Below are 56,046 nucleotides of genomic sequence, written 5' to 3'. Positions count from 1 at the left end.
CCGCGCAGGACGTGCAATTCAGCGCCTCGCAATTCGGCCAGCAAAAGCTGAGCGATCGCGACAAGGTCTTGATCGAGGCGTTGCTGTTCGACAGCGGCGTCTTCGACATGGTGGCGGCGCCGACCCCCACGCCGGGCCCGGCGCCGGCGCCTTCGCCGACCCCCGCGCCGGCACCTGCGCCCACGCCGGCTGCGAGCCAGGCATCGAGTCCGGCGCTCAATCTGTTCGTACAGCTCGCGCTCAACAAGATCCGCCCCGGCGATCTGATCACCGCGCAGTTCGCCAACGATCTCGTCGACGCGGCGCTGTCGCTCGATGCCCGGCTGCGCGTGCTCGAAGGGGCCAACCGGATCACGTCGACGCCGACTCCCACGCCGGGGACGTCGCCGACGCCGTCCTCGTCCGCCGAGCTGTCTGCGACCGGCCCCGGCCGGGCCGAGGCGAGCGACGCGCCCAAACCGACGATCGACAAGATCACCGCGACGACGGTGCGCGGCAAGGGCGTCACAGTCGCCGTCGCGGGCGACAATATCGGCGAGGGGCAGATCGAACGCGTGCTGCTCGGCGCGACGCAGATCGCACCGTCCTCGATCAAGTTCGTGCGCGGCGGGGGTGGCTTCACGTTCACCACCACGACGGCGATCGTCGAGAAGTCGAAAAATCGCCTGACCGTGGTTACCGACGGGGGGCAGGATAGCGCCGCGTTGAGCGCCGGTGGCGGCAAGGCGCCGGTGCTGTGAGTCGAGCGCGGCCGGCCCTTCGTGTCGATCGGGTCCGGCTCGAGAATGCGCGCGCGGGCGACCGCGCGCGGCTGGCGAGCGCGCTCGCGATGGCGTCGCCCGCGGCCACCGGCGTCGCCGACCGTGCGTTGTTGCTGGTGCGGCGGGTGCGCGTCGATCGGCCGCTCGCTGCCGGCACCGAAGGGTTCGCAGGCGAGCTGATCGACCGGATCCGCGCCGCGAAGACGCGCGCGCGCCGCGGTGCGATCGGCGCGGGCGAAAGCCTTTATTTCGAGGACGAGGCGGCGCTGGAGCGGGCGATAGTGTGCGCGGTGCTCGATGGCGCCAAGCTACCCGAACTGGTGCGTCGCGCGATCCCCGACTGCGAGGCGCCGCAATTGCGCTGGCGCCGCCGGATATTGTCCGACGCGCGCACGTTGCCGGGGCTGATGATGGCGCTGGTCGAGGCCGGCATCGCCGGCGCATGGCTTGCCCGGTTCGACGAAGCCGAGCTGCGCACCGCCGCTGAATTGTTGCTGCGGAGCTATGGCAGCACCGCCCGGCTGCCGGAGCGAGTCCCGGGGGAACGGCCCGACTCGGTTTCTGCCGCACGCGTTCCGGGCCCGAAAAGCGTGCCCGCCGCGGCGATCGTGGAGGCAATCGCACTTGCCCGTTCCGCTACCCCGGCACATGCGGCAGGCCTGCTGATCGCCATCGCGACGCTCGCGGTTCGGCGCCCCGAGCTCGTCGCGACACAGGCGCTGGCCGATGCGCTCACGGCGGCCTTCGATCCGTCGGCCTCGCCGGTGGTTTCGGGAAACGCGATCCGCGGGACACCGATGGTGCCTGCCGCTGCGAGGGTGGCGCCGGCTTCAACCCCGCCGGCGCCGGGGAAACCACGCGCGGTGGCGCAGCGTGCCGCGATGCGCGAGCAGCAATCGTCCTCGCGGCCAACCACCATGGCCGATGCGCAGCAATCGGCTGCCCGCCGTGCCGTGACTATTGGATCGCGCACGCGGGAAAGCGCGGCGCAGCTGCCGCCCGCCGCCATGCCGATTGCCGGCGCCTCGACCTCGGTGCGCAGCGACTGTGCGGGGTTGTTCTTCCTGCTCAACGCCTTTCTCGCGCTCGGGCTTTACGGCGATTTCACCGATCCGGCCCGCCGGGTGCGCGGTCTTTCGCCGTTCGAATTGCTGTTGTTGCTGGGGCGGCGCTGGATCGGCGCGGAATTCGCCCGCGATCCGCTCGAGCCGGTGTTGCGCGGGCTTGCCGGGCTGGGGCCGCGCGAACGGGTGGGGCGCAATTTCGAGGCACCGGCATGGCAGGTGCCCGCGGATTGGCTCGCACCGTGGCCCGGTGCCGCGCAACGCCGGGTGCGGAGCCGCGCCGGAGTCAGCCGCTGGCACGCCGCGGGCTTTCCGATCGCGGACCAATGGCATGCGGCGCGACCGGCGGTTTGGCTGCGCCGACGCTGGGTCGACTCGCTCGCGCGCTATGTCGAGGCGCGGCTGGCGCGGGCGCTGGGCAGCACAGACTCCGCCGAGGCGGTGGAGACCCTGCTTCGGCGCCCCGGGACGGTGCGGCTCGACGATGGGCAAATCGAAGTTGCCTTCGCGCTCGACACACATCCGCTCGCGATCCGGCTGGCGGGTCTCGATCGCGACCCGGGCTGGATCCCGGCTGCGGGGCGAGCCATCGGGTTCCGCTTCGCATGAGCATCGCGGCGCTTCCTCGCACGCCGGCGCTGCACCTCCGGTTCGCCTTGCTCGGCGCCGGCGCCGCGCTGGCCGAGCGGCTCGGCGATTCGGCGCCCGATTGGCTCGGCGACTATGCCGCCGAGATCGCGACGCTGGCCGGGGCGCCGCTGTCGGCGGGCGCATGGGCTGCCGCGCTGCGCGAATGGGCCGGGCCCCGCCTGCCGCTCGAACGGCTCCGCCGCGCGATCGACGATCGGCGCGCCGTCGAGGCGCTGCTCCTGATCGGGCTGGTCGGCGAGGATGCGCGGATCGCGGCGCTGCTCGGCGAGCATGATCGGCTGACCCAGGCGACGCTCACTGCGCTGCTGCGCGGCGACGCGGAGGGTGACGATCCGCAGGCGGTGCGCCGCGCGATCAACCGGCTGCTCCAGCTCGGGCTGATCCTCGTCGACAATCCCGAGGCGCCACCCTTTGCGTGGCAGGTCACCGCGTCGGCCCCGGTCTGGGATGCGCTCGCCGGAGAAGCGATCGCACCGTCCGATTGCCGGCTGGTGCCGCGGCAGGATCTCCAGCCGCTCGACGTTTTCATCGCACCCGAGCCGATCCGCGCGCGTGCCGGGCTGCTCGCTGACGCAATGGCCGAGGACGCGATGCTCGTGCCCGTGCTGCGCGGGCCCGAACGCAATGGCAGGACGACGCTCGCCGGGGCGCTGGCACATGCGCTCGAGGGGCCGTTGCTCGTCGCCAATGTCGATCCGGATCGAGCCACGGCCTGGACGCAGATCGGCCTGTTCGCGTTCCTCCACGAGGCGGTGGTGGCGTTGCCGCTGCGCGTCGGCGTGGGCGAGGTGCGCGAGGTGCCGGGCTTCGCGCTGGAGCCGGTTCGACTGGTGATCGTGACGGGTACGAGCGGTGGCGTACGGCTGGTCGATCGGCCGCAGGTGTCGCTGACGCTCGCTGCGCCGGACAGCGAAGCGCGGCAGGCGCATTGGCGCGCGGCGCTGCCCTCGCTCGACGCAGCCGGGATCGCGCGGCTGGCCGATGCCTTTCGGCTGACCGGGGGGACGATCCGCCGCGCGGCGGCGGGGGCGGCGCTGGCGGCGCGGCAGGCAAACCGCGCGGCGATCACGCGCGACGATGTCCGCCACGCGCTGCGTGACTTGCAGGATTCGCGGCTGGAGACCGTCGCCGCCCGGATCGACGCGGGCGATCGTCCCGAATTCCTCGCGCTCGAGCGGATCGCGCAGGACGAGCTCGACGCGCTCGCCACGCGCTGCCGCAATCGCGAGGCGCTCGCCGCGCACGCTGGTCCCGGCGCGGGCGCCACCGGAGTCCGCGCGCTGTTCGCCGGTCCGTCGGGCTCGGGCAAGACACTCGCCGCGCGCCGGCTGGCGCACGATCTCGCGCGCGACATCTGGCGGATCGATCTCGCCGCGACGGTGAGCAAATATATCGGCGAAACCGAGAAGGCGCTCGACCGCGCCTTCGCCGCCGCCGAGGCGCTCGACGCGATCCTGCTGCTCGATGAAGGCGATGCGCTGATGGCGCGGCGCACCGATGTCGGCAACGCCAATGATCGCTACGCCAATCTCGAGACCAATTTCCTGCTTCAGCGGATCGAGAGCTTCTCGGGCATCCTGCTGGTAACCACCAACGCGCCCGACCGGATCGACAAGGCGTTTCAGCGGCGGATGGACGTGGTCGTCCCGTTCCGCGCGCCGGACGAATTGCGGCGCTACGAGATTCTCGTACATCATCTCGGCGAGCATCGCGCGGCGGACGAGCTGGTGCAGGAAATCGCGGTGCGCTGCGCGCTGTCGGGCGGGCAGCTGCGCAACGTCGCGCTGCACGCGCGGCTGCTCGCGCTCGATGCCGACGCGCCGATCGGCGACGAGATGCTGCGCCACGCAGTGTTCCGCGAATATCGCAAGCTCGACGCGCATTGCCCACTCAAGCCGCTGCTTTCGGCGGTAGGCTGAGATGGCGGGGACCGCGGCCCGGCAGAGCGCGGAGGCGAACCCGGCGCCGCGCGCGCCCGAGCCCGGACGCTCGCACGACCGGCGGCGGGTGCAGACCGCGCTCAAGCTCTCCGATCCCGGCGACGCCGCCGAGCGCGAGGCGGTCGCCACCGCGCGCGCGGTGATGCAGATGCGCGATCCGGTGGTGGCGCCGCAGGCGCGGGTGCCGATGCTCGCGGCGCGTGCGCCGGCCGCGGTTCCGGCGCCGTCGAAGGCGAAGAAGGACGAGGTCTCGCCCGAGCTCACCGCCGAGATCAAGTCCCTCGCCGGCAGCGGCAAACCGCTCTCGCCCGATACCCGCAGCTTCCTCGAGCCGCGCTTCAAGGCGAACTTCGCCGGCGTGCGCGTCCACACCGGCGGCAAGGCGGAGAATCTCGCGACGCGGCTGGGCGCGCGGGCCTTCACCTTCGGCAAGGACATCTTCTTCAACGCCGGCGCCTACAAGCCCGACAGCCCCGAGGGCATGGAGCTGATCGCGCATGAGCTGACCCACACGATCCAGCAGCGCGAGGTCGTTCAGCGCGAGGTGATCCAGCGCGAGGAGGCGGTGACCGTCCAGCAGCGCAGCGAGCCGCAGGTCCAGCGCGGCATAGTCAGCGAGGCGCTCGACTGGATCGCCGACAAGGCGAACGTGATCCCCGGCTTCCGGCTGTTCACGATCATCATCGGGCGCAACCCGATCAACATGTCGAAGGTCGATCGCAGCGGCGCCAACATATTGCGCGCGCTGATCGAGTTCATCCCGGGCGGCGGGCTGATCGTCCAGGCGCTCGAGAATCACGGCATCTTCGAAAAGGGCGGCAAGTTCATCGAGGAGCAGTTCGCCGCGCTCGCCGATCTCGGCGGCGCGGTGCGCGATGCGCTGATGGAGTTCATCGACTCGCTCGGCTGGCGTGACATCTTCCGTCTCGGCAGCCTGTGGGATCGCGCCAAGCGCATCTTCACCACGCCGATCGACAAGGCGATCACGTTCGGCAAGGGGCTCGTCACCGGCATCGCCACCCTCGTCAAGGACGCGATCATCAAGCCGCTGGGGCGCTGGGCAGCGGCCAATATCCCCAAATGGGATCTGCTCGTCGGCGTGTTCGGCAAGAACCCGATCTCCGACGAGGGCGAGAGCCCGGCTTCGGCGTTGATCGGCGGCTTCATGGAGCTGATCGGCCAGAAGGAGATCTGGGAGAACATCAAGAAGGGCAACGCCGTCGCCAAGGCCTGGGCGTGGTTCCAGGGGGCGATGAAGGGTGCGCTGTCGCTGGTCACCTCGATCCCCGGCAGGGTGATGAGCACGATCCGCTCGCTGACGATCTTCGACATCGTCACCCTGGTTGGCGCCTTTCAGAAGATCATCGGCGCCTTTGCGAGCTTCGTCGGCGATTTCATGCGCTGGGCCGGCGGAACGGTGCTGCAGCTGCTCGAGATCATCCTCTCGGTCGTCGCGCCGACGGTCATCCCGTATCTCAAAAAGGCGGGCGGCGCCTTCTCGACGATCATCAAGAACCCGATCGGCTTCGTGCGCACGCTGGTGCGTGCCGGCATCCAGGGCTTCCGCCAGTTCGCCAGAAACTTCCTCGCGCACCTCAAGGCGGCGCTGATCGGCTGGCTCACCGGCTCGCTCGGCGGGCTGGGCATCTACATCCCGTCGGGCTTCACGCTGATCGAGATATTGAAGTTCGTCCTCTCGGTGATGGGGCTCACTTGGGCCAATGTCCGCGCCAAGCTGGTCGCCGCGACCAACGAGACCGTGGTCAAGGCGCTCGAGACCGGGTTCGACATCGTCAAGACGCTGGTCACCGAAGGCCCGGCGGCGGCGTGGCAGAAGATCGTCGAGACGCTCACAAACCTCAAGCAGATGGCGATCGACGCGGTGATGGACTTCGTGAAGTCCAAGGTGGTCGAGGCGGCGGTGACCAAGCTGCTGTCGATGCTGTCGCCCGCCGGCGCGTTCATCCAGGCGATCATCGCGATCTACAACACGATCATGTTCTTCGTCGAACGCATCCGCCAGATCGCGCAAGTGGCGGCGGCGTTCATCGACGGCATCGCCGCGATCGCCGCGGGCAACATCGCCCCCGCCGCCAACAAGGTCGAGCAGACCATGGCCGGGCTGCTCGTGCTGGTGATCAGCTTCCTCGCGCGCATCGCCGGGCTCGGCAAGGTCAGTGATGCGATCACCGGGCTGGTCAAGAAGATCCGCGCGCCGATCGACAAGGCGCTCGACAAGGTCGTGGCGTGGATCGTCGCGACTGCCAAGAGCCTCGGCAAGATGGCCAAGCAGGGCGTGTCGATGCTGGTCGACTGGTGGAAGGAGAAGCTCGGCTTCACCAACAAGGACGGCGAGAGCCACACGCTCCAGTTCATCGGTGGCGACGACAATGCCAAGATGGGGATCGCCACCACGCTCCAACCGGTGCGCACCTATCTCGACAACCATCCCGACAAGGGTTCGGCCGAGTGGAACACCGCCAATTCGATCTTCACCGCGGCGATGCAGGTGATCTACTCGCCGGCGCTCAAGACGCAGGCCGAAAAGGACCGCCGCGCCGCGATCAAGGCGCAGCTGGCCAAGGTCAGCGCGGCATTCGCGAAGCTGGCCGGCGATCCCCCGAAGGACAACGAATACGGCACCAACTCGGACCCGAGCTATGGCAACCCCGCCAAGGTCGACATCATCGTCGGCGATCCAAAGAGCGGCAGCATCACCGGCCCGTGGCCGGTCACCAAGAAGGGTTACAAGGAGATCTACGACGCGGGGCTGACCACCGCGACCGATCGTTGGGTCCAGATGCACATCATCTCCGAGAAGATCGGCGGCAGCGGCAGCGATTTCGGCAATCTCGTGCCGGCGCCGAACAGCGTCAACACCGGGCCGTTCCGCAGCTTCGAGCACGCCATTCCCGGGCTCGCACGTGCCAAATCGGGCAAGATCAAGAATCGGGTCTGGGTCGAAGTGTCGATCAGCGGCAGCAAGACCGCAGCAACCGGGATCAGCGGCAAGGCGGGCCTGTATCTGTGGAAGGGCAGGAAGCCCAAGCCGACATGGATAAAGTCCGAGGCGGCGTCGCTCAGCGCCAGCGCCGGCATCCCGGTTCCGCAGCTCACCGCCGCGCGCAAGCTCGTCGTCAACTTCACCTCGGCGACCGAGATGACCCGCGATTTCGGGATCAGCTCGGGCGCCGCCGCGCTCTGCAAGCAGGGGCGGCCCTATGGCTCGATGGCGGCATTCTCGACGTCGATGCTCGCCCGCGGCGCCACCGCGGCCCAGGTCGCCGCCTTCATCACACGAGGAGCAGTGCTCAATGGCCCATGAGCCCGACTGGCAGGCGACCGCGGATCGCCTGAAGAAGATGCCCGGCATCAAGTTGGTCACGTTCGAGGTCGGCGCACCGCTCAGCGACGACGATCGCGAGGTGGTCAAGGTGCTCGGCGCGAGACCCCTCCCCAAGCCCGTGGAGGCCGCGCTGGCTGCCAGCAATGGCGTCAAGCTCGTCTGGAACGGCGAGGTGGCGGGCAAGCCGGCACAGGGCTCGGTCAACATCCTGCCGTTTCTGCAGGCGGCGGTGCGCGGCGGCGCGGACGAGAAGAGCGCACCGCTCGAGGGCGTGCTGTGGGACGAGGAGTTCCCCGAGGCGGCGAAGAAGAAGCTGCAGGCGATGACGATATTCGAGGCGCTCGCCGGCCGCTCTGCGCATCTTGCCTATCGCAGCGACGATCCCGAGGCGAAGCTCCATCTGGTCGACGAAGACGAGATCGCGCCGCTCGTGCCACCCTTCGCCGAGGTCGTCGGTCTGCTGGCCCGCCACGTCGGTGCGGACGGATTGCGCGAGATCCTCACCCATGAGGATTGGAAGAAGCGCCTCGCCGACGATGCCCAGATGCAGGCGCTGGCCGGATCATGACCCCGCGCATTTCCGCGATCATGCCCACCGCCGATCGCCGGCGCTTCGTGCCGGCGGCGATCGCGCAGTTCCTCGCCCAGCAGCGCGACGATGCCGAGCTCGTCATCCTCGACGACGGCGCCGACAGCGTCACCGATCTGATCCCCGGCGATCCGCGCATCCGCTATTTCCGCGAGGAGCAACGCCGTGTCCTCGGCGACAAGCGCAATCGCCTGTGCGATCTCGCGCGTGGCGAGATCATCGTCCATTGGGACGATGACGACTGGCACGCGCCCGATCGACTGGATCGCCAGCTCGCTGCGCTCGACGCGAGCGGCGCCGACATCGTCGGGCTCGCCGCAGTGACCTTCCTCGCCGATGACGGCGCCCGGGCATGGGATTATCGCTGGGGCGGGCGCCAGCGCTGGGTGTATGGCGCGAGCCTCGCCTATCGCCGCGACTATTGGGCGCGGCGGCGCTTTCCCGCGATCCCGAGCGGGGAGGACACCCGCTTCGTGCTCGACGCACGCGACGCCCAGGTCCAGGCGATGGCCGATGGCGAATGGCTGATCGCCCGGGTGCACCACGCCAATACCAGCCCCAAGCGTACGCGCGGCGGCTACTGGACCGAGCGTCCGTCCGCGCCGCTGCTCGACCGGATCGCCGAATGGGCGGGGGCCTCTCCGCCGGCGGCGAGCGAACCGATCGCCAATGTCTATGCGCTGCTCGCGCATGAGCGGCCCGAATGCGTGGTCGATCTGGTGCGCAACCTGCGCTGGCACGATCCGGTTTCGCCGATCCTGCTCTATGACGGCAGCGCCCGGGGCGGGCTGGTCGATCCGCGATTGCCGTGGCAGCGCTGGGGCGTCGAGATCGTGCCCGGTGCGCGGCCGATGCAATGGGGCAAGCTCCACGATTTCGCGCTCGACTGCATCGCGCATCTGGGGACGCGTGACTATGACGCGCTGACCATCGTCGACTCCGACCAGCTGATGCTGCGCGGCGGCTATCCCGGCTTCCTCGCCGCGCATGGCGGCGTGCCCGGCCTGCTTTCGAGCGACGCGCGGCCGCAGGGCCCCGGCACGCGCATCCCGCCCGCGGTGACCGCGCAGGCCGAACGCGCATTATGGCGTCCTTTTCTCGAGCGCTTCGAAGGCGGCGAGGCGGCGTTCGTGCACTGGACGTTCTGGCCCGGCACGGTGATCGGCGCCGATTGCGGACGCGCGATCGCGGGGTTGTTCGAGGATCCGCAGCTCACCGCTATCCTCGGCGCGTCGCGGCTATGGGCGACCGAGGAAATCCTGTTCCCGACGCTGGCACGGCTGCTCGGCTTTCCGGTGGCGCAGAATCCCTGCCGCGGCGACTGGACGCAATATCGCCGGCGCTGGAGCGGGCGTGACGTCGACGCGGCGCGGCGCGATCCACGCGCTTTCTGGATGCACCCGGTGCCCCGCGCGCTCGCCGATCCGCTGCGGCGGCAAGTGCGCATGCTCTGCGGCGAATATCGCCGCTCGCCGCCTGCGCCGCTGCCCGCGCCCGTGGCCGAGGAGGAAGGAATCCTCGCCGAGATGCGCGCGCTCCCCGGTTGGCTGAGCGACGCCGAAGCCGTTGCGCTGCTCGCTGCGGCCCGTTCGGCGCTGGGGCGGAAGGGCGCCACGGGGCATCTGGTCGAGATCGGCAGTCATTGCGGCAAGGCGACGCTGTTGCTCGGCCGCGCGGCGCAGGCGGCGACCGGCGAGGCGCGCGTGACGGCGATCGACCGCTTCGACGGCGTCACCGGCAGCCGCGAGGACAAGCTGACGCGTGAGGGAGTGACGCGCGGCCGCTTCGACCAGATGATCGCGAACGCGGGGCTCGGCGCCTGGGTGTTCGCGCGCACCGGCGAGTCGGCCGAGGTCGGTGCCGCCGAGGCAGTGGATCTGCTGCTGGTCGACGGACTGCATGACTATCCCGCGGTGGCACTGGATTTCGCCGCGTTCGAGGGCCTGCTCGCCCCCGCCGCGCGCGTCGCGTTCCACGATTATGCCGATTATTTCCCGGGCGTGGTCGCCTTTGTCGACGAGCTCGTCGCGACGGGCGACTGGGAAGTCGAGACCGCCGTCGAGACGCTGCGGATCCTGCGGCGGGCCGGGATCGCCGCGCGCGGCCGGCAGGAGAGGGAGTTGACCCACGCATGACCATGCCGGCACTGCTGCGGCCGTCCGAGATCCTCGCGACCATGCGGGGTGTCGGCGGCTGGCTCGAGGATTCGGAGGCCGAACTGCTTCTCGCCGCGGCCGCCTGGGTGACGCGCGGCGGCGGCGCGCGGACGCTGGTCGAGATCGGCAGCTATCAGGGACGCTCGACCGTCGTGCTCGGCGCGGCGCTGCGCGCGCTTTCCCCCGAATCGCGGCTCTATGCGATCGATCCGCACCAGGGCACGGTGGGTGCGGCGGACCGGCGGCTCAGCCGCGGCACGCCGACCTTCGACGCCTTCTGCGCCAATATCGAGGGCGCCGGCGTGGCGCGCTTCGTCGAGCCGGTGCGCAGCCTTTCCTACGAAGTCGCGTGGAGCCGGCCGATCGACTTGCTGTTCGTCGACGGCTTGCACGATCGGCTGAACGTCGAGCGCGACTTCCGGCATTTCGCGCCGTTCCTCGCGCCTTCCGCCGCGGTCCTGTTTCACGATTATGCCAGCTACTATCCGGGCGTCGTCGCCTTCGTCGACGAAATCGTCGCGAGAGAGGGCTGGGAAGTCGCTGCGCGGGCCGGATCGATGATCATGGTGCACCGCCCGGAGCAGCAGGCGGCCCAGCCAACGCCGGCTCAGGAGCGCGTGGTTTCGCAGGTGCCGCTATAGGATGCCAGGCGTCCGCTGATGCGGATCGTGCCGGTCGCGCGATCGATATGGACCTTCGGGCGGCTCATCGGATCGATCGCCGCGAACCCGGTGATCGCGCCGTCATCCATCTCGAGCTTGCCGAGCGCGAGCCAGCCGCCCTGCGCGTCGGCGGGAAGCATGGCCGCCGGCAAGCGAATATGGCTCTCGCCGGCCGCGATGCGAAGTGCGACCGGGCCTTCGAAACGGCCGGTCTCGCGGGCGTGCGCGCTGGGCCATGCGCTGTTGCCGCTATTCTGCGCGCCATAGACCGTGGCGACGTCCTCGCGGGTGGCGATTCCGCCGCCGCGACACGCGAGTTCCAGGGGCGTCGCCGGAGCGGAAAGCAGGAGCAGGATCGGGAGCATCGCTCAGCCGACCCGATCGCTCTTGGAAGCCGCGTCGGCCTCGATCGCCTCGACCGGGGCGGGGCAGCGCACGATCGCGCGGTGGCTGCCGATCTTGCCGGCCGGCGTGTGCACCGCCCAGACCTTGCAGCCCGCTTTGAGACCGGCGGTGACATGATGGGTGCGATACTGGACCGGCTGCCGGGGGGCGGTCTGCACGGCGGCGAGCCCGAGCGCGGCGAAGGTCATGATGAGCATGGCTGTTTCCTCGAAATGGTGCCAGGATCCAGCTAAGGAGCGACTATTGCTCCCGGTTCGCGCGTACGTAACGAAACGTTGCTGCAGGGCGATGCTGCAGTGCGAAGGGTTGTTCCGCGCGGATGCTGCCCTTAGGTCCAGTCCCGATGTTGCATCAGTCGGTTGCCTCGCCCACCATTCTCCTCGTCGAGGATGATCCCCCGCTCCGGACGCTCACTGCGCGCGCATTGCAGGAGCACGGCTTCCGCGTCCGGCCGGTCGCGACCGCGCCCGAGATGTGGCTGGCATTCGAGGCGTCGCCGGTCGATCTCGTCGTCCTCGACATCATGCTCCCCGGCACCAGCGGCATCGATTTGTGCCGGATGATCCGCGAGCGCAGCCGCGTTCCGATCATCTTCATCTCGGCCAAGAACAGCGAGACCGATCGCGTGGTGGGGCTCGAGCTCGGTGCCGACGATTATCTCGCCAAGCCCTTCGGCACCCGTGAACTGATCGCGCGCGTTCGCGCCGTGCTGCGCCGGGGCACGCCCGAACAATCGCCCTCGCATCAGGTGAAGGGGCTGGTCCAGTTCGACGGCTGGAGCATCAGTCTTCCCCGGCGCGAGCTCACCTCGCCTAGCGGCGCGCTGGTCGAGCTGACCGGCGCCGAGTTCGATCTGCTCGTCAGCCTGTGCGACCATGCCGGACGGGTCATCGCGCGCGAGCGGCTGATCGAGCTCTCGCGCATGCGGCTGGGCGACAGCTCGGATCGCAGCGTCGACGTGCTGATCAGCCGGTTGCGGCGCAAGCTCTCGAATGCGCACGGCAAGGCGCCGATCGTCACGGTGCGCGGCGTGGGCTACATGCTGAACGCGGCCGTCACGCGAAACTGACCATCATGCTGCGCCCCTCGATCGGCCTGATCGGCAGGATCTTCGGCATTCTGCTGCTCGCGATCCTGATCGAGTTCGGCGCGAGCACCTTCTTCTACGAACGGACGAGCCAGCTGTCGGTGCGCGACGACGAGGCGCGACGGCTGGCCGAGCATCTGGTGATCGCGCGCAAGCTACTCGCCGAGGAACCGCCCGGGCAACGGACGGCGCTCGCCGCGGATCTGACGACGAGCCGCTATATCGTTCGCTGGAGCCCCGCGCTGCCGGCGCGGTTGCAGATCGCGCCGACGCTCGACCGGGTGCATCGCCAGGTGATCGCGTGGGAGCCCAGCCTTGCCGCGGCGAATCCGCGACTGCGGCTCACCGGCAGCGGACGCAGCGCGGTGATCGAGGGCGGGGTCACGATGCCCGACGGCAGCTGGATGCAGTTCGCGACGCGCGAGCCGGTGCACGAGCTGAGCTTCTCGCTCGAAAGGATCCTGCTCGGACTCGCGCCGGCGGTCGCGATCATCCTCGTCGGCGGCGCGCTGGTGCGGCAGACCTTGCTGCCGATGCGCAAGCTCGCCCAGGCTGCCGAGCGGGTCGGCAGCAACGAGGCCGAGGAATTGTCCGAGGCCGGGCCGCGCGAGCTGCGCCGCGTGATCCGCGCCTTCAACCGGATGCAGGCGCGGATCCACGGGCTGATCGAGGATCGCACCCAGGCGCTCGCCGCGGTCGGGCACGACATGCGGACCCCGTTGGCGCGCCTGCGACTGCGCGCCGACGCGGTCGAGGATCCGGAGGTCCATCGGGCGATCGAGGCCGATATCGGTGAGATGGAGGCGATGATCAGATCGTTGCTCGCCTATCTGAACGGCGACGATGATGGCGAGCAGCCAGTGCCGGTCGATCTTGCCGCGCTGTGCCAGACCGTCGCCGACGACGCGCGCGATCACGGGGGCGATGTTCGCTACGAGGGCCCCGATCATTGCGAGCGCCCCGTCCGGCGGAGCGCGTTCAAGCGTGCGCTGGTCAACCTCGTCGAGAACGCGGTGCATCACGCGGAGCGCATTTGGGTGACGGTCAAGCCCGGCGATGCCGAGATCGTGCTGCGGGTCGAGGATGATGGCCCGGGCATTCCGGAAGAGGCGATCCAGCGCGTGCTCCAGCCCTTTGTCCGGCTCGATCAGGCGCGCGCGCGCGACACGATGGGGCTGGGGCTCGGCCTGTCGATCGTCGCGCGCGCGGTCGCGGCGGAAGGCGGTACCTTCGCGCTGCAGAATCGCAGCGGCGGCGGACTGCGTGCCGAGATCCGGCTGCCGCTGCGCTGAAACGGCCGGACGGCGGGGAAACACTTCCTTACATACGCGCTGCGCCGCAGCAAAACAGCGTCCGTACCTCCCTGCTGACACTCGCGCCCAGCGAGTTGGCAAGGAGTATAGCCAGTGAACGAATTGATGGGACGCGTGCTGAGCTTCGCGAAGCAGGTCTTTCCGGACCAGAGCGATCTATACGGTCGTCTGGCCAGCGACGGGCAGAGCCCCAAGGCATTGATGATCTCCTGCGCGGATTCGCGCGTGGTGCCCGAGCAGATATTGCAGGCCGGGCCGGGCGAGCTCTTCGTCTGCCGCAACGCGGGCAACATCGTCCCGCCCTTCGCCACCCAGAATGGCGGCGTCTCCTCGACGGTCGAATATGCCGTCGAGGCGCTGGGCGTGCACGACATCATCGTCTGCGGTCATTCGGACTGCGGCGCGATGAAGGCGCTGATGAACCCGCAGATGCTCGAGAACATGCCCAATGTCGCGGCGTGGCTGCGGCACAGCGCCGCGGCGGCGAGCGTCGTCAAGCGCGGCTATCCCGAGCTCGAGAACGGCGAATCGGTGCGCGCGGCGAGCCTCGAGAATGTCGTGATCCAGATCGCGCATCTGCGCACCCACCCGTCGGTCGCCGCGGCGATCGCCCGCGGCGCGGTGGCGCTGCACGGCTGGTTCTTCGACATCGGCGCGGGCGAGGTGCTGGCGCTCGACGGCGTCAGCGGCCAGTTCGTCGCGATCCGCGAGGGGTCCGAGCTACCTGTCGCGTTGCCCGCGGCGGCGCGCCTCGCGGCCGAGCGCGTGGAGGCGGCGGAATGACTGCCGCCGCCGAGACCCCGAAGCTCGCCTTGCCCAAATTCGCCTTCAACGTCCGCGATCTGACTGCCTCGATCGTGGTCTTCCTCGTCGCGATGCCGCTGTGCATGGGCATCGCGATCGCCTCGGGCGTGTCGCCCGAAAAGGGGCTGATCACCGGCATCATCGGCGGCATCGTCGTCGGCGCGCTGGCTGGTTCGCCGCTGCAGGTCAGCGGCCCCGCCGCGGGCCTCGCGGTGATCGTTTTCGAGTTGGTCCGCGATCAGGGCCTGTCGGCGCTCGGCCCGATCCTGATGCTCGCCGGGCTGGTGCAGGTCCTTGCCGGCGTGTTCCGGCTGGGTGGCTGGTTCCGCGCGATCTCGCCGGCGGTGGTGCACGGCATGCTCGCCGGCATCGGCGTGCTGATCGTGATCGGCCAGTTCCATGTGATGTTCGATTCGAAGCCGCTGCCGAGCGGCCTCGAGAATCTGGCCGCGATGCCGGGACGTCTGCTCGGGCTGTCACCTAGCATCGCCGCGGCCGAGATCGCGCTGGCGCTGGGCCTCACCACCATCGCAGTGATGCTCGGCTGGGAGAAATGGCGGCCCGCCGCGCTCAGGCTCGTTCCCGGCGCGCTGATGGGCGTGGTCGCGAGCACCTTGCTCGCCTTTCTGCTCGGCCTCGACGTCACTCGCGTCAGTGTGCCCGAGAACATTGCCGCGGCGATCAGCCTGCCCGACGCGGGCACCTTCGCGCTGCTGCTCAATCCCTCGATCATCGGTGCCGCGTTCGCGATTGCGTTCATCGCCAGCGCCGAGACCCTGCTCTCGGCGGCGGCGGTAGACCGGATGCACGACGGCGCGCGCACCAACTACAACAAGGAGCTCCGCGCGCAGGGCATTGGCAATCTGCTGTGCGGTGCAGCGGGCGCGCTACCGATGACCGGCGTCATCGTACGCAGCTCGGCCAACGTCCAGGCGGGCGCGCAGACCCGGCTCTCGGCGATCCTGCACGGGGTGTGGATCCTCGGCTTCGTCGCGTTGCTGCCGTGGCTGCTGCGCGAGATTCCGATGGCGGCGCTCGGCGCGGTGCTGGTGGTGACCGGCGCACGGCTGGTGAACTTCAGCCATGCCCGGCATCTGCTGCGCGATTATGGCGCGCTGCCCGCGATGATCTGGGCGGTCACCCTGGTGCTGGTCGTTGCGGAGGACCTGCTCACCGGCGTGCTGGTCGGCATCGGATTGTCGCTGCTCGAGCTGCTCCCGCACTTCCGCCGCCTGCGGCTGCGAGTCGAGGAGCGCGAGGACGACGAGCGCCGCACGATCGCGCTTTCGGGCGCGGCGACGTTCGTCGCGCTTCCCAGGCTCTCGGCAAAGCTCGACGCGCTGCCGAGTAAGGCGCCGGTGTTGCTCGATCTCTCCAGATGCTCGGCGATCGATCATACCTGCACCGAGCTGCTCAAGGACTGGCTCCAGCGGCGGCGCGCCGGAGGCGGCAAGGTCGAGATATTCGGCAGCAGCGGAAAGATGGCCGCGCTCGCCGGCGTCTGACGCCGCGCTTCGGCCGGCCAGAATGATCGAACGCGCCCGGTGCCGCATGTCGGCACCGGGTGTGGCTGCATCTGCGCGGCGAGGAATTGCGTGGCCCGGCCATTCCGCCTAACGAACCGAACATGCTGGCGGGGCTGATTTTTGCGATTGAGGAGGCGAGCGACCGTCCGGGGACGCTCGTCGCGACACTGCCGTTCGGCGGCATGACCCTGCTCGAATACCAGATCCGCCTGCTGATCGGGGCCGGCGCCGAGCAGATCCTCGTCGCGGTGGGGCGCATGACGCCGGCGTTGCTCGCCGCGGTCAATCGCGCCGGCCGTCGCGAGGTGCGTGTCGAGATCGTGCGCTCGGCCGAGGAAGCCGCCGAAAAGATCGAGGAAGGCGCGCGGGTGCTGGTGATGGCCGATGGCTTGGTCACCACCGATCCGGTGATGGACCGGATGGGGCATGACGGGCCCGAGGCCTTGCTCGTCACCGATGATGCGGGCTCGCCCGCCGCGATCGAGCGGCTCGACATGCGCGATTGCTGGGCGGGGGTGGCGCGCATCTCGGTGCGCCAGCTCGGCCAGATCGCGCAGATGCCCGACGATTACGACTTCCAGTCGGCACTGCTGCGCGTCGCCGCGCAATCGGGCGCCGAGCATGTCCCGCTCAGCGCGAGCTGGCTGCGCAGCGGCCATGCCGTCGAGCATACCGCGGAGGGGCTCGCGGCGCGTAACACCGGCATCCTCGCAGCACTGACCGAGCGCCGGGTCGGCTGGGCCGATCGCTGGGTATTCACCCGCGTCGCCCGGATGGCGCTTCCCGAGCTGGTCTCGCGCAACGTCCCCGGCTGGAGCTTGTTCGCCGCCGGCGGCGTGCTGGCGCTGCTTTCCTTCACTGCGATCGGCTTCGACTGGGAAGGTACCGGGCTGATCGCTGCGCTTCTGTCGGCAGCCACGCTGGCAACCGGCGGCGCGATGGCGGCGCTGCGTGGCGAGGAACGGCGCGCGGCGGCGGTCGAATGGGCGCTGTTGGCATTGTTCGGGGGCGTGGCGCTGGGCTGCGGCTGGATGGAGCGCGCGCGACTCGATACCACCACGCCGCTCGTGCTGGCGTTGGTGGCGCTCGCGGCGCAGTTTCTCGTCGAGCGCGCGCCCTCGCGGCATCGGCGCTGGTGGGCGAGCCCCTCGGCGCATCTGCTGCTGCTCGCGCCGTTCGCGCTTGCCGGGGTAATTCAGTACGGCCTCGCCGCGGCTGCGGCCTATGCGTTCGTGACCCTTGGTGCCGCGGTTGAGGGCACTCGCGAAAAAGCTTAGCTTCGCTTTAATCACATTGCGCTTATCAGGGGCCGATGTCGGAAAGTACCGTCGACATAAACCCCGGCGCCATCGAGGGCGCCAGCCGGTTGCTCGCGCGAGCCGCCGCCGCGGAGACGCGCGCGCATGACGGGCTCGCAGTCGCGATCGACGATTTCTTCCTGCCCGAGGAGGCGCGGCTCGACGAGCGCACCCGCGTGGCGCTGGCGCTGCTGCTGCGCGCGTTGATCGACACGGTGGAAGCCGAGATCCGCGAGCATGGCGCGCAACTGCTGAGCACGCGCGGGGAAAGCCAGCTCGCCGCGGCGATCCTGCGCACCGAAGTGGGCGTATTCGAGCGGCTGTTCCGTGCGGGCGTGCTGCGCGACGCCGCGTTGATGTCCGAACTGATGGCGCGTGTCCGCCAGGACGCGATCGGAGCGGCGCTGCCGATGCACGCGCCCGACGACCCCGAGCGGCCCAGCCTCGTCAATCGTTTCGTCCAGCACCCCGATCGCGCGCTGGCGAGCGGCGCGATGGGATTGCTGGTGGCGGAGAGCCGTCGACGCGGTGGCCCCGATATGGGGCCGCTCACGCATACCGATCTCCCTGCCGAGTTGCACCACCGGCTGGTGTGGTGGGTGGCGGCGGCGCTGCGCGAGCGCGTCGGCGAGGCGGCCGACGGCGCGCTGCAAGCCCTCGATCGCGCGCTTTCCGACGCGGCGCAGCGCAGCCTCACGGCCTATGACGAAGGCGATCGGCTCGAGGCGGCAGCGATGCGTTTCGCCGCGGCGATCGACGCCCGACCCGACGAATTGCCCAAATTGCTGGTCGAGGCGCTGAGCGACCGGCGCATCGTATTGTTCATCGCGCTGTTCGCGCATGCGCTGGGCGTGGGCTATCCGCTGGCACGCGATATCGTGCTCGATTCGGTGGCAGACCGGCTGTGGCTCGCGCTCCGCGCGCTCGATCTCGGCCGCGAGACCGTCGCCCAGATCGGCTTCGCCCTTTGCGAGGCCGATCCGCGCCGCGATGTCGAGCGTTTCGCCGACCGGCTCGATTCGATCGTCGCCATCCCCGGCGACGAGGCGCGTGAGGCAATCGCGCCGCTGCGGCTCGATCCCGATTATCGCGCGGCGCTGCTCGCGCTCGCCGGGACGAGGGCGGCATGAACGCGATCGATCGCACCTTGCCCGTTTCGTGGGGGCGCCTCGATCGCGAAGGGCGGCTGCTCGACGCCGAGGCGAGGCTCGCAGAGCTCAACCAACGCGCCGGCGGCGATACCGGCGTGCCGCTCGCGGTGCCGCCGATCGCGGCGCTGGCGCGGCTCGCCCAGCGGCTGGGCATCGCCATTTCGCGCAACGTCGTCGCCGCCGATGGCGAGGACGATCTCGATCTGTGGGTGCGCGCCGAGCCTGAGCAGGGCGGGGTGCGGCTCGAAGTCAGCGGCTGGCGCCAGCGCCCCGCGTGGCGCGCGATCGCGAGCGAGCTTGAGCGCGAGGGCGATTTCTTCCGCTCGGCCGCCGATTGGCTGTGGGAGACCGACGCGTCGCTGCGGATCACCTTTCTGTCGATCGAGGCGGGCGAGCGCTATGGCTTCGATTCGAGCGCGATGCTCGGCCAGCCACTGACCCGGCTGTTCCATCTCGAGCAGGACGAGAGCGGCAATCTGCCGATCCTCGACGCCGTCGCCGCCCAAGCGCAGTTCGATGGCCAGAAGGCCGAGATTCGCGGCACCGGCCGGATGGTGCGGCTCGCCGCGACTCCGCGCAGCGATCCCGGCGGGCGCTTTGCCGGCTTTGTCGGCGCGGCGCACATGCTCGAGACGCCGCTGCCGCCCGAACCCGGTCCCGACACGCCGCTGCCCGCGCCCGCGGCCTCGTTCGGCGGTTTCCCCGATTCGTTCAGCCAGCGGCTCGATCGCGCGCTGCGGGGCCCGCTGGGCAAGATCATCGCGAACGCCGACAGCATCAGCGCGCAGCTCGATGGCCCGCTTAAGTCGGACTATGCCGAATATGCCAGCGACATCGCCAATGCCGGGCGTCACTTGCTCGGGCTGGTCGAGGACCTGGTCGATCTGCAGGCGATCGAGCGCGACGATTTCGCGATCGCGCTCGAGCCGATCGACCTCGCCGATGTCGCGCGGCGTGCGTCCGGGCTGCTCGGCGTGCGCGCGGCGCAGTCCGAGGTGCGGATCGACAAGCCCGCGCTCGACGAGGCATTGCCCGCAACCGGCGAGTTCCGTCGCGCGCTGCAGGTGCTGGTCAATCTGATCGGCAATGCGGTGCGCTATTCGCCGCCGGGGGCGATGGTGTGGATCCGGCTCGAGCGCGAGGAAAAGAAGAGCTGCGTGATCGTTGCCGATCAGGGCAAAGGGATCGCCCACGAGGATCAGGAAAGGATCTTCGAGAAGTTCGGCCGGGTCGACGACAGCGAACCGGGTGGCTCGGGCCTCGGCCTCTATATCGCGCGCCGGCTCGCCCGCGCGATGGGCGGCGATCTCAAGGTCGACAGCGCCCCGGGAATGGGTGCGCGCTTCATTTTCTCGCTGCCGACTCGGCATTGAGAAAAAGGGCGCCCGCCGCGGTCGGCGAGCGCCCCGATGGTCAGCGACGACGGCAGACCGTCACGCGACCCTGATAGCGGCGCCACTCGGTCCAGCAGCGGCGCTGGTGGTTGCGATAATAGCGGCTGCGATTGTAGCGACGGTCGCGATCCCAGCGGTTGCGGTCGCCGCGGCCCCAGCGGTCGCGATCGCGATAGCGCTGATTGTCGCGATAGCCGTTGCCATAGCCGTAACCGTAATCCTGAACCGCGCTGACCGCAGTGATCGGCGCGGCGCTCGCGGCGGTGGTGCCGGCGATGCCGGTCATGGCGAGCGCGGCGGCGGCGATGATCCTGACAATCCTCATCATGCTCTCCTCTGTATTTGTACACGCAGTGCGAACGGTTTAGCCGCCGCATCGCTTCGCGTTGCTGAATCGAGTTGTAGTCTGCGGTACAGGTTTAGCCGCAAATCCCGCCGATACTGGCTTCTGCCATTAGATCAGCTTATGGCTCGGCGATGGTCCGCCCCCATCTGCCGCTCAATGCGCTGCGCGCTTTCGAAGCCTCGGCACGGCATCTTTCCTTCACCCGCGCCGCGATCGAGCTCTGCGTCACGCAGGCGGCGATCAGCCACCAGGTCAAGGGACTTGAGACTCGGCTGGGGGTGAGGCTGTTCCGCCGCCTGCCGCGCGGGCTCGCGCTCACCGACGAGGGGCTGGCGCTGCAGCCGGCGCTCGCCGAGAGCTTCGATCGCATCGCCGAGCTGGTCGAGGGGATCGCGAGCGGCGAGGCGACCCAGCTGCTTTCGGTCGCGGCGGTCGGCACGTTCGCCACCGGCTGGCTGCTGCCGAGGCTGCCGGGGTTCCGCGCCGCGAATCCGCGGATCGATCTGCGGCTGTTCACCAACAACAACCGGGTCGATCTGGCCGGGGAGGGGCTCGACTATGCGATCCGCTTCGGCGACGGCGCGTGGCACGCGACCGAGGCGGTGCCGCTGATCGAGGCACCGCTCACGCCGCTCTGCACGCCGGCGCTGGCGCGCGGGCTGGCCGAACCGCGCGATCTGCTCGGGCTGCCGCTGCTGCGCTCCTATCGTGCCGACGAATGGGCGCGCTGGTTCGACGCGGCCGGGGTGCCGCCGCCGACGCTCAAGGGCCCGGTGTTCGATTCCTCGCTGGCGATGGCCGAGGCGGCGCTGCAGGGCGCGGGCGTCGCGCTCGCGCCGGCATCGATGTTGGGGCGTCCGCTCGACGACGGAGCGCTGGTGCGGCCGTTCGCCATCGAGGTGTCGACCGGGCGCTATTGGCTGACCTGGCTCAAGTCGCGCGCGCTCAGCCCGGCGATGCTGGCGTTCCGCGACTGGATCGCCGGCGCCTGAGGCTCAGGCGAGCCATTCGCGCGTGGCGATCAGCACCGCGGTCATGATCACCGGGCCGATGAAGAGCCCGACCAGCCCCATGCTCGCGATCCCGCCGAAGATGCCGATCAGCGCGAGCAGGAAGGGGAGCTCGGCGCGGCGGCCGATCAGCGCCGGCTGGACGATATTGTCCCCCACCAGCATCACCGCGGCACCATAGACGAAGAGCAGCGCGGCCGCGACGGGCGCGCCCGCCAGCAGAAGCACGACGCTGGCGACGCTGAAGACGAACCACGCGCCGAAGGGCAGCATCGCGAAGGCGGCGGTCATCAGCGCGAACAGCATCGGCTTGGGTACCCCGGCGATCGCGTAACCGACTCCGATCAGCGCGCCTTCGCCGAGCGCGACGAACACCGTGCCGACCACCGTCACCCGCACCGCCTCGACGAGCCGCTCGGCAAAGGCCTCGCCGTCATGCCCGACGCTGGCCGCGATCAGCCGCATGCCTTGCGCGCCGAGCGATGCGCCGTGGCGGAGCATGGTGAAGAGCGCGACGAGCGTGACGAAGAGCAGCAAGGTACCCTGCGCCATCGCCAGCGCGGCACCCTTGACCCAGTCGAGGATGGTGGCGGCGTCGAGCTGGGCGAGCAGCTGGCCAGAGCTACCCGGCGTGGCGAGATAGTGCTGCCAAAGTCCGAGGAGCCGGGATCCGGCGAGCGGGACGTCGGCCAGCCACGCGGGCGGCGGAATGCCGTGCGTCTGCGCCGTTTGCAGCCACGCCATCGCGACGCCGCTTTCCTGCGCGGCCTCGAGCGCCGCGACGACGAGCGGCAGCATCAGGACGAGCCCGGCGGCAAGCGTGAGGCCGAACGCGGCCCAGCCGGGCGGGTTGCCCCCGGCATCGGTGCGCGCGCCGCGGAGCAGCGGCCATAATGCGATAGCTAGGACGAGCGCCCACAGCAGCGAGGTCAGGAATTCGCGCGCGATCCACACCGCCAGCGCCAGCGCGGCGAGTGCCAGCCATCGGCGGCGGTGCGCGTCCGCCCGCGTGACTTCTCCATCGCCCATGCGCCTCGCCTCCTTATGGAGGCGAAACGATCATGGGGTGGAAAGGTGCCTCAGCGCTTGTCGACGGGAACGTAGTCGCGCTGGACGGGGCCGGTGTAGAGCTGGCGCGGACGGCCGATCTTCTGCTCGGGGTCCGAGATCATCTCGTTCCACTGCGCGACCCAGCCGACGGTGCGGGCGAGCGCGAACAGCGCCGTGAACATCGTCGTCGGGAAGCCGATCGCCGAAAGGATCACGCCCGAATAGAAATCGACGTTGGGGAACAGCTTCTTCTCGACGAAGTAATCGTCCTTGAGCGCCATTTCCTCGAGCTGAAGCGCGACCTCGAACACGGGGTCGGAGACGTTCAGCTCCTTGAACACTTCGCGGACCGTCTTCTGCATCACCGTCGCGCGCGGATCGTAGTTCTTGTAGACGCGGTGGCCGAAGCCCATCAGGCGGAACGGATCGTTCTTGTCCTTGGCGCGCGCGATGAATTCGGGGATGCGCTCCGGACGGCCGATCTCGTGGAGCATGTTGAGCGCCGCTTCATTGGCGCCGCCGTGTGCCGGGCCCCACAGGCAGGCGATGCCCGCCGCGATGCACGCGAACGGATTGGCGCCCGATGAGCCGGCGAGGCGCACGGTCGAGGTCGAGGCATTCTGCTCGTGATCGGCGTGGAGGATGAAGATGCGGTCGAGCGCCTTCTCGACGACCGGATTCACGACATATTCCTCGGCGGGGACGCCGAAGGTCATGCGCAGGAAGTTGCCGGTGTAGGACAGCGAGTTGTCCGGATAGAGGAAGGGCTGGCCGACGCTGTACTTGTAGGCCATCGCCGCGATCGTCGGCATCTTGGCGATCAGCCGGTGCGACGCAATCATGCGCTGCTTGGGATCGGTGATGTCGGTCGAATCGTGATAGAAGGCCGAGAGCGCACCGACCACACCGCACATCACCGCCATCGGATGCGCGTCGCGGCGGAAGCCGCGATAGAAGGTCGCCAGCTGCTCGTGCAGCATGGTGTGGCGCGTGATCGTGTTGTTGAACTTGTCGAGCTCGTCCTTGCCGGGCAGCTCGCCGTTCAGCAGCAGATAGGCGACTTCCATGAAGCTCGACTGTTCGGCGAGCTGGCCGATCGGATAGCCGCGATGGAGCAGCACACCCTCGTCGCCATCGATATAGGTCAGCCCCGATTCGCAGGAAGCGGTCGAGGTGAAGCCGGGATCGTAGGTGAAGGTGCCGGTCTGGGCGTAGAGCTTGCGAATGTCGACGACGTCCGGGCCGACGCTACCCGTGAGGACCGGGTAGTCCACTTCTTTCCCCGCAACCTGAAGCTTGGCGGTGTCGCTCATAAACGTCGTCCTCGTCTGGCCCGAATCAGGCGGGCTTGGTCATGTGATCGGCGATGCGGGCCAGGCTTTCCTCCCGCCCCAGCAATGCCAGAACGTCGAAGATGCCCGGAGAGGTTCGTCGCCCGGTAAGTGCGGCGCGCAAAGGCTGCGCGACGGCGCCGAGCTTGACCCCCGCCTCGTCGGCGACAGTGCGTACCGCCGCTTCGAGCGCCTCCGTATCCCAGCTTCCCGCCGCGTCAAGCGCGACATGGATGCGAAACAATAGCTGGGGGGAGTCGCCCTCGAGCAAAGCCTCGGCGCCCTCGTCGAGTACGAGCGGGCGCGTCCTGAAAAGGAACATCGCGCCATCGGCGATTTCGTTGAGGTTCGCAGCGCGCGGCTTGAGCGCGGGCATCGCCGCGTTGAGCAGCGTCAATTGCGCCTCCGACACCTCGAAGGGCAGGCGCTCCGCCACCAGTTCGGCCAGCCGCGAGTCGTCGCTGGCGCGGATATAATGGCCGTTGAGATTCTCGAGCTTCTTGAGATCGAAGCGCGAAGGGCTCTTGCCCACGCCGGCGAGGTCGAACCACCCGATCGCCTGCTCCCGGCTGATGATCTCGTCGTCGCCATGCCCCCAGCCGAGGCGGAGCAGATAGTTGGACACCGCCTCGGGCAGCAGACCGAGCTCGTCGCGATAGGCGTCGACGCCCAGCGCGCCGTGGCGCTTGGAGAGCTTCGCCCCGTCGGCGCCGTGAATCAGCGGAATGTGCGCGTAGACCGGCTCTTCCCAGCCCATTGCCCGGTAGATCGGCAGCTGGCGGAAGGCGTTGTTGAGATGGTCGTCGCCGCGAATGATGTGCGTGACGCCCATGTCGTGATCATCGACCACCACGGCGAGCATATAGGTCGGCGTGCCGTCCGAGCGGAGCAGGACCATGTCGTCGAGCTCGCTATTGTTGACGGTGACCGCTCCCTGGACCTGATCGTCGATCGTGACGCTGCCCTCGCGCGGCGCCTTCAGGCGGATCACGAAGGGCGCGCCCGCGGGCGCCTCGCTCTCGTCGCGATCGCGCCAGCGGCCGTCATAGCGCAGCGGCTGCTTGTTCGCGCGCTGCCCCGCACGCATCGCCTCGAGCTCCTCGGCGGTGGCGAAGCATTTATAGGCATGGCCGTTGGCGAGCATCGCCTGCGCGACCTCGGCATGACGGCTCGCGCGCGAGAATTGATAGATCTCCTCGCCGTCCCAATCGAGATCGAGCCAACGCAGCCCGTCGAGGATCGCGGCGATCGCTTCGTCGGTCGAGCGGGCGCGATCGGTATCCTCGATGCGCAACAGGAACTTGCCGCCATGGTGACGGGCGAACAGCAGATTGAACAGCGCGGTGCGCGCGCCGCCGATATGGAGGAACCCGGTAGGGGAAGGCGCGAAGCGCGTGACGACGGGCTTGCCGCCGGTTTCAGATGTTGCGCTCAACCGCGCTTGCTCCCAGACTTGAAAATCGATGGCCAGCTCAGCCGCCGAGGCCCCTAGCACGGGGTTGCCCGCCCTTCAAATGGGGGCGAGGGGGCGGCTTCGCCATGGGGTTCGCCAGATCGAGATATGGCTCGAGGCCGAGCGCGAGCAGCTCGTGCTGTGGCTGCCGGTGGCGTTCGGCGGGGGTATCGCCGCGTGGTTTCTGCTCCCCGATGCGGCGCGCTGGCTCGGCTTCACGCTCTCGGCGCTTGCGCTTGCGCTGGTCGCGGTCGCCCTCCCGGGCGGCGGCAGGGCGCCGCGCGTGCTCGCCGTGGCGGGGCTGGCGCTCGCGGCCGGTTGCGCGCTGGTCTGGTGGCGCAGCGATCATGTCGCCGCCCCGGTGCTCGCCCGACCGGCAGTGGTGCTGGTGACCGGGCGGGTGGAACGGGTCGAACGCTTGCCGGCGCGCGGGATGGTGCGTGTGACGCTCGCGCCGCAGGGGCATGCCGATCTCCCGCCACGGATACGCGTCAGTCTCGATCAGGCCGATGCCGTTGCCGGTATCGCGCCCGGTGCGGTGATCCGGCTGCGCGCGCGGCTGATGCCGCCGCCCGACGCGGCAGTGCCCGGCGCCTATGATTTCGCGCGGGTCGCGTGGTTCGCCGGGCTCGGCGCGACGGGCAGGGGGTTCGCCCCGATCGCGGTCGTCCGTCCCGCCGCTGCGCCGGGGGCGGATCTCAGGGCGCGGCTTTCGGATCATATCCAGTCGCGAATCGCCGGTAGCGGCGGCGGCATCGCCAGCGCGCTCGCCACCGGCGATCAGGGCGCGATCGCCGAGGAGGATGCAGAGGCGATGCGCCGATCGGGGCTCGCGCACCTCCTGTCGGTGAGCGGGCTTCACGTCACCGCGGTCACCGCCGCGGCGATGCTGCTGGTGTTGCGGCTGCTCGCGCTCAGCCCGGCGCTGGCGCTACGCTGGCGGCTGCCGCTCGTCGCGGCGGGAGCGGGCGCGCTCGCGGCCGTCGGCTACACGCTGCTGACCGGCGCCGAGGTGCCGACGATCCGCTCCTGCGCCGCGGCCCTGCTGGTGCTGCTCGCGCTGAGCCTCGGCCGCGAGGCGATCACCCTGCGGCTGGTAGCGGCGGGCGCGCTGCTCGTGCTGCTGCTCTGGCCCGAGGCGCTCGCGGGCCCAAGCTTCCAGCTGAGCTTCGCCGCGGTGACTGCGATCGTGGCGCTGCACGAGAGCCCGCGGGTGCGCGGCTGGTTCGCGCCGCGCGAGGAAAGGCGGGGCAGGCGGCTGCTCCGTGGTCTCGCCTCGCTGCTGCTCACCGGCCTCGTCGTCGAGCTGGCGCTGATGCCGATCGGGCTGTTCCACTTCCACAAGGCCGGTGTCTATGGCGCGCTCGCCAATATCGTCGCGATTCCGCTGACCACTTTCGTGATCATGCCGCTCGAGGCGCTGGCGCTGGCGCTCGACCTTGTCGGGCTCGGCGCGCCGCTGTGGTGGCTTGCTGCCCGCGCGCTCGATCTGCTGCTGTGGCTGGCGCACACCACGGCGTCGGCGCCCGGCGCGGTAGCGGCACTGCCGGCGATGCCCGGCGGCGCCTATGCGCTGATCGTCGCGGGCGGGCTCTGGGTGGCCTTGTGGCGGACGCGCGTCCGCTGGGCGGGTGTGTTGCCCTTCGCGATCGGGATGGGCTGGGCCTTGCTCACGCCGCCGCCGGATCTGCTCGTCACCGGCGACGGCCGGCACCTCGCGATCCGCATGGCGGGCGGCGAGATGGCGCTGCTGCGCGATCGCGCCGGCGACTATACCCGCTCGGTGCTCGGCGAGAATAGCGGGGCCGAGGACGCCGCGCTCCTGCTGCTCTCGGACGTGCCCGGCGCGCGGTGCAGTCCCGATCTCTGCCTCGTCGAACTCGACGCCGGCGCCCGGCGCTGGCGCGTCCTCGCGACGCGGAGCGGCTATCTGGTGCCGTGGAGGGAAATGATCGCGGCGTGCCGGGCCGCTGACGTCGTGGTGAGCGAGCGGCGCTTGCCCCCCGGATGTGCGCCGCGCTGGCTGAAGCTTGATCGCGACACGCTGGCGCGGAGCGGCGGCGTCGCGATCCGCTTTTCCGATGCCAATGTGCGGACGGTCCGCCGCGGTGGTGGTCATCCGTGGCTCGACCCGCTTCGGGTGCAGCCGCCCTTTGCGCCCGCGTCGAACCCGCAGGCCGCCGGCGATCAGGCGGCGAGAGCTGGCGAGGGTACGCCGCGTTTGCGGTGAGCCGCGAGGCAACTGGTCACGCTCAGCACGACGAGCGCGAACGCGAGCACTTCCCACAAGGTCGGAAGCCGCTGCTCCCACACAAAGCCATAGAGCAGGGCGAACAGCGTCTCGAACAGAATCATCTGCCCTACGAGCGTCAGGGGCAGCAGCCTTGTCATCCGGTTCCACAGCGCATTCCCCGCGATGGAGGCGAGCACCGCGACGCCGATCGAGACGAGGCCGAAGCGTATCCAGTCACCGACGTCGTGCCGGGATGTCCCCGCCAGCGCCGCCAACGGGATCAGCGCAAGCGCCTGGACCCCCGTCATCACGCCGATCAGCAGGTTCCAGTCATGCGCGGAGATGGCATGCAGCCGGGCGAGGCAGCGGCTGTTTCCGACAGCATAGGCCGTCCACGACACGAGCGCGCCGATCGCGCAGAGCAACCCGATCAATGGCGCGCCGAGGCCGCCGGAGACCGGCGTGGTCACCGCCTGCCAGCCGACGCAGACCGCGCCCGCGACGCAGAACAGCAGCGAAGGCGCGAGGCGCGCGAGCGACACCGCGCCCTGGTCGCGGCTGCCGATGATGGTCACCGCGACGGGCAGGAAGCCGATGACGAGCGAGGTCATCGCGATGCCGCCCAGCTGCACCGCGCTCGCCAGCAGGACATAGTAAAGCGTGTTCCCCGCGAGCGCGAGCCAGCCGAGCGCGCGCCAGTCGCGCGGTTCGAGCCTGCTGCGGAGTATGGTCCAGCGCGGCGCGATCAGGCCGGCGGAGATCAACCCGAATGCGAGATAGCGCCCGATCGCGAGCTCGAGCGGGCCGAAGCTGCGCACCAGTTCGGGCGCGAGGAACACAAGGCCCCAGAGCGCGCCCGCGCCGATGCCGCACAGCACGCCGGCGAGCAGGGCGTTGCCGCCGGGCGAATGGATCTGGGCAAGGGACATGCACTGCTCGCGTTCAAAGGGACGCGGCGAGCAATATCATCGCTTGGCGGCAATGTGCGCTCTTGATCGGCACTCCAAATGCAACAAAAACTCACCCATGGCGATCGATCGATCCAAACCTCCGCGCGCGCTCGACAGCTTCGATCGCGCGATTCTCCGTATCGTCCAGCACGATAACAAGACGCCGCAGCGCGCGATCGCGGAAGCGGTGAATCTCTCCGCGGCGGCGGTACAGCGGCGTATCGCGGCGATGGAGGCGGCCGGGGTCATCGCCGGCAACGTCGCCATCGTCGATCCGGATGCGCTGCAACTGGCGATCACCGCCATCGTCGAGGTCCAGCTGCGCGACGAGCGTGCCGCCACCGTCGATGCGGCCAAGGCGCTGTTCCGCGAGACGCCCGACGTCCAGCAATGCTATTTCGTCACGGGTGGGGTGAGCTTCGTGCTGATCATCGTCACGCGCGACATGCGCAGCTACGAGGCGCTCACCCGCACGCTGTTCGCCGAAAACGACTTTGTCGAGCGTTACCGGACGCTGGTGGCGCTCGACAGGACCAAGGCCGACACGAACATCGTCATTCCCTGACGGAGATCGTCCGCCGGCCGACCGCCCCGCGCGCTGCGCCGCTCAATAGCGACGCAGCAGCCCCGCGAGCCGGCCTTGGACGCGGACCTGATCGGGCCGATAACGCTGGGCGTTGTAATCGCGATTGGCCGGATCGAGCCGGATCATCGCGCCTTCCTTGCGGAAATATTTGAGCGTCGCCTCGGCATCGTCGATCAGCGCCACGACGATCTCGCCGTCGCGCGCGGTTTCGGTGCGGCGGATCAGCGCATAGTCGCCATCGAGAATGCCCGCCTCGACCATCGAATCTCCCGCGACCTCGAGCGCATAATGCTCGCCCTGGCCGAGCAGCGCGGCGGGGACGGGGAGCATCGTCGAGCCCTCGAGCGCCTCGATCGGCGTACCCGCGGCGATGCGGCCGTGGAGCGGGATCTCGACCACGTCGTTGGCGGGGGTCGGCAGGCTCGGCGCGGACGCGGCGGGCTTCGCCGCTTTGGCACTGACGGCGGGCTTCGCGTCGCCGCGCTCGGGAACGCGCAGCACCTCGAGCGCGCGGGCGCGATTGGGCAGGCGGCGGATGAACTCGCGTTCCTCGAGCGCGCTGATCAGCCGGTGCACGCCCGACTTGGACTTGAGGTCGAGCGCCTCCTTCATTTCCTCGAACGAAGGCGAAACGCCGGTCTCGGCCAAACGATCGGCAATGAAGCAGATGAGCTCGTGCTGCTTGCGCGTGAGCATGCAATCCTCCTGTCCAGAACAGACACGGAACGTTTACGCAATGTTCTTGCGGCTTGTCAAGCGAGGTCGAGGATCTCCACCGAGTCGCCCGCATGCGCCGCGGGGGCGTGCGGTTCGCGGACGATCAGGCAGGTGGCGCGGGCGAGCGTGCGCAGCATCGCGCTATCCTGCAGTGTGGAGGCGGTGACGCGGCCGTCGTGCAGCTCGGCGCGCAGATAGTCGGTGCGCTCGCCATTGGCGCCGAGCGGCTCGGCGAGCGTCGCGGTGCGGGTGCGCGGCAAGGGATCGGCGGCGCCGGCGAGATGCGCAATGAGCGGGCGCACGAAGAGCAATGTCGTGACGAAGGCGGAGACCGGATTGCCGGGCAGGCCGAGCACGACCGCGCCGCCAAGCCGGCCTGCCATCACCGGCTTGCCCGGGCGCAGCGCGATCTTCCAGAAGTCGATCACTGCTCCCGCTGCCTCCAGCGCCGGCCGCACGAGGTCATGGTCGCCGACCGAGGCGCCGCCGCTGGTGACGAGCAGATCGGCGTCCACCGCGCGGAACGCCGCCTCGAGCGCGTCGCGGCGATCGGGCAGGATGCCGAGATCGACCAGCGTCACCGGCAGATCGGCGAGTTGCGCGGCGAGCATCAGCCGGTTGGTCTCGGGAAGCTGCGTCGCGCCGACCGGGGCGCCCGGGGCGACGAGCTCGTCCCCCGTCGCCACGATCGCCACGCGGACCTTGCGGTGCACCGCGACGCTGCCATGTCCCGCGGCGCCAATCAGTGCGAGCCGCGCCGGCGTGAGCCGCTCGCCGCTCCGGACCAGCCAATCGCTTTCGGAGAAGTCGAGGCCGCGTCGGCGGACGTTGCGGCCGTGCATGGCGGGTCCTTCGCCGTCGAGACGCAGCACGTCCCCATCGCGGGCGGCTTCCTCCTGGACCATGACGGTGTCGGTCCCCGGCGGCAGTGGCGCGCCGGTGAAGATGCGGACAGCCTCGCCCGGGTTGACCGCACCGGCAAAGCCGCGACCGGCGGCGCTCTCGCCGATCACGCGCCACGGCCCGGGCAGATCGGCGAAGCGGATCGCATAGCCGTCCATCGCCGAGAGATCGGCGGAAGGCTGGGTGCGGAGCGCGCGAACGTCGTCGGCGGTCCAGCGTCCGGCGGCATCGATGAGCGAAACCCGCTCGATTGCGGGCGGCGGCGCGAGCGCGAACAGCCGGGACCAGGCGTCGGAAAGGGGCAGGAGCGCAGCCATCGGGTCAGCCATGTGCCGGGAAGGGCTCGCGGCGCAAGGGCTCAGCGCGGTGTCTGGCCGCCGGTGACGAGGGTGAGGTCGCGCGCGCGCAGCGGCAGGCGGAACTCGCAGAGGATGCGATTGCTCTTCGCCTCGATCACGCTGGCCGGGCCGCCGCCGATCTCGGGAAGCGACACCCAGAGCTGCGCGCCGGGGGCGAGCACTGCGCGCGTCTCAAGCTCGACGAGATGCGCGGTGATGCCGCGGACGCGGGCGTTCCACCAGCGCACGCCCTCGCGCACGCTGGCCGGCAGATCGAGCCGGATCGCGTGCTTGTCGGGGATCATCCCTTCGGTATCGAAGCCGTGCGCCGCGGGCGCCGCTCCGCCATGGTTGTGCTGGGCGTGCCGCAGCCATGGCATCAGGGTCTGCCAGCCGAGCTCCTCGTCGAAGGCGATGCCGGCATGGCCGTCCTGCACCCAGCGCACCACGCCATCGAGCGGGCGGAGCGCATCGAACGTCAGCTGGACCGGATCCCCCACCGCGAGGTCGAGCCGCGTGTCGATGCCGACGCCGCCCTGCGAGATGTTGCGCGTGCGGGCATGCTCGACCTTGCTGCCGCTGCGGATCGCCACGAGCTGGTGGATCTCGACGCGCGGCATGCTGCGGCGTTCGGCGGGAAGGTTGGCGAGCGTGCGCGCGAGCGTGCTGATGATGTCGATCGGCGCTTCGAAGACGAAGCCGGCCTCGCCATCGGCGCACCAGTCGATCCGGCCCGGAATCGCCTGGCCGCTCGCCATTTCGAGCCGCATCGGCTCGGCCTCGCTGAGCTGTGCCTCGATCTCGATCGTGGCGCCCGCGGAAGACAGCCGCTGCAGCGAGCAGGGGAAGCGTTCGCAATCGGTGACGAGGAAGGCCGCGTCGAACGCCGCCTGGGCGTCGGGGCGCTGGCGCACCGCGCGCGGCGGATCGGCCGAGAGCGAGAACACGGTCGCAGACCTGAGCGCTTGAATCATTACTGTTTTCCCACCCCGGTCGCGAGGCAAGTCATTGCTTAAAGGGCCTGAAATCCGCGTTAAGATTCGCGGTTGTAGAATCCCTAATCGCGAGCGAGCGGAGCGCGGCGGCGCGCACCGCCTGCCGCGTGTGATCGCGATCCGTCCCGTGCTGCTCGATCCGATGCGACCGCCAGTGCAGCGGCCGGGTGGCACGACGCGCAGCGTCGATGCTGGGGCGGCGGCGCGGCGCGGCTCAGGCCGACCAGTCGCCGGACTTGCCGCCCTTTTTCGAGAGCAAGCGGATATCGCCGATTATCATGGCTTTATCGAGAGCCTTGGCCATATCGTACAAGGTCAGCAGCGCGACGCTGGCGGCGGTGAGCGCTTCCATCTCGACTCCGGTCTTGCCTTCGGTGGCCGCGGTCGCGGTGACCGTCACGCCGGTCTCGTCGGGCGCGAGCTCGACGGCGACGCGAGTGAGCGGCAGTGGGTGGCAGAGCGGGATCAGCCCCGCGGTCTGTTTGGCCGCCATGATCCCGGCGATGCGCGCGGTGGCGAGCACATCGCCCTTCTTCACGCTGCCCGCGCGGATCGCCGCGGCGGCCTCGCGCGACATCGTGATCCGCCCGGCGGCGACCGCCTCGCGCGCCGTGACTGGCTTGCCGGCGACATCGACCACGTGCGCCGCGCCGCTCTCGTCGAGATGGCTGAGCCCGGTCATCCCACCAGCCCCCGCGTTGCCGCTTCGACATCGTCCTGCCGCATCAGCGATTCGCCGATCAGGAAGCAGCGAATGTCGTGCTCGGCCATCGCATCGAGATCGGCACGGCCGGTGAGCCCGGATTCGGCAACGAAGGTGCAGTCCCGCGGTGCGTGCCGAACGAGTTCATAGGTTTTTTGAAGATCTACCTCGAAGGTCTTCAGGTTGCGATTGTTGACGCCGATCAGTCGCGATTTGAGCTTGAGCGCGCGCGCGAGCTCGTCGGCGTCGTGGACCTCGACCAGAACGTCCATGCCGAGCTCGATCGCCGCGGCCTCGATCTCGGCCATCGCGCCGTCTTCGAGCGCCGCGACGATGATCAGGATCGCGTCGGCACCGATGCTGCGTGATTCCGCGACCTGCCACGGATCGACCATGAAATCCTTGCGGATCACCGGAAGGTCGCACGCGGCGCGCGCCGCGATCAGATAGTCCTCATGCCCCTGAAAATACTCCTGGTCGGTGAGCACCGACAGGCAGGCGGCACCGCCTGCGGCATAAGCGCGGGCATGGGCCGGCGGGTCGAAATCGGGGCGGATCAGCCCCTTGGACGGGCTGGCCTTCTTGATCTCGGCGATCAGGCCGAAACCCCCGGCTGCCACCTTCGCGTCGAGCGCTGCCTTGAAACCGCGCGGCGGCGACGGTTCGGGGCGCGTCACGGGCGCCGTGCGGCGCGCGGCGACTTCGCTGCGCTTGGTGGCGAGGATCTTGTCGAGGATCGTGCTCATGCGAAGGCGATCCAGCAATCGAGCAGCGCGTTGGCGAGCCCGCCGTCGAGCGCCTCGGCCGCCTCCTCGACGCCGTCGACGAGGTTGCGCGCGCGACCCGCGACCATCAGCGCCGCGGCGGCATTGAGCAGCACGGCGTCACGATAGGGCCCGGTCTCGCCCTGGAGCAGGCGGCGCAGCGCGAGGGCGTTGTACGCCGGATCGCCGCCGCGGATCGCCGCGAGCGGGTGGCGGGGCAGTCCGGCGTCCTCGGGCGTGATTCGGGCCGGCAGCGCGGCGCTGCCGACATTGACCACCACGCTCGCGCCTTCGGTGGAGAGTTCGTCGAGGCTTTCCTCGCCCGAGACGATCGCCGCCGCCTCGGCGCCGAGCTGGACCAGCGCCTCGGCATAGATCGGCGCGTAATCGGGGCGGGCGATGCCGATCAGCTGGCGCGAGACATGCGCGGGATTGGCGAGCGGCCCCATCAGGTTGAAGATCGTCCGCCGGGCGATGCGGCGGCGCAGGGGCCCGATCCGCGCCATTGCCGGGTGGTGATGCTGGGCGAAGAGGAAGGCGATTCCGAGTTCGTGCAGGCTCTCCTCGGCGCGCGCGGCGGCGCGATCGAGATTCAGGCCCAGCGCCTCGAGCGTGTCGGCGGCGCCTGCCTTGGACGAGGCGGCACGGTTGCCATGCTTGGCGACCGGAACCCCGCACGCCGCGACGACGAGGCTCACCGCGGTCGAGACGTTGAGCGTGTGGTGGCCGTCGCCGCCGGTGCCGCAAACGTCGATCGCCCCCGCTGGAGCGCTGATCGGGATCAGCCGCTCGCGCATCGCGCGCGCGGCCTCGGCGATCTCGATGCTGGTCTCGCCGCGCACGCTGAGCGCGATCAGGAATTCGGCGATCGCTGCCTCGCCGACATTCCCGTCGAGGATGTCGGCAAAGGCCTGCGCGGCGCTCTCATGGCTGAGCGGCGACGAAGGGTCGGGAAGGAGCGTCGAGACAGTCACGCTGCCTCTATTCCGCCCATGCGCGGCCGAGTCGAGCAAATCCTGATGGGGGCGGGGCCAAGCCCGGCTGTGGCGCGTTGGAGGACGGGTCCGCCCCGCCGGGCGCCGAAAGGAGAAGCCGGATGCGAAGCCTGTTGCCGATCGCCCTGTTCGCGGCGCTCGCGGCCTGCGCCCATCGGCCACCGGCGATGACCGATCTGCGCGTGACCAATGCCTGCGATCGCGCGCCGGGGATCATCGTCGTCTATGCCGGTGACAGCGCGCGGATCGTCACTCCGGCCAGCGACGCCGAGGTCGTCCTCCCGCGCAAGCCGACGGCTTCAGGCTTTTGGTACGAATCTCCCACGCACAGCATCCGCGGCAAGGGCAAGCAGATCACCTATACGGTCGGGCGGATGATCCCGATGACCTGCACCGCTTCCTGATCTTCGGAAACAGGGCGCCCCGAACCGGTCGAGGCGCCCATCGGCTCATCGTTGCGGCGCCGGTGTGGCCGGGGCAACCGGCTGCGCATTGCCCGGGGGCGGAGCCGGCGGACCGGCGCCGTCCCCGTCGGAACCTCCGCCGCGGGGGCCATGATGCCCGCGGTGACGATCGCCACGGCCATGGTGACGCGGCATCTCCGCGGCGGTGAGCTTGCCGTCCTTGTCGGCGTCGAGCCGTTCGAAGCGCGTGTTCGCCGCCGCGACCCATTCGGCGCGAGTGATCTGGCCGTCGCCGTTGGCATCGGCGCGGCCGAGATGGCCGAGGCCGTTGTCCATGCTGGCGACGGCGATGCCGCCCACCGCGACGGTCGCGAGGATGCCGGCCAGTGCGGCGCCGGCGAGCTTGAGTCTGGGGTGCATTCGAATCTCCATGGCCCGGATCGGGCGATGGAAGCGGAATGGCGGCGATCTGTCGCAAGGGAATTGCAGCGAGACGGTGGAATTGTCGCAACTTGTGCGCGGCCGGGGGCCGTGAACGGCGTTGACAACGGTTATTTCTGAAATTACAGAAATTATCGATATGGCGCTCACCGACCTTCCCGCCGCAAAGGCCTTCATCCTCCACTGGGGGGAGATGGGCACGCAATGGGGGGTGAATCGCTCGGTCGCGCAGGTCCATGGCCTGCTCTATCTGAGCGACCGGCCGCTCCCCGCCGACGACATCGTCGAGCAGCTCCTCCTCGCGCGCTCGAACGTCTCGACCGCGCTCAAGGAGCTGCAGGGCTATGGCATCGTCCGCCGCGTCCATGTCGACGGCGATCGGCGCGACCATTTCGTCGCCGAGACCGATTTGTGGGAGATGCTCATGCGCATTTCCGCCGAGCGCAAGCGCCGGGAGATCGACCCCACCATCGCGCTGCTCGGCGGGCTGGCCGAGCAGATGGCGAAGGACGACAGCGCGCCTGCGCATGTCCGCGAGCGGATCACCCGGATGCACGAGTTCATTGGGACGCTCACAAACTGGTACGATCAGGTCCGCCGGCTGCCCAAGCCGACGCTGGTCACGCTGATGAAGCTCGGCGGCAAGATCGCCCGTTTCGTCGGACCGGGCAAGAAAACCACCGACAGCTGAACAGGAGAAAGCCATGCGCCAGTCGCGATCGTGCGCGCTATAGTTTCTGAAATTACAGAAATAACCGGAATGAAAGGATGGAACGATGGTTGAGACTGCCTATGCGCTTTATCTGGCGATCACGCTGGCGATCACGATCTGGGTCGCCCGCACCCTGTCGAAGAATGGCGAGGTATTCCTGATCGAATGCTTCGGCCATGACGATCGGCTCGCCAAATCGACCAACCATTTGCTCGTCGTCGGCTTCTACCTCGTCAATATCGGCTTCATCACGCTGACGCTGAGCCTCGGGGCCGAGCCGCATACCATTCCCGACGCGATCCGCTTCCTCAGCGGCAAGGTCGGCCTCGCGGTGGTCGTGCTCGGCTGCATGCACTTCTTCAACATGGGCGCGATCGCGCATTTCGGCCGCAAGGTGAATGGCTGGCTGGGCGACCAGCAGGAACGGATGGTTCGCGCGTAAAACGGGGCGCGGCCGTCGCCGGCGGTCGCGCCCCTCTCCAGGGAGGGGTTTGATGCGAACGATCGAGGATCACGCGGTGGGGATCGGTCTCTCCACGCTCGCCGCGGGACCGCTGATGGTGCTGACAAGCGCGTTTGGTGGCTATTATGCGCAGCTACCCGCAGCGGTCCCGGTCGAGCGCGAATTGTTGGGCTCGCTGGTTGCTGCGGCGGCGGTCGCCATGTTCGTGGGCATCCCTGTCGCCTTGCCGATCAATTCGATCGGCACGGCAGCGATGCTCGCGCTGGGCGATCGCTTCGCGCCGCTCCGGTCCAGAGCGGCATGGGCGCTGAGCGGCGGCCTATTGGGCATGTCCGGCGGCTGGCTGTTGTCGGCCGAGCCTTGGCTACTCTTCAGCCTGACGACGACTTCGGCGCTGTGCGGATGGATCTGCCTGGGTACGGACGCGATGGACGCACCCGCTGCAGGCCGATAGCCGCTCAGGCCAGCGCTTTCGTCTCGATACCGGCGAGCCGCATGAAATTCGCCAGCATCGCGTGGCCATGTTCGGTGGCGATGCTTTCGGGGTGGAACTGGACGCCGTGGATCGGCAGATCGCGGTGGCGCACGCCCATCACCGACGCGTCGGCGGCGGTGGCGTTGATCACCAGTTGCTCGGGAATCTCGGTGACGATCAGCGAATGATAGCGGGTGGCGGTGAATGGCGAGGGCAGGCCCTCGAACAGCCCGGTGCCGTCATGCTCGACCGGCGAGGTCTTGCCGTGCATCAGTCCGCCGCGGACGACATGGCCGCCGAAATGCTGGCCGATCGCCTGATGGCCGAGGCACACTCCGAGCAGCGGCTTGCGCAGCTCGGCGCAGGCGGCGACGAGATCGAGGCTGATCCCCGCCTCGTTCGGGGTGCACGGACCCGGCGAGATCAGGAAAGCCTGGGCGTTGCTGGCGATCGCGTCGCGCGCGCTCAGCGCATCGTTGCGCACGACCTGAACCTCGGCGCCCAGCTCCATCAGATAGTGGACGAGGTTCCAGGTGAAGCTGTCGTAATTGTCGATGACGAGGATCATGCAGCAGCGGTTAAGGTGTTTCGCGCGATCTCACAATTCCCCGGCCCATAATTGCCTTGGCGCCGCCACAGTACGGCGGCAACGCTGGCGGCGCAGAGGCGTTGTTGGCCGTTCAAAGGAGTTTTCATGCTTTCCACCTTGCTCTTCGCCGCGCTGATCGTCGCTCCCGCCCCGGCGCAGGATGGCGGCACGCAGGACGGCCCGCCAAAGCGCGTGCGTTCGATCCTGCTCTACGGCGACGACAAGTGCCCCAAGGCCGAGAGCCCCGACGAAGTCGTCGTCTGTGCCAATGCCGGCGAATCGCCCTACCGCATCCCCAAGAGCCTGCGGAACCAGCCCAATGAGGGCGCCGCGGCGCAGGCATGGACCAACCGCGTCGAGACCGTCGAGGAATTCAACCGCGCCGGACTTCCCAACAGCTGCTCGCCCGTCGGCATCGGCGGCCAGACCGGCTGCACCCGCGCCGCGATCCGCCAATGGTATCAGGAGCGCGTCGACGCCAAGGCCAAGGCCGCGCGGACTACGGCGCCGGCAGAGGACTGAGATCAAATCCTCCCCGAGCCGGGCTCGGGGAGGATTCTACTGCCCGAAACCCGCTTCGCTCGCCCGCGCCACGGCTTCGCGCGCGGCGGCGAACAGCGCGCCCGCCTTGGCCTCGCATTCGCGCTGCTCATAGGCGGGATCCGAATCCGCGACGATGCCGGCGCCCGCCTGGACGTGCATCACGCCGTCCTTGATCAGCGCCGTGCGCAGCACGATGCAGCTGTCCATCGAACCGTCGGGCGAGAAATAGCCGACGCCGCCGGCATAGGGACCGCGCGTCTCGGGCTCGAGTTCGGCGATGATCTGGCAGGCGCGAACCTTGGGGGCGCCGCTGACCGTGCCCGCAGGGAAGCCCGCGAACAGCGCGTCGAGCGCGTCGCTGCCCGGCTTGAGCGTGCCGACGACGTTCGAGACGATGTGCATCACATGGCTGTAGAATTCGACGGTGTAGCTGTCGGTCACCTTGACGCTGCCCGCCTCGGCGGCGCGGCCGACATCGTTGCGGCCGAGATCGAGCAGCATCAGATGCTCGGCGCGCTCCTTGGGATCGGCGAGCAGGCTGGCACGGTTGGCTTCGTCCTCCGCCGCGGTCTTGCCGCGCGGGCGGGTGCCGGCGATCGGGCGGATGGTAATCTCGCCGTCGCGGGCGCGGACGAGGATCTCGGGGCTCGATCCGGTGAGCGCGAAGCCGGGCAAGTCGAGATGATAGAGGAAGGGCGAGGGGTTCACCCGGCGCAGCGCGCGATAAAGCTCGAACGGCGGCAGTGCGAACGGCGTCGTGAAGCGCTGGGCGAGCACGACCTGGAAGATGTCGCCCGCGGCGATATAGTCTTTGGCGCGTGCGACCATCTCGCCATAGCGGCTGGCCGCGAGCACCGGGGTGAGCGCGATTTCGCCCGGCTCGGCGCGCACCGGCGCGGGCAGCGCCGCCGTCGCGAGCCGGGCGGCGGTCGCGTCGATGCGCTCGGCGGCGGCGTCGATCAATGTCTGGGCGTCGCGCGTCGCGTCGGGCCAGACCGGCGCGACGAGGAACAGCGTGTCGGCCAGCCGATCGAAGATCAGCACCACGGTCGGCCGCACGAACATCATGTCGGGCACGCCGACCGGGTTCGCCGGCGGACGCGGCAGTTTCTCGACGAGCCCCACCGTCTCGTAGCTGAAATAGCCGACGAGGCAGGCCAGCGCGCGCGGCAGCGCGGACGGCACTTCCATCCGACAAGCCTCGACCAGCCCGCGCAGCGCTTCGAGCGCGGGTTCGGGGCAGGGCGCGAACGCCTCGCGGTCGGTCAACCAGCGCGGGTTGATCGCGGCCTCGCCGCCGGTGGCGCGGAAGACGAGATCGGGGGCGAGCCCGATCAGGCTGTGGCGCCCGCGGATCGATCCGCCCTCGACCGATTCGAGCAGAAAGTCGCCGCGGCCGGGCTCGATCAGCTTGAGCGCGGCGGCGACCGGCGTCTCGGTGTCGGCCACCTGCCGACGCCAGAGCAAAGCCGGCCGGCCGGCGGCGAGCGCCGCCCGTGCGGCTTCGACGCCCTCGGTCACTTCAGCGCGCCGAGCCCGTGCGGGTCAGATCGGCGCGGAGCTGCGCGAGCGCCTTGTCGTTGCGCGTCACCTTGAGGTCGTTGCGGATCGCGGCGGCGAACTGACGCGCGAGCTCCGGGCCGACCTGCGGCGCGAGGCCGCCACGCACCTGCTGGAGCGCGACGGGATCGCCGGCGGCGCTATGCTCCTCGACCTGCGCGAGATGGACGACATAATAGCCCTCGCGGTTCTGTCCCTCGACCAGCTTGGCTTTGCCCGGTGCCATGCGGAACGCCATCTGCAGATAGGGCGCGATGTTCTGACGCTGCACATCGGCGCGCTTGAAATCGAAAGGCTTCGGCGGCGGACCCTTGGTCACGCCGGCCTCGGTCAGCGCCTGCTGCATCGGCACGCCCTTCTCGAGCTTGGCGATCACCTGGATGGCGATGCCGCGCGCCTTTTGAAGCGCCTTCTCGACGAGATAGTCCTTCACCACCTGCGCGCGAATCTGGGCGAGCGGGCGCGGCGCGGCGGGCACGATGCGCTCGAGCCCGACCAGCGCGAAGCTGCCGTCCTCCGCGATCGGCACGATCTGCGAATCGTCGCCCGGCTGCTCGATGCCGAAACCGGCGCGCATGATCGCGGTCGTCGCCGGCTCGGGCTTGAACTCGGGATTTTCCGGGTCGGCGGCGTTGGCGGTGAGCGCCGGGGTGCGGCCGGGGGTGAGCTTGGCCCCGGCGACGAGCTCGTCGAAATTCTTGCTGTCGCCGATGCCGTCCTCGATCGACTGACGGAGATCGGCGAGCGTCTGGGCGAGCTTGCGCGCGCTGATCTCGCTGGCGAGCTCGGCACGCGCCTGATCGAGCGTCTTCGCCGCGATCTTCTCGATCTTCTCGACCTGGAGCACGTGCCAGCCGAGCGGCGAGCGGACCGGGCCGACCACGCCGCCCTGCGCCGCCGCGAACGCCGCATCGGCAACCGCGGGCGCGGTCTGGCGCGCAAGCGCGGCCTTTTCGACGCCTTCGAAATTGGTCGGCTCGAGCCCCGCGGCGCTCGCGGCGGCGGCGAGCGTCTTGCCGCCCTTCACTTCGCCGGCGATGCGGTTGGCGGTTGCCTGATCGAGCGCCACGAGCTGGCGGACATTGCGCTTCTCGGTCGCCGCGAAGCGGTTGCCGGCCTTTTTATACGCATCGGCGATCTCGGCCTCGGTGGCTGCCGTGCCGGCGCGCAGCTGGTCGGGCTTGACCATCGCATAGCGGACGATCCGGCGCTGCGGCACCGTGTAGCGCGCGCTGCGCGACTGATACCATGCGGCAAGCGTCTTGTCGTCGGGATCGGGGCCCGGATCCATCGCGATCGTCGGGACGAGGCCGACCGTGCCGGTGCGGCGCTCGAGCTGCAGCGAGGCATAAGGAAGCAGCACGCCATCCGGAATATGGTTGCCCAGCGTCGCGCGGTTGATCAGCCAGAGATTGTAGCGCTCATCGGTCATGCTCGCGCGGAACAGCGCGGGCGGGATCCGGTTCTGCGCCAGCAAATCCTCGAACTGCTTCTGGCTGAACTTGCCGTCGAGCCCGACGAACGCCGGGTTGCTGGCGATCTCGCCATCGATCAGCCGCTTGCTGACCTGCATCCCCGACTTCTGCGCGAACTCGACCAGGGCGGCGCTGTTGATCATCTCGTCGAGCGTCATCTCGAGCCCGCCCTGCGCCAGGAACTGCTCCATCGTGACGGTCTGCCCCTCGCTCTGGAGGTTGCGGATGAACCGGTCGACACGGTCGCGCACGTCGCGATCGGTGATCTTCCGGCTGCCCACCTTGGCGACGACATCGCCGCCGCTGCCGGTGCCGTTCATGCGGATCCCGGTCACATCGCCCGCGACGAACGCCAGCGCGATGATGCCGAGAAAGATGAACACCGCGATCAGGCCGTAGCGCGACTTGGTGAAGCGGCGGAAGAAATTGAGCATGAAGGGCCGTTCGCAAGAGGAATTTGGCGTGCTTTAGGGCGGGTAGGGCGCGCCTTCAAGCTTGTGCAGCGCGCATGGCTTGGTATCGGCTGCAACCAAAGACAGGGAGTTGGACATGCGCCGCAAGCTGGTTGCCGGGAACTGGAAGATGCACGGGCTCAAGGCGCAGCTGGGCGAGGTCGAGGCGATCGCGGCGGTGGCCGCTGCGCAGCCGGGAGTCGATGTGGCGTTGTGCGTGCCCTTCACGCTGATCGCGCCCGCGGTCGCGGTGGCCGGTGCGCTGCCGATCGGCGCGCAGGATCTGCACGAGGCCGACAAGGGCGCGCATACCGGCTGCATCTCTGCCGACATGCTCATCGAATGCGGCGCGACGCTGACCATCGTCGGCCATTCCGAGCGCCGCGCCGACCAGCACGAGACCAGCCACGACGCATGGGCCAAGGCCGCGGCCGCGCGCCGGCACGGGCTCAAGGTGATCCTGTGCTGCGGCGAGACCGAAGCCGAGCACGACGCCGGCCGCGCCGAGCGGATCGTCCAGTCACAGATCGAGAAATCGTTGCCCGAAGGGGCGCATGGCGACTGGTTGACGCTGGCCTATGAGCCGCGCTGGGCGATCGGCACCGGCAAGACCCCGACGCTCGACGAGATCGCCTCGATGCACGCGATCGCGCGCGCCAAGCTGCGCAACATGGTCGGCGACGCCGCCGACGGCATTCGCATCCTCTATGGCGGATCGGTTACCGGGGCGAATGCGCGCGACCTCCTCGCGGTCGATAATGTCGACGGCGCGCTGGTCGGCGGGGCGAGCCTGACCGCCGAAAAGTTCGTGCCGATCATCGCGGCGGCGTCGACGCTGCCAGAAAAATAGGGACAGTCCCTGCCAGGGAAAAATAGGAAAAATAGGGACAGTCCCCATTTATTGCTTATTCGAAAATAGGGACTGTCCCTATTTTTGGTTCTGTTTTTGGTTGGGACGGATTTCGCCGAGGGTGAGCAGCGCCGTCGCGCTCGACGCGGCGGCGAGCGCCGCCCCGACCAGCGCGCCGCCATGGAACGCCGCGATCAGCCCCGCTCCCGCGCTGGCGATCACCGCGCCGGCGATCGCCGTGGCGATCAGCCCGCCGGTGCGGGCGATCGCGCTGTTGAACCCGGAAGCGGTGCCGGCGTGGGTGTCGTCGACCGCGGCGAGCACCGCGGTGGTCAGCGGCGCGGCGACGCTCGACATGCCGATCGCGATGACGAGGCAGCCGGGGAACACGCTGGTCCAGTAAGAGGCGTCCGCGTCGACCAGCACGAGCAGCGCGAAGCCGATCGCGACGATCAGCGCCCCGATCGTCAGCGGCCAGCGCGGCCCGACCCGCGCGGTCAGCTTGCCCATCACGCGCGACGCCAGCCCCATCCCCAGCGGCATCGGCAGCAGCGCGAGCCCGGCCTGCAGCGCGGTGTAGCCCGCAGCCTCGATCAGCACGAAGGGGAGCAGCAGCAGCACCCCGCCCAGCGCGCCGTAGAGCAGGAAGGTGAGCAGGGTCAGCCCGGCAAAGGCGCGCGAGCCGAACATCGCAATCGGCATCATCGCGCGACTGCCGCGATGATGCTCGATCCACAGGAACAGCACGATGGCGAGCAGCCCCGCGCCGAGGCCGATCGCGACGGTGCCGTCAAAGGCATGGTGGCTCGACCACAAGGTGAGCGCCCAGGTGAGCGCGCCGAGCGCAACGGTCGCCGCCAGCGCGCCGGGCAGGTCGAGCGGCAATTCCCCCTCCGAGCTCTCCTCGACATAGCGCAGCGCGATGAAGATCGCCGCGGCCGCCACCGGCACGTTGACGTAGAAGATCGCGCGCCAGCCGATCGCGTCGACCAGCCAGCCGCCGAGCGGCGGACCGACCGCGCCGGCGATCGCCCCGACGCCGGCCCAGGTGCCGATCGCCTTGCCGCGCGCCTCGCCGGTAAAGGCATGGCCCAGCGTCGCGAGGCTGTTGGGCAGCAGGATCGCCGCGCCGACCCCCTGCGCCGCGCGCGCGGCGAGCAGCATCGTCAGATCCCCGGCCAGCGCGCAGGCGATCGAGGCGAGGGTGAACATCGCGATCCCGATGACGAGCAGCTTGCGCCGTCCGAAATAGTCGCCCGCCGCGCCGCCGATCAGCAACAGCGCCGAAAGCGGCAGCAGATAGGCGTTGATCGTCCATTGCAGCTCGGCCGGAGTCGCCTTGAGATCGGCACCGATCGCCGGCAGCGCGACATTGGTCACCGATCCGTCGATAAAGGCGAGGCTCGAGGCGAGGATGCAGGCGGCGAGGGTCAATCTCGGGTGGGCGGCGGCCGGCATGGCGTCAGGCTAGCAGGATTGTCGCGGTTGCGGGAGCGTCCCCGCGCGACGACGCTCGATGGATTCAAGTCGCTGAATCCTTATGGGAAACGCAATCGAAACCTCCTTTCCTGCTATATGTGATTATGTTCAGGCGTCCCCTCCCGGCCGTCGTCACCAGCTCCGAACAGGATCGCGCGATTCTGGTCGAGCAGTTCCGCACCCTGCGCCAGCAGGTTCCGCTGATGTACGCGCTGATGCTCGTCGACGCGGCGTTCCTCAGCTTCGCATCGAACGGCACGGTGAGCGCGTGGTGGAGCTTCGGCATGCCGGTCGTGCTCGCCGTGCTCGGCGCGATTCGCGCGGCCTTCTGGTTGCGTCGCCGGAGCTTCACCCCCGAACCCGATGCGATCGCCCGCTATCTGCTCGGAACGACGATCGTCGCCGCGGTGCTCAGCATCGGCTTCGGCGGCTGGGGATTGTTCCTCTATTTCCAGGCCGATCTAGTCCGCCGCGCCTGTATCGCGCTGTACATCTTCATTGGCGCGATCAGCTGCTGTTACTGCCTCCAGTCGCTGCCCCGTGCCGGCCATGCCGTGCTGTTCTTCGGGGCGATGCCGGTCACGGTTTGCCTGCTCTTCTCGGGCGATTGGATCCTGCGCGGTGTCGGCTTCAACATCGTTGTCGTCGCCGCGCTGATCCTGCGCATGCTGCGCACCACCCATGCCGGGTTCATCGAAGTGCTCCGCTCGCGGTCCGACATGGCGGCGGAGCAACGCCGCGCCCGCGGCGCCGAGCAGCGCGCGCATCAGCTCGCCTATCACGACCCGCTGACCGGCCTGCCCAACCGGCGCGCGCTCACCGAGACGCTCGAGGCGCGCGTCGCCAGCGCGGCGAGCGGAGAGCGCTTCGGATTGCTCATCGTCGATCTCGATCACTTCAAATCGGTCAACGACGTGCACGGCCATCCCGCCGGCGACGTCCTGCTCCGCGAAGTGGCGGCACGGCTCACCGCCGCGGTCGGCGAGGCCGGGAAGAGCTTCCGCCTCGGCGGCGACGAGTTCGCGGTGATCGTCGATGGCGACGGCGAAGAGGCGCGGCGCGGCGCGCAGGTGATCGTCCAGGCGATGCAGCGCGCCTTTGCCGGCTCCGATCTGGTCCACCACATCGGCGCGAGCATCGGCATCTCGCTCTATCCCGGCGACGCGCACGACCTCGAGACGCTGATGCGCCGTGCCGACATCGCGCTCTACAAGGCCAAGCAATCGGGGCGGAGCCAGCATTGCGCGTTCGAGCCGACGCTCGACGCCGAGATCCGCCGCCGTGCCGAGCTCGAGCGCGAGATGCGCGACGCCATGGCGCGCGACGCCTTCGTGCCGCACTATCAGGCGATCGTCGATCTGAAGCAGGGCAGCGTCGTCGGCTACGAGCTGCTCGCGCGCTGGCAGCGCCCGGGCGGCGAGGAGATCGGCCCCGAGCTGTTCATCCCGATCGCCGAGGAATGCGGGCTGATCGACGAGCTGATGCTGCGGCTGCTGCGCCGCGCCTGCCGCGAGACGCGCGACTGGAACGCGGCGATCGCGATCAACGTCTCGCCGACCCAGCTCAAGGATCCGTGGTTCAGCCAGAAGGTGCTGGCGGTGCTGACCCGCGAGCGCTTTCCCCCGCCGCGCCTCACCATCGAGATCACCGAGAACGCGCTGATCGTCGACGCCGATCGCGCGCGCCAGACGATCGCTTCGCTCCGCAATCAGGGGATCCAGCTGGCGCTCGACGATTTCGGCACCGGCTATTCCTCGCTCCAGCACCTCCAGATGCTGCCGTTCGACCGGCTCAAGATCGATCGCTCGTTCGTCACCGCGATGGAGCGCGATCCCGAGGCGCTGCGGCTGGTGCACGCGATCATCACGCTGGCGAACACGCTCGGCCTCCCCGTCGTCGCCGAGGGGATCGAATCAGCCTCCACCGCGCGAACCCTGGTCGGGCTGGGCTGCGCGATGGGGCAGGGCTTCCATTTCGGCTATCCGATGTCGCGCGACGACGTCGAGGCGCACGCGGCGCGGGTTCAGCCCGCGTAGCGGTCCTTCAGCACCTTCCAGGTCGCGCGCAGGCTCACCGCCTCGGCGCCCTTGGGCCGGCCAGGCTTGGCCGAGCCATTCCAGCAGAAGATGTCGAAATGCGCCCATTGCGCCTTTTCGGGGGCGAATTCCTTGAGGAACAACGCCGCGGTGATCGCGCCGCCGAACGGACCCTCCGCCGCATTGACCATGTCCGCGACGTCGGACTTGAGCGCTTCCTTGTACGGCTCGTAGAGCGGCATCCGCCACATCGGATCGGCCTCGCTCTCGGCGGCGGCGAGCAGCTCGGCGGCGAGCGTGTCGTCATTGGCGAACACCGCCTGCAGATCCGCGCCGAGCGCGACGCGGGCGGCGCCGGTGAGGGTCGCGAAGTCGAAGACCAGCTCGGGATCGTTCTCCGCCGCCCTGGTCAGCGCGTCGCCGAGGATCAGCCGGCCCTCGGCATCGGTGTTGCTGTTCTCGACCGAGATGCCCTTGCGCGAGATCATCACGTCGCCGGGGCGCGTCGCCTCGCCATTGATCGAATTCTCCACCGCGGGAACGAGCATGTGCAGGCGCACCGGCAGGCGGTGCTGCATCACCAGCTCGGCGAGCGCCAGCGCGTGCGCGGCGCCGCCCATGTCCTTCTTCATCAGCCGCATGCCCGCGGCAGGCTTGATGTCGAGCCCGCCGGTGTCGAAGCACACGCCCTTGCCGATGATCGCGATGCGCGGATGCTCGGGATTTCCCCATTCGAGCTCGATCAGCCGCGGCTCGCGGCCCTCGCCGGCGGCCTTGCCGACCGCCCAGAGCATGCCATAGCCCTTCTCGACTTCCTTGCCCTTCACCACGGTCAGTGCGGCGCCATAGTCCTTCGCCAGATCGGCGGCGGCGGCCTCGAGATCGGCGGGCCCCATGTCGTTGGCGCCGGTGTTGATCCGGTCGCGCAGCTTGAAGGCGACGCCGGCGAGACGTAGCGCCTCCTCCATCCGGGCAGGGTCGCCGGTGAGCAGCACGCGCGCGCCCTGCGCCTTGTCGTCTTTCTTGCGATAGCGGTCGAATTTGTACTGGGCGGTCAGCCAGCCATAGATCGCCTTGCCGGGGTCGCGCCCGTCGACGCGATAGGCGCCCTCCGGCAGCGTCTCGGCGAGCTTGGCGAGGCACCAGGGGGTGAGCCGCTCGACATTGGCGACCACGCTGACCACCGACCAGTCCTCGGGGCCGTCGCCGGGCAGGATCGCGCTCGAATAGCCGGTGGGAGCGAGCTTCTGGGCCAGCGCGGCGGTGCGATGCCGCGGCGGCTGCGCGGCGAGCCAGGCGTCGAAGCCTTTGGCGTCGATCAGGTGGATGGTGCGTGCGGGCTGGCCGCGATCGGGCTGAACGAGCGTGGTGAGATCAGGCATTGCCCCGATCTAGGGGCGCAAGGCCGCCGCGCCTAGCCCCGCGGCGAAGATGAAATTTTGTTCATTTCGGAACCGTGCCCGCCCGAGGCTGGTTGGCCCGGCGTCTTCGGGAGACCTGCCTTGACCGATGCCCGTTCTAACGCCGTGCCGCCCCTTGCCGATCAACCGGCCCCCGGCCTTCACCGACGGCGATGGGGAAGCTGGCTCGCGATCCTGATCGGCGGGCTCGTCGCGTTGATCGGACTGGTGCTGCTGGTCGGCGGTGCCTGGCTCGCGGCGCTCGGCGGCTCGCTCTACTACCTTCTGACCGGCATCGCCATGCTGGTGGCGGGTGTGCTGCTGGCGCGCGGACGCATGGTCGGCGGCTGGGTCTATCTCGCGATCGTGCTGCTCAGCATGGTCTGGGCATGGTGGGAGGTCGGCGCCAACGCCTGGGCGCAGGTACCCCGCGTGATCGCGCCGGTCGTGCTGCTGCTCGGCGTGATCCTCGCGATGGCGACGCTGAGCCGGCGCGAGAATCGCTGGCGACTGGCGCTGATCGGCGTGGTCGCGGCGCTGCTGGTCACCACGGTCGATTTCTGGGTGGCCGCCGCCAACCAGCCCAACCCGGTCCTCGCGGCGCTTCCCGCCGCCGGAACGCGCGGCATGGCCGATCCCTCGGGCCAGAATGTCGGCGCCGACTGGCCGGCCTATGGCGGCACGGTGAGCGCCAGGCGCTATTCGCCGCTCACCCAGATCAATGCCGAAAATGTCGGCAAGCTCCGGCGCGCCTGGACGATCCACACCGGCGATCTCCCGTCCTCGCCGCAGATCCGGGGCACCTATGGCGCCGAGAACACGCCGCTCAAGATCGGCGACAGCCTCTATCTCTGCACCCCCAAGAACATCCTGATCGCGCTCGATCCGGCGACCGGCAAGCAGCGCTGGCGCTACGATCCCAAGGTTCCCGACACCGCCATCCCCTATACCGCAGCGTGCCGTGGCGTCGTCCACTACGCCGTGCCCGGCATGGCCGCCGACCAGCCTTGCGCGACGCGGATCATCGAAGGCACCCTCGACGCCCGGCTGATCGCCGTCGATGCGCACTCGGGCCGACCCTGCGCCGATTTCGGCGCCAACGGCCAGGTCGATGCCAAGATCGGTATGGGCAAGGTTCCCGCCGGCTTCGTCTCGATCAACTCGCCACCCACGCTGGTGCGCGGGATCCTCGTCACCGGGCATCAGGTGCTCGACGGGCAGGACCGCTGGGCGCCTTCCGGGGTGATCCAGGGGTTCGACGCACGCACCGGCCAGCTGCGCTGGGCGTGGGACATGATGCACCCGGCATGGAACGGCGCCCCGCCGGCGGGACAGGAATGGGCGCGCGGCACCCCGAACATGTGGACGCTGGCGAGCGGCGACGAGCAGCTCGGCCTCGTCTATCTGCCGATGGGCAATGCCGCGGCGGACTATTATTCGTCGCTGCGTCGACCCGAGGAGAATATGTTCGCGACCTCGCTGGTCGCGCTCGACGTCACTACCGGCAAGCCGCGCTGGCGCTTCCAGGCGGTCCGCCGCGACGTCTGGGACTATGATTTCGGCGCGCAAGCGACACTGGTCGACTATCAGGGCACGCCCGCGTTGGTGCTGCCCTCGAAGCAGGGCGACATCTATGTGCTCGATCGCCGCACCGGCCGTCCGCTCACTCCGGTCGGCGAGATGCGCGTACCCGGCGGCGGCGTCGAGCCACAGCAGCGCGCACCGACGCAACCGGTGTCGCTCTGGCACACGCTGCGCAAGCCCGATCTCACCGAGCGCGACATGTGGGGCATGTCGCCGATCGATCAGATGGTCTGTCGGATCCAGTATAGGCGGGCGAGCTATCACGGCTTCTTCACGCCCCCCGTCGCGAACGGGCATTCGATCGAATATCCGGGTTATAATGGCGGCACCGATTGGGGCGGGATCGCCGTGGATCCGCAGCGCGGCGTAATCGTCGCCAACTATAACGACATGCCCAATTATGTCCGCCTCGTGCCCCGCGCGGAGGCCGACAAGCTGGGCTGGGCGCCGCGCGATCAGGCGCGCGGCAAGATCGGCGGTGCCGAAGGCGCCGGCGATCCGCAAGCCAACACGCCCTATGCGATCAGCGTCAACGCCGGCTGGCGGATGCCGGTCACCGGCATGCTCTGCAAACAGCCGCCCTATGGCGGGATCCGCGCGATCGACATGGCGACCGGCAAGACGATCTGGGACCGCCCGTTCGGCGAGGCGCGCACCAATGGGCCGTTCGGCATCCCCTCGATGCTGCCGATCACGATCGGCACGCCCAACAATGGCGGCGCGGTAGTGACCGCCAGCGGGCTCGTTTTCATCGCTGCGGCGACCGACAACCTCATCCGCGCGATCGATCTGCGCACCGGCAAGACGCTTTGGAAGGATGTGCTTCCAGGCGGCGGGCAGGCGACTCCGATGACCTATGAGGTGAACGGCAAGCAGTATCTCGTCCTCTATGCCGGCGGCCATCATTTCATGGAGACCCCGGTCAGCGACGAAGTGGTCGCCTATGCGCTGTCCTAGCCGGGGTGCGCCTTCACATAGTCGATGAAGGCGCGCAGCGGCGCGGGGACGAGCCGGCGGCCGGGATAATAGAGGAACGGGCCGGAGAAGCTTTCCCACCAGTCTGGGAGGACGGGGACGAGCGCGCCGCTGTCGAAATGCGGCCGCAGCAGTTCCTCGAACGACGTGACGACTCCGCCGCCCGCGACCGCCGTGGCGATCAGCAAGTCGAACGCCGTGCTGAGGCTGACGATCAAGGGGCCGTTGGGCTCGACGCGCACGGTCTCGCCGTCGCGGGAGAATTCCCAGGCGTGCAGCCCGCGATTGGCGAAGCGCCCGCGCAGGCACTGATGCGCGAGCAGGTCGCGCGGATGCCCAGGCGTTCCCCGGCGCGCGAGATAGTCGGGCGCGGCCCCCGCGGCGAAGCGCTGGACGCGCGGGCCGATCGGCACCGCGATCATGTCCTGCTCGAGCCGCTCGTCATAGCGGATGCCGGCATCGCAACCCGAGGCGAGCAGATCGACGAAGCTGTCCTCGGCGATGATCTCGAGCTGGATCTCGGGATAGGCGGCTAGAAAGCCGGGCAGGATCGCGGGAAGCACCAGCCGCGCGGCGATCACCGGCACGTTGAGCTTGAGCGTGCCCGCCGGCCGATCGCGGAAGATGTTGATCACGTCGAGCGCCGCCTCGACTTCGGACAACGCGGGACCCAGCCGTTCGAGCAGCCTTGTGCCCGCCTCGGTGGGCGCGACGCTGCGCGTGGTGCGGTTGAGCAGGCGCACGCCGAGCCGCGTCTCGAGCCGCCGCACCGCGTCGCTGAGCCCGGAGGCGCTGGCGCCGGTAGCGCGCGCGGCGTCACGGAATCCACTGGCGCGCGCAACTACGACGAAGGCATCGAGGTCGCCGAGATCCATTGTCCGAAAGTCCGTACAGCCTGTGCTGATTGTGCCGGATTATCGCGAGGCGATGCAAGGCCTAGATGGAGCCGGTCTCGATACTGGAGTGCAGGCGATGTCCGATTTTCCGATGACCTGGCGACTGGGCGACCGCAGCGTGAACCGTGTCGGCTACGGCGCGATGCAGCTTGCCGGTCCGGGTGTGTTCGGCCCACCCAGGGATCGCGATGAGGCGATCGCGGTGCTGCGCGAGGCGGTCGCCTCGGGCGTCGATCACATCGACACCTGCGATTATTACGGTCCGCACGTCACCAACCAGATCCTCCGCGAGGCGCTGCATCCTTATCCCGACGGCCTCGTGCTGGTGACCAAGGTCGGTGCGCGGCGTGGCGAGGATGGCGCGTGGCTGCCGGCATTCAGCCCCGACGAGATCGAAGCCGCAGTCCACGACAATCTGCGCAACCTCGGGCTCGAGACCATCCACGCGGTCAATCTGCGGGTGATGGGCGATGGCGGCCATGGGCTCAGCGAAGGCACGATCGCGCCGCAATTCGAGCGGCTGGCGCGGCTGCGCGGGCAGGGGTTGATCCGCCATCTCGGGATCAGCAACGCCACGGCGACACAGATCGAGGAGGCGCGGGGCATCGCGCCGGTGGTCTGCGTCCAGAACCATTATAACCTCGCGCACCGTGACGATGATGCGCTGATCGATAGCCTCGCCGAGGCGGGGATCGCCTATGTGCCGTTCTTCCCGCTGGGCGGCTTCTCGCCGATCCAGTCGGGCGCGCTCGACAGCGTGGCGGCGGGATTGGGCGCGACGCCGATGCAGGTGGCGCTCGCCTGGCTGCTCCAGCGTTCGCCGAACATTCTGCTGATCCCGGGCACCTCGTCGCGCGCGCACCTTCGCGAGAACCTCGCGGCGCGCGATCTGGTGCTGCCGGCCGAGGCGGTGAAGGCGCTCGACGCGATCGCCGGCTGAACTCAGCGCTCGACCGGTTTCACCTTGGGCGCGCACATCGCCAGCGCGCGGCCGATGATGTGGACCAGTCGCCGCCGGCCCTCGGCGAGCCCTTCGGGGCCGTCGCCGCGATCGAGCGTCTCGAAGTTGAGATAGTCGAGCCCGTGCAGCACCGCATAGTTCGACAGCGAGCGGTCGCTCGCGATCACGCGCTCCTGCACGACGTTGAAGTCCGCTGCGACCATTTCGTCGCGGCAAAAGGCGTCGGAAGGTGCGTCGCCCGAGCGGAAGGTCGCGAAGGCGACGGTGTCGTCGTCGTCCCATGGCCAGGCGCGGTTGAGCGACGGGCTGGGCCGCAGCGTGTCGTCGCAATAGCGGATCGAGATCACTCCGCCGCCGGGCGGATCGGATTTGTTGCAGCGCGATTCGCCGGTGTCGAAACCGCGGCCATTGGTGTGGAGCGCGATGATCGGCATGCCGGGCTTCAGATCGGCGAGGACGTGGCGGGCATAGCCGGGAAGCGCGCTGTCGAAATTGCGGTTGGGATCGACCGGGCGCCCATAGTCGACCGCGCGGTTCATCCGGACGCCGTCATCGGCGATCCCGGCATCGACTGCGATCAGCGTGCCGCCCCAGCGCCGCACGGCTTCGAGGCCGGCTTCGAACCCGGCATTCTCGTTGTCGTGCGGCACGAACCACAGCGGCCCGCGATGGTGGTGCTTGTTGGCGATCCGCCATAGCCGCCACGCCGCGCGCTCTTCGCGAAACTCGACTCGGCTGACCCCGAGGCCCTTCCATTCGGCGGGATCGCGGTGGCGGGCGAAATCGTCGTCCTGCACCGTGAGTGGATCGACGGGCGTCATTTGCGCCTCCGGATCGGTCCCGCTGGCGCGGGCCAGCGCCAGCCAGACGAAACCGGAAAGCGCCGCGCGAATCAACGCGGCTGCACCAGGAACTGCTCGAATTTTCCTGCGGCACCCGGCTCGGCATAGGTGATCGCGACCAGCCGTTTGCCCTGATAGACGATCTCGTAATTGCGGTTGACGAAGCCGCCGCGCAGCCGTGGTTTGCCGAGCGCCGCGAAGCGCACCGGCTCGCCGAGCGGGGCGAGGCTGTCGCGATAGTCCGCGCTCGCCTGGGGCGTGAAATAGTAATTGGCGTCTTCGGTGAGCAGCGCGCGGTCGAGCGTACCGCTACGCAGCTGATCGAACAGTTTACGCGCGAGCGCGTCGCGCGCCTGGTCGATCGTCTGCGCCGGCTGCGTCGTCATGGGCGGATAGAAGATCTCGGTGATCCCCTGCGTGATCTCGCCCGGGGCGCCGCCGAAATCGGCATTGACCAGCGCGACCACCGCGAAGCGCTTCTCGGGAAGCACGACGTTCTCCGAGAGGAAGCCGACCGCCTCGCCGCCATGTTCGACCATAGGGGTGCCGTCATGCTGGCCGAGCGAGACGCCGAGGCCGTAACGGGTGCCGCTGCCGTCGGCGAGCTTCACTTCGGTCTCCTGCGCCGCCCAATCCTCGGGGCTGAGGATCTTGCGGTCGATCCGGGCGATGTCCCATTTGGCGAGATCGCCAGCCGACATCGCCAGTTCGCCCGCCGCCCAGAGCCAGCCATGCGCGGCGGGCTTCGCCGGACGGACCGGGCCCAGTGCGAAGCGGTGCGTCCCCTGCGGGAAGCCCGGTCCCACAGCATAGTCCTGGTCCATCGCCTGCATGCCGAGCGGCTTGAGGATCTTCTTCTGGAGATAGTCGAGCAGCTTCATGCCCGACGCCTTCTCGATGATCATGCCGGCTACGACATAGCCGGTGTTCGAGTATTGCCATGCGGTGCCGGGCTCGAAATCGAGCGGCTTCTTTGCCCATCGATCGAGGATCTGCTGCGGGGTGACCGGCTTCTCCATCGCGGCGAAGTCGTAATCCTGCGGCCAATAATCCTGGATGCCGGCGGTGTGGCTGAGCAGCTGGCGGACGGTGATCCGATCGGCGCCGGTGATGTCCGGCACCCATTTCGACACCTTGTCGTCGAGGCTGAGCTTGCCCTCGTCCTCGAGCAGCAGCAGCGCCGCGGCGGTGAATTGCTTGGAGATCGAGGCGATCTGGTATTTGGCGTCGGCGCTGGTCGCCTTCATCCCCGGGCCCTGATCACCATAGGCCCTGGCGTAGACGATCCTGCCGTCGCGCACGATCGCGATCGAGGCCGATGGCACCTGCGTCGACGCCAGCGCGTCAGCCACGATCGCGTCGACCCTGGTGATCTCGGCCGGGGTGAGCTGTTGCGCAGCGGCGGGCGTGGCGAAGAGAAGAGCGGCGGCGAGCGGCGTGCGAAACATTGGACCTCCGGAAGCGATGGCCGAGCTTAGGCCAGCGCTTCGTCGGCGTCATCCCGCGAGATGTTTCCGAATCGCGACGGACCGTTGCCCGCCGGATATAGACCTAGGCCGAGACCGGCACCCCGTAGAGGTCGTGCTCGTCGGCGTCCTCGATTGCGACGCGGACGATGTCGCCCTGCTTCAGGTGTCCGGCGTCGCGCAGGAACACCTCGCCGTCGATCTCGGGGGCATCGGCCTGGCTGCGGCCGGTGGCGCCGCCTTCCTCGCCGACCTCGTCGATGATCACGTCGAGCGTGCGGCCGATCCTCGCCTGGAGCTTGGCGGCGGAGATCGCCGCGGTCTTCGCCATGATCCGGGCGTAGCGCTCTTCCTTGACCGCTTCGGGCACCGCGCCGGGCAAGTCGTTGGCGGGGGCGCCCTCGACCGGCTCGAAGCGGAAGGCGCCGACCCGGTCGAGCTGGGCCTCGTCGAGCCAGTCGAGCAGATATTGGAAGTCGGCCTCGGTCTCGCCGGGGAAGCCGACGACGAAGGTCGAGCGGATCGTCAGATCGGGGGCGATCGCGCGCCAGTTGCGCAGGCGCTCGAGCACCTTGGCCTCGTTGGCCGGGCGCTTCATCGCGCGAAGCACGGTCGGGGACGCGTGCTGGAACGGGATGTCGAGATAAGGGAGGATCAGCCCCTCGGCCATCAGCGGGATGACCTGGTCGACATGCGGATAGGGGTAGACATAGTGGAGCCGCACCCATGGCGCGATCTTGCCGAGCTCGCGGGCGAGGTCGGTCATGTGCGGGATCACTTCCTGACCCTTCCACATCCGCGGCTGCTTGCGGATGTCGACGCCGTAGGCCGAGGTGTCCTGGCTGATGACCAGCAGCTCCTTCGTCCCGGCCTCGACCAGCTTCTCGGCCTCGCGCAGGATCGCATCGGGGCGGCGGCTGACGAGGTCGCCGCGCAGGCTCGGGATGATGCAGAAGGCGCAGCGGTGGTTGCAGCCCTCGGAGATCTTCAGATAGCTGTAGTGGCGCGGGGTCAGCTTGAGCCCGGCATCGGGGACGAGGTTGACGAAGGGCGAGGGCGGCATCGGCGCAGCATCGTGCACCGCGCCGACGACTTCCTCATATTGGTGCGCGCCGGTGACCGCGAGCACATTGGGGAAGCGCGCGCGGATGACCTCGGCTTCCTTGCCCATGCAGCCGGTGACGATGACGCGGCCATTCTCGGCGATCGCCTCGCCGATCGCCTCGAGGCTCTCCTCCTTGGCCGAGTCGAGGAAGCCGCAGGTGTTGACCAGCACGACATCGGCACCCTGATAATCGGGCGACATCGCATAGCCGTCGCTGCGCAGCTTGGTGAGGATGCGTTCGCTGTCGACGAGGTTCTTCGGACAGCCGAGCGACACCATCCCTACGCGGGGGGCCTCGGGGAGTTTGGTTGCCATGATTGGCGGGCGACATAGGCTTTTCTGGCGAAATTGCTAGCCGGGGGTTTCCGGCGTAGCTTCACGTCCCTGAAGAAAAGGGAGGGGACGATGCAAATTCACTGGCTTGCGATTCTGCTGGCGGCGCTCGCCGGCTTCCTTGTCGGCGGGCTCTGGTACGGGCCGTTGTTCGGCAAGGCGTGGATGAAGGCGCGGGGGATCACCCCGGAGAGCGCGGCGCAGGCGAACATGCCGCTGATCTTCGGCGCCACCTTCGTGCTCAACCTGATCGCCGCGTTCATGCTCGACCACCTCTATGCGACCTATGACGCGCCGATGGGGCTGCATTATTCGCTGGTGGTCGCGTCGATCATCGGCGTGGGCTTCATCGCCACCTCGATCGGCGTGAACTATCTGTTCTCGCGCCAGCCGCGATCGCTGTTCCTGATCGATGCGGGCTATTGGGTCACCATCTATCTGGTGATGGGCGCGATCTTCGGGCTGATGCGCTAGGCCGCCGCGG

General features: G+C 69.0%; 51 protein-coding genes (2 of these 51 only partly in view). 27 read left to right on the top strand and 24 right to left on the bottom strand.

Going from position 1 to position 56,046, the window contains the following annotated elements:
• The 7 genes in view from E5A74_RS21095 to E5A74_RS02180 are tightly spaced (at most 1 nt apart) and all read left to right on the top strand, a layout consistent with a single transcriptional unit that may run on beyond the window.
• Window positions 1-740 carry the 3' portion of a hypothetical protein gene (locus E5A74_RS21095; protein ID WP_206365743.1) on the top strand. 22 nt of this gene lie to the left of the window's left edge, so 740 of the gene's 762 nt are visible here — the last part of the coding sequence; its start codon lies beyond the left edge, outside the window; the stop codon is at window positions 738-740.
• On the top strand, window positions 737-2,434 hold the full coding sequence (locus E5A74_RS20750) for a hypothetical protein (RefSeq protein WP_166745568.1): 1,698 nt from the start codon (window positions 737-739) through the stop codon (window positions 2,432-2,434). Before E5A74_RS21095 ends, E5A74_RS20750 begins: the two co-directional genes overlap by 4 nt.
• Window positions 2,431-4,395, top strand: a complete 1,965-nt coding sequence (locus E5A74_RS02200) for an ATP-binding protein (protein WP_166745567.1) — start codon at window positions 2,431-2,433, stop codon at window positions 4,393-4,395. The genes E5A74_RS20750 and E5A74_RS02200 overlap by 4 nt, the downstream gene beginning before the upstream one ends.
• Before the next feature lies 1 nt (window position 4,396).
• On the top strand, window positions 4,397-7,741 hold the full coding sequence (locus E5A74_RS02195; protein ID WP_135982390.1) for an eCIS core domain-containing protein: 3,345 nt from the start codon (window positions 4,397-4,399) through the stop codon (window positions 7,739-7,741).
• On the top strand, window positions 7,731-8,330 hold the full coding sequence (locus tag E5A74_RS02190) for a hypothetical protein (RefSeq protein WP_135982388.1): 600 nt from the start codon (window positions 7,731-7,733) through the stop codon (window positions 8,328-8,330). The genes E5A74_RS02195 and E5A74_RS02190 overlap by 11 nt, the downstream gene beginning before the upstream one ends.
• On the top strand, window positions 8,327-10,486 hold the full coding sequence (locus E5A74_RS02185; protein WP_135982386.1) for a glycosyltransferase: 2,160 nt from the start codon (window positions 8,327-8,329) through the stop codon (window positions 10,484-10,486). Before E5A74_RS02190 ends, E5A74_RS02185 begins: the two co-directional genes overlap by 4 nt.
• Complete coding sequence (locus tag E5A74_RS02180) at window positions 10,483-11,148, top strand: class I SAM-dependent methyltransferase (protein WP_135982384.1); 666 nt, start codon at window positions 10,483-10,485, stop codon at window positions 11,146-11,148. Before E5A74_RS02185 ends, E5A74_RS02180 begins: the two co-directional genes overlap by 4 nt.
• Here the strand turns inward: E5A74_RS02180 and E5A74_RS02175 are convergent.
• A complete protein-coding gene (locus E5A74_RS02175) occupies window positions 11,115-11,534 on the bottom strand; it encodes a hypothetical protein (protein WP_135982382.1) in 420 nt (139 codons plus the stop codon). The genes E5A74_RS02180 and E5A74_RS02175 overlap by 34 nt on opposite strands.
• Window positions 11,535-11,537: 3 nt before the next feature.
• Entirely contained in the window at window positions 11,538-11,771 is a 234-nt protein-coding gene (locus E5A74_RS02170) for a hypothetical protein (protein WP_135982380.1), read from the bottom strand.
• Between the two features lie 146 nt (window positions 11,772-11,917).
• On the opposite strand from E5A74_RS02170, the gene E5A74_RS02165 reads away from it, so the two are divergent.
• From E5A74_RS02165 to E5A74_RS02135, 7 genes are all read left to right on the top strand, one after another.
• Window positions 11,918-12,643, top strand: coding sequence for a response regulator transcription factor (locus E5A74_RS02165; protein WP_135982378.1), 726 nt, complete (start codon window positions 11,918-11,920; stop codon window positions 12,641-12,643).
• Between the two features lie 5 nt (window positions 12,644-12,648).
• Window positions 12,649-13,953, top strand: coding sequence for an ATP-binding protein (locus E5A74_RS02160; protein ID WP_206365742.1), 1,305 nt, complete (start codon window positions 12,649-12,651; stop codon window positions 13,951-13,953).
• Window positions 13,954-14,067: 114 nt separating this feature from the next.
• Window positions 14,068-14,757 carry a carbonic anhydrase gene (locus E5A74_RS02155; protein ID WP_135982376.1) on the top strand — a complete coding sequence of 230 codons (690 nt, stop codon included), beginning with the start codon at window positions 14,068-14,070 and terminating at the stop codon, window positions 14,755-14,757.
• Window positions 14,754-16,283 carry a SulP family inorganic anion transporter gene (locus tag E5A74_RS02150; RefSeq protein WP_135982374.1) on the top strand — a complete coding sequence of 510 codons (1,530 nt, stop codon included), beginning with the start codon at window positions 14,754-14,756 and terminating at the stop codon, window positions 16,281-16,283. The genes E5A74_RS02155 and E5A74_RS02150 overlap by 4 nt, the downstream gene beginning before the upstream one ends.
• Before the next feature lie 122 nt (window positions 16,284-16,405).
• Window positions 16,406-17,581, top strand: coding sequence for a hypothetical protein (locus E5A74_RS02145; RefSeq protein ID WP_135982372.1), 1,176 nt, complete (start codon window positions 16,406-16,408; stop codon window positions 17,579-17,581).
• A 35-nt stretch (window positions 17,582-17,616) separates the two neighbouring features.
• Window positions 17,617-18,732: a DUF2336 domain-containing protein gene (locus E5A74_RS02140; RefSeq protein WP_135982370.1), complete on the top strand. Its 1,116-nt coding sequence runs from the start codon at window positions 17,617-17,619 to the stop codon at window positions 18,730-18,732.
• Window positions 18,729-20,126 (top strand): sensor histidine kinase, encoded by a 1,398-nt coding sequence (locus E5A74_RS02135; RefSeq protein ID WP_135982368.1) that lies wholly within the window; start codon window positions 18,729-18,731, stop codon window positions 20,124-20,126. The genes E5A74_RS02140 and E5A74_RS02135 overlap by 4 nt, the downstream gene beginning before the upstream one ends.
• Window positions 20,127-20,166: 40 nt before the next feature.
• On the opposite strand, the gene E5A74_RS02130 is transcribed toward E5A74_RS02135, so the two are convergent.
• Window positions 20,167-20,472, bottom strand: coding sequence for a hypothetical protein (locus tag E5A74_RS02130; RefSeq protein ID WP_135983169.1), 306 nt, complete (start codon window positions 20,470-20,472; stop codon window positions 20,167-20,169).
• A 152-nt stretch (window positions 20,473-20,624) separates the two neighbouring features.
• Here E5A74_RS02130 and E5A74_RS02125 point away from each other — a divergent pair, with 152 nt between their 5' ends.
• Window positions 20,625-21,485 (top strand): LysR family transcriptional regulator, encoded by an 861-nt coding sequence (locus E5A74_RS02125; RefSeq protein ID WP_135982366.1) that lies wholly within the window; start codon window positions 20,625-20,627, stop codon window positions 21,483-21,485.
• 3 nt (window positions 21,486-21,488) lie between these two features.
• On the opposite strand, the gene E5A74_RS02120 is transcribed toward E5A74_RS02125, so the two are convergent.
• From E5A74_RS02120 to gltX, 3 genes are read right to left on the bottom strand one after another with little or no spacing between them, the layout of a single operon-like run.
• The gene (locus E5A74_RS02120) at window positions 21,489-22,532 is read right to left on the bottom strand and encodes an AI-2E family transporter (RefSeq protein WP_135982364.1); all 1,044 of its coding nucleotides are present in this window, start codon (window positions 22,530-22,532) and stop codon (window positions 21,489-21,491) included.
• Between the two features lie 50 nt (window positions 22,533-22,582).
• A complete protein-coding gene (locus E5A74_RS02115; protein WP_135982362.1) occupies window positions 22,583-23,866 on the bottom strand; it encodes a citrate synthase in 1,284 nt (427 codons plus the stop codon).
• A gap of 25 nt (window positions 23,867-23,891) precedes the next feature.
• Window positions 23,892-25,319, bottom strand: a complete 1,428-nt coding sequence (gene gltX / locus E5A74_RS02110) for a glutamate--tRNA ligase (protein WP_135982360.1) — start codon at window positions 25,317-25,319, stop codon at window positions 23,892-23,894.
• A gap of 79 nt (window positions 25,320-25,398) precedes the next feature.
• Between gltX and E5A74_RS02105 the strand changes: the two genes are divergently transcribed.
• Window positions 25,399-27,567 carry a ComEC/Rec2 family competence protein gene (locus E5A74_RS02105; protein ID WP_206365768.1) on the top strand — a complete coding sequence of 723 codons (2,169 nt, stop codon included), beginning with the start codon at window positions 25,399-25,401 and terminating at the stop codon, window positions 27,565-27,567.
• Here the strand turns inward: E5A74_RS02105 and E5A74_RS02100 are convergent.
• Window positions 27,525-28,499, bottom strand: coding sequence for a DMT family transporter (locus E5A74_RS02100; RefSeq protein ID WP_135982358.1), 975 nt, complete (start codon window positions 28,497-28,499; stop codon window positions 27,525-27,527). The genes E5A74_RS02105 and E5A74_RS02100 overlap by 43 nt on opposite strands.
• Before the next feature lie 97 nt (window positions 28,500-28,596).
• Here E5A74_RS02100 and E5A74_RS02095 point away from each other — a divergent pair, with 97 nt between their 5' ends.
• A complete protein-coding gene (locus E5A74_RS02095) occupies window positions 28,597-29,085 on the top strand; it encodes an Lrp/AsnC family transcriptional regulator (RefSeq protein WP_135982356.1) in 489 nt (162 codons plus the stop codon).
• A gap of 42 nt (window positions 29,086-29,127) precedes the next feature.
• Here E5A74_RS02095 and lexA read toward each other — a convergent pair whose 3' ends face one another.
• The 6 genes from lexA to trpD form a co-directional block, all read right to left on the bottom strand.
• A complete protein-coding gene (gene lexA / locus E5A74_RS02090; RefSeq protein ID WP_135982354.1) occupies window positions 29,128-29,802 on the bottom strand; it encodes a transcriptional repressor LexA in 675 nt (224 codons plus the stop codon).
• Window positions 29,803-29,858: 56 nt separating this feature from the next.
• A complete protein-coding gene (locus E5A74_RS02085) occupies window positions 29,859-31,055 on the bottom strand; it encodes a molybdopterin molybdotransferase MoeA (protein ID WP_135982352.1) in 1,197 nt (398 codons plus the stop codon).
• Between the two features lie 29 nt (window positions 31,056-31,084).
• The gene (locus tag E5A74_RS02080) at window positions 31,085-32,038 is read right to left on the bottom strand and encodes a PilZ domain-containing protein (protein WP_135982350.1); all 954 of its coding nucleotides are present in this window, start codon (window positions 32,036-32,038) and stop codon (window positions 31,085-31,087) included.
• Window positions 32,039-32,273: 235 nt separating this feature from the next.
• The gene (gene moaC / locus E5A74_RS02075; protein ID WP_135982348.1) at window positions 32,274-32,741 is read right to left on the bottom strand and encodes a cyclic pyranopterin monophosphate synthase MoaC; all 468 of its coding nucleotides are present in this window, start codon (window positions 32,739-32,741) and stop codon (window positions 32,274-32,276) included.
• The gene (gene trpC, locus E5A74_RS02070) at window positions 32,738-33,508 is read right to left on the bottom strand and encodes an indole-3-glycerol phosphate synthase TrpC (protein WP_135982346.1); all 771 of its coding nucleotides are present in this window, start codon (window positions 33,506-33,508) and stop codon (window positions 32,738-32,740) included. Before trpC ends, moaC begins: the two co-directional genes overlap by 4 nt.
• The gene (gene trpD / locus E5A74_RS02065) at window positions 33,505-34,500 is read right to left on the bottom strand and encodes an anthranilate phosphoribosyltransferase (RefSeq protein ID WP_135982344.1); all 996 of its coding nucleotides are present in this window, start codon (window positions 34,498-34,500) and stop codon (window positions 33,505-33,507) included. The genes trpC and trpD overlap by 4 nt, the downstream gene beginning before the upstream one ends.
• Before the next feature lie 122 nt (window positions 34,501-34,622).
• Here trpD and E5A74_RS02060 point away from each other — a divergent pair, with 122 nt between their 5' ends.
• Window positions 34,623-34,925: an MliC family protein gene (locus E5A74_RS02060; RefSeq protein ID WP_135982342.1), complete on the top strand. Its 303-nt coding sequence runs from the start codon at window positions 34,623-34,625 to the stop codon at window positions 34,923-34,925.
• A gap of 45 nt (window positions 34,926-34,970) precedes the next feature.
• On the opposite strand, the gene E5A74_RS02055 is transcribed toward E5A74_RS02060, so the two are convergent.
• On the bottom strand, window positions 34,971-35,345 hold the full coding sequence (locus E5A74_RS02055) for a hypothetical protein (RefSeq protein WP_166745565.1): 375 nt from the start codon (window positions 35,343-35,345) through the stop codon (window positions 34,971-34,973).
• A gap of 160 nt (window positions 35,346-35,505) precedes the next feature.
• Here E5A74_RS02055 and E5A74_RS02050 point away from each other — a divergent pair, with 160 nt between their 5' ends.
• The 3 genes from E5A74_RS02050 (at window position 35,506) to E5A74_RS02040 (ending at window position 36,995) form a co-directional block, all read left to right on the top strand.
• Complete coding sequence (locus E5A74_RS02050) at window positions 35,506-36,057, top strand: GbsR/MarR family transcriptional regulator (RefSeq protein WP_135982338.1); 552 nt, start codon at window positions 35,506-35,508, stop codon at window positions 36,055-36,057.
• A gap of 85 nt (window positions 36,058-36,142) precedes the next feature.
• On the top strand, window positions 36,143-36,520 hold the full coding sequence (locus E5A74_RS02045; RefSeq protein ID WP_135982335.1) for a hypothetical protein: 378 nt from the start codon (window positions 36,143-36,145) through the stop codon (window positions 36,518-36,520).
• Between the two features lie 52 nt (window positions 36,521-36,572).
• The gene (locus E5A74_RS02040; RefSeq protein ID WP_135982333.1) at window positions 36,573-36,995 is read left to right on the top strand and encodes a hypothetical protein; all 423 of its coding nucleotides are present in this window, start codon (window positions 36,573-36,575) and stop codon (window positions 36,993-36,995) included.
• A gap of 4 nt (window positions 36,996-36,999) precedes the next feature.
• On the opposite strand, the gene E5A74_RS02035 is transcribed toward E5A74_RS02040, so the two are convergent.
• Window positions 37,000-37,584, bottom strand: a complete 585-nt coding sequence (locus tag E5A74_RS02035) for an anthranilate synthase component II (RefSeq protein ID WP_135982331.1) — start codon at window positions 37,582-37,584, stop codon at window positions 37,000-37,002.
• 126 nt (window positions 37,585-37,710) lie between these two features.
• Here E5A74_RS02035 and E5A74_RS02030 point away from each other — a divergent pair, with 126 nt between their 5' ends.
• Complete coding sequence (locus tag E5A74_RS02030; protein ID WP_135982329.1) at window positions 37,711-38,127, top strand: hypothetical protein; 417 nt, start codon at window positions 37,711-37,713, stop codon at window positions 38,125-38,127.
• Between the two features lie 36 nt (window positions 38,128-38,163).
• On the opposite strand, the gene trpE is transcribed toward E5A74_RS02030, so the two are convergent.
• Complete coding sequence (gene trpE / locus E5A74_RS02025) at window positions 38,164-39,669, bottom strand: anthranilate synthase component I (RefSeq protein WP_135982327.1); 1,506 nt, start codon at window positions 39,667-39,669, stop codon at window positions 38,164-38,166.
• Window position 39,670: 1 nt separating this feature from the next.
• Complete coding sequence (locus E5A74_RS02020) at window positions 39,671-41,617, bottom strand: peptidylprolyl isomerase (protein ID WP_135982325.1); 1,947 nt, start codon at window positions 41,615-41,617, stop codon at window positions 39,671-39,673.
• A gap of 115 nt (window positions 41,618-41,732) precedes the next feature.
• Between E5A74_RS02020 and tpiA the strand changes: the two genes are divergently transcribed.
• Window positions 41,733-42,485 carry a triose-phosphate isomerase gene (tpiA, locus tag E5A74_RS02015; RefSeq protein WP_135982323.1) on the top strand — a complete coding sequence of 251 codons (753 nt, stop codon included), beginning with the start codon at window positions 41,733-41,735 and terminating at the stop codon, window positions 42,483-42,485.
• Between the two features lie 78 nt (window positions 42,486-42,563).
• Here the strand turns inward: tpiA and E5A74_RS02010 are convergent, their stop codons facing one another.
• Window positions 42,564-43,943: an MFS transporter gene (locus tag E5A74_RS02010; RefSeq protein WP_135982321.1), complete on the bottom strand. Its 1,380-nt coding sequence runs from the start codon at window positions 43,941-43,943 to the stop codon at window positions 42,564-42,566.
• 125 nt (window positions 43,944-44,068) lie between these two features.
• Here E5A74_RS02010 and E5A74_RS02005 point away from each other — a divergent pair, with 125 nt between their 5' ends.
• A complete protein-coding gene (locus E5A74_RS02005) occupies window positions 44,069-46,000 on the top strand; it encodes a putative bifunctional diguanylate cyclase/phosphodiesterase (RefSeq protein WP_135982318.1) in 1,932 nt (643 codons plus the stop codon).
• On the opposite strand, the gene E5A74_RS02000 is transcribed toward E5A74_RS02005, so the two are convergent.
• On the bottom strand, window positions 45,988-47,382 hold the full coding sequence (locus tag E5A74_RS02000) for a leucyl aminopeptidase family protein (RefSeq protein WP_135982316.1): 1,395 nt from the start codon (window positions 47,380-47,382) through the stop codon (window positions 45,988-45,990). The genes E5A74_RS02005 and E5A74_RS02000 overlap by 13 nt on opposite strands.
• Window positions 47,383-47,592: 210 nt before the next feature.
• Between E5A74_RS02000 and E5A74_RS01995 the strand changes: the two genes are divergently transcribed.
• A complete protein-coding gene (locus E5A74_RS01995) occupies window positions 47,593-49,941 on the top strand; it encodes a membrane-bound PQQ-dependent dehydrogenase, glucose/quinate/shikimate family (RefSeq protein ID WP_240699657.1) in 2,349 nt (782 codons plus the stop codon).
• On the opposite strand, the gene E5A74_RS01990 is transcribed toward E5A74_RS01995, so the two are convergent.
• Entirely contained in the window at window positions 49,938-50,834 is an 897-nt protein-coding gene (locus E5A74_RS01990; RefSeq protein ID WP_135982314.1) for a LysR family transcriptional regulator, read from the bottom strand. The two genes, E5A74_RS01995 and E5A74_RS01990, sit on opposite strands and share 4 nt — an antisense overlap.
• 97 nt (window positions 50,835-50,931) lie before the next feature.
• On the opposite strand from E5A74_RS01990, the gene E5A74_RS01985 reads away from it, so the two are divergent.
• Entirely contained in the window at window positions 50,932-51,795 is an 864-nt protein-coding gene (locus E5A74_RS01985) for an aldo/keto reductase family oxidoreductase (RefSeq protein ID WP_135982313.1), read from the top strand.
• Window positions 51,796-51,797: 2 nt separating this feature from the next.
• Here the strand turns inward: E5A74_RS01985 and E5A74_RS01980 are convergent, their stop codons facing one another.
• The 3 genes from E5A74_RS01980 to rimO form a co-directional block, all read right to left on the bottom strand.
• The gene (locus E5A74_RS01980; RefSeq protein WP_135982311.1) at window positions 51,798-52,637 is read right to left on the bottom strand and encodes a hypothetical protein; all 840 of its coding nucleotides are present in this window, start codon (window positions 52,635-52,637) and stop codon (window positions 51,798-51,800) included.
• Window positions 52,638-52,708: 71 nt separating this feature from the next.
• Complete coding sequence (locus tag E5A74_RS01975) at window positions 52,709-54,106, bottom strand: serine hydrolase domain-containing protein (protein WP_135982309.1); 1,398 nt, start codon at window positions 54,104-54,106, stop codon at window positions 52,709-52,711.
• Window positions 54,107-54,209: 103 nt separating this feature from the next.
• Window positions 54,210-55,544, bottom strand: coding sequence for a 30S ribosomal protein S12 methylthiotransferase RimO (gene rimO, locus E5A74_RS01970; protein ID WP_135982307.1), 1,335 nt, complete (start codon window positions 55,542-55,544; stop codon window positions 54,210-54,212).
• A 90-nt stretch (window positions 55,545-55,634) separates the two neighbouring features.
• Between rimO and E5A74_RS01965 the strand changes: the two genes are divergently transcribed.
• The gene (locus tag E5A74_RS01965) at window positions 55,635-56,036 is read left to right on the top strand and encodes a DUF1761 domain-containing protein (RefSeq protein ID WP_135982305.1); all 402 of its coding nucleotides are present in this window, start codon (window positions 55,635-55,637) and stop codon (window positions 56,034-56,036) included.
• Here the strand turns inward: E5A74_RS01965 and E5A74_RS01960 are convergent.
• Window positions 56,033-56,046, bottom strand: partial view of a DMT family protein gene (locus E5A74_RS01960; protein ID WP_135982303.1) — the final stretch only. Its footprint extends 352 nt past the window's final position; the window shows 14 of its 366 coding nt (coding positions 353-366); its start codon lies off the right edge, out of view; its stop codon occupies window positions 56,033-56,035. The two genes, E5A74_RS01965 and E5A74_RS01960, sit on opposite strands and share 4 nt — an antisense overlap.

This window comes from Sphingomonas naasensis (genome assembly GCF_004792695.1).
GTDB classification, from domain to species: domain Bacteria; phylum Pseudomonadota; class Alphaproteobacteria; order Sphingomonadales; family Sphingomonadaceae; genus Sphingomonas; species Sphingomonas naasensis.
Note: the sequence above shows the minus strand (reverse complement) of the source record. Positions and strands in the feature narration are given on the sequence as shown.

Excerpts from the sequence above, each read along its gene's own strand:
- E5A74_RS02165 (WP_135982378.1), top strand. The coding sequence starts at position 11,918 with ATGTTGCATCAGTCGGTTGCCTCGCCCACCATTCTCCTCGTCGAGGAT.
- E5A74_RS02035 (WP_135982331.1), bottom strand. The coding sequence starts at position 37,584 with ATGATCCTCGTCATCGACAATTACGACAGCTTCACCTGGAACCTCGTC.
- E5A74_RS02200 (WP_166745567.1), top strand. The coding sequence starts at position 2,431 with ATGAGCATCGCGGCGCTTCCTCGCACGCCGGCGCTGCACCTCCGGTTC.
- E5A74_RS02050 (WP_135982338.1), top strand. The coding sequence starts at position 35,506 with ATGGCGCTCACCGACCTTCCCGCCGCAAAGGCCTTCATCCTCCACTGG.
- E5A74_RS02145 (WP_135982372.1), top strand. The coding sequence starts at position 16,406 with ATGCTGGCGGGGCTGATTTTTGCGATTGAGGAGGCGAGCGACCGTCCG.
- E5A74_RS02170 (WP_135982380.1), bottom strand. The coding sequence starts at position 11,771 with ATGCTCATCATGACCTTCGCCGCGCTCGGGCTCGCCGCCGTGCAGACC.
- E5A74_RS02150 (WP_135982374.1), top strand. The coding sequence starts at position 14,754 with ATGACTGCCGCCGCCGAGACCCCGAAGCTCGCCTTGCCCAAATTCGCC.
- E5A74_RS02175 (WP_135982382.1), bottom strand. The coding sequence starts at position 11,534 with ATGCTCCCGATCCTGCTCCTGCTTTCCGCTCCGGCGACGCCCCTGGAA.
- E5A74_RS02005 (WP_135982318.1), top strand. The coding sequence starts at position 44,069 with ATGTTCAGGCGTCCCCTCCCGGCCGTCGTCACCAGCTCCGAACAGGAT.
- rimO (WP_135982307.1), bottom strand. The coding sequence starts at position 55,544 with ATGGCAACCAAACTCCCCGAGGCCCCCCGCGTAGGGATGGTGTCGCTC.
- E5A74_RS02135 (WP_135982368.1), top strand. The coding sequence starts at position 18,729 with ATGAACGCGATCGATCGCACCTTGCCCGTTTCGTGGGGGCGCCTCGAT.
- trpC (WP_135982346.1), bottom strand. The coding sequence starts at position 33,508 with ATGAGCACGATCCTCGACAAGATCCTCGCCACCAAGCGCAGCGAAGTC.
- E5A74_RS02130 (WP_135983169.1), bottom strand. The coding sequence starts at position 20,472 with ATGAGGATTGTCAGGATCATCGCCGCCGCCGCGCTCGCCATGACCGGC.
- E5A74_RS02100 (WP_135982358.1), bottom strand. The coding sequence starts at position 28,499 with ATGTCCCTTGCCCAGATCCATTCGCCCGGCGGCAACGCCCTGCTCGCC.
- E5A74_RS01985 (WP_135982313.1), top strand. The coding sequence starts at position 50,932 with ATGTCCGATTTTCCGATGACCTGGCGACTGGGCGACCGCAGCGTGAAC.
- E5A74_RS01990 (WP_135982314.1), bottom strand. The coding sequence starts at position 50,834 with ATGGATCTCGGCGACCTCGATGCCTTCGTCGTAGTTGCGCGCGCCAGT.
- E5A74_RS02020 (WP_135982325.1), bottom strand. The coding sequence starts at position 41,617 with ATGCTCAATTTCTTCCGCCGCTTCACCAAGTCGCGCTACGGCCTGATC.
- E5A74_RS02125 (WP_135982366.1), top strand. The coding sequence starts at position 20,625 with ATGGTCCGCCCCCATCTGCCGCTCAATGCGCTGCGCGCTTTCGAAGCC.
- E5A74_RS02105 (WP_206365768.1), top strand. The coding sequence starts at position 25,399 with ATGGGGGCGAGGGGGCGGCTTCGCCATGGGGTTCGCCAGATCGAGATA.
- E5A74_RS02000 (WP_135982316.1), bottom strand. The coding sequence starts at position 47,382 with ATGCCTGATCTCACCACGCTCGTTCAGCCCGATCGCGGCCAGCCCGCA.
- E5A74_RS02085 (WP_135982352.1), bottom strand. The coding sequence starts at position 31,055 with ATGGCTGACCCGATGGCTGCGCTCCTGCCCCTTTCCGACGCCTGGTCC.
- E5A74_RS02180 (WP_135982384.1), top strand. The coding sequence starts at position 10,483 with ATGACCATGCCGGCACTGCTGCGGCCGTCCGAGATCCTCGCGACCATG.
- E5A74_RS02095 (WP_135982356.1), top strand. The coding sequence starts at position 28,597 with ATGGCGATCGATCGATCCAAACCTCCGCGCGCGCTCGACAGCTTCGAT.
- E5A74_RS02045 (WP_135982335.1), top strand. The coding sequence starts at position 36,143 with ATGGTTGAGACTGCCTATGCGCTTTATCTGGCGATCACGCTGGCGATC.
- E5A74_RS02055 (WP_166745565.1), bottom strand. The coding sequence starts at position 35,345 with ATGCACCCCAGACTCAAGCTCGCCGGCGCCGCACTGGCCGGCATCCTC.
- E5A74_RS02115 (WP_135982362.1), bottom strand. The coding sequence starts at position 23,866 with ATGAGCGACACCGCCAAGCTTCAGGTTGCGGGGAAAGAAGTGGACTAC.
- E5A74_RS02080 (WP_135982350.1), bottom strand. The coding sequence starts at position 32,038 with ATGATTCAAGCGCTCAGGTCTGCGACCGTGTTCTCGCTCTCGGCCGAT.
- E5A74_RS02140 (WP_135982370.1), top strand. The coding sequence starts at position 17,617 with ATGTCGGAAAGTACCGTCGACATAAACCCCGGCGCCATCGAGGGCGCC.
- moaC (WP_135982348.1), bottom strand. The coding sequence starts at position 32,741 with ATGACCGGGCTCAGCCATCTCGACGAGAGCGGCGCGGCGCACGTGGTC.
- E5A74_RS02040 (WP_135982333.1), top strand. The coding sequence starts at position 36,573 with ATGCGAACGATCGAGGATCACGCGGTGGGGATCGGTCTCTCCACGCTC.
- E5A74_RS01965 (WP_135982305.1), top strand. The coding sequence starts at position 55,635 with ATGCAAATTCACTGGCTTGCGATTCTGCTGGCGGCGCTCGCCGGCTTC.
- E5A74_RS02160 (WP_206365742.1), top strand. The coding sequence starts at position 12,649 with ATGCTGCGCCCCTCGATCGGCCTGATCGGCAGGATCTTCGGCATTCTG.
- E5A74_RS02195 (WP_135982390.1), top strand. The coding sequence starts at position 4,397 with ATGGCGGGGACCGCGGCCCGGCAGAGCGCGGAGGCGAACCCGGCGCCG.
- E5A74_RS02010 (WP_135982321.1), bottom strand. The coding sequence starts at position 43,943 with ATGCCGGCCGCCGCCCACCCGAGATTGACCCTCGCCGCCTGCATCCTC.
- E5A74_RS02030 (WP_135982329.1), top strand. The coding sequence starts at position 37,711 with ATGCTTTCCACCTTGCTCTTCGCCGCGCTGATCGTCGCTCCCGCCCCG.
- tpiA (WP_135982323.1), top strand. The coding sequence starts at position 41,733 with ATGCGCCGCAAGCTGGTTGCCGGGAACTGGAAGATGCACGGGCTCAAG.
- E5A74_RS02185 (WP_135982386.1), top strand. The coding sequence starts at position 8,327 with ATGACCCCGCGCATTTCCGCGATCATGCCCACCGCCGATCGCCGGCGC.
- E5A74_RS02120 (WP_135982364.1), bottom strand. The coding sequence starts at position 22,532 with ATGGGCGATGGAGAAGTCACGCGGGCGGACGCGCACCGCCGCCGATGG.
- E5A74_RS02190 (WP_135982388.1), top strand. The coding sequence starts at position 7,731 with ATGGCCCATGAGCCCGACTGGCAGGCGACCGCGGATCGCCTGAAGAAG.
- E5A74_RS01975 (WP_135982309.1), bottom strand. The coding sequence starts at position 54,106 with ATGTTTCGCACGCCGCTCGCCGCCGCTCTTCTCTTCGCCACGCCCGCC.
- E5A74_RS01980 (WP_135982311.1), bottom strand. The coding sequence starts at position 52,637 with ATGACGCCCGTCGATCCACTCACGGTGCAGGACGACGATTTCGCCCGC.
- E5A74_RS02060 (WP_135982342.1), top strand. The coding sequence starts at position 34,623 with ATGCGAAGCCTGTTGCCGATCGCCCTGTTCGCGGCGCTCGCGGCCTGC.
- lexA (WP_135982354.1), bottom strand. The coding sequence starts at position 29,802 with ATGCTCACGCGCAAGCAGCACGAGCTCATCTGCTTCATTGCCGATCGT.